The sequence below is a fragment of the Clostridium sp. cel8 genome (assembly GCF_014050525.1).
Taxonomy (GTDB): Bacteria; Bacillota; Clostridia; order Clostridiales; family Clostridiaceae; genus Clostridium_B.
Genome location: NZ_JACGAG010000009.1, coordinates 1 through 57,671 on the forward strand (window position 1 = coordinate 1; position 57,671 = coordinate 57,671).

The window sequence follows — 57,671 nt, forward strand, 5'->3', positions numbered from 1 at the left end:
TCCGAACAGGCAAGTTAAGCTTCATTGTGCCGATGGTACTGCAGAGGAGGCTCTGTGGGAGAGTAGGTAGCTGCCAGGTAAGAATTAAGGAGTAAATAAACAAAAAGTTTATTTACTCCTTTTTAGTGTATAAATATTTAATTCCAATTTGTTATTATAATACGCTTTTAAGAACTTTACCTACGCTATCATGTATGACAATATCAGCTTTGTTATCATATTGAGTTGAGGATTTATTTATAAGTACAAGATACTTTCCATTAAAGTAGTCAATCAATCCAGCTGCAGGATAAACTACAAGGGATGTGCCACCTACTATTAACATATCTGCGTTTTTTATGTGATATATTGATCTATTTAATATATCCATATTCAAACCTTCTTCATATAGTACTACATCTGGTTTTACAATTCCACCGCACTTATCACATTTAGGAATGTCAGGACTTTTTAATATATAGTCTAAATCGAAGAATTTATGACACTTAGTACAGTAATTTCTGTGTACAGAACCATGAAGTTCAAGTACATTTTTTGAACCGGCCATTTGATGAAGTCCATCTATATTTTGAGTTATAATGGCCTTTAGCTTTTTTTGATTTTCTAGTTTAGCTAGAGCATAATGTGCATCATTTGGCTTAGCATCTTTGTATACCATTTTATTTTTATAAAAGTCAAAAAAATCTTCAGTATGCGATACAAAGAAACTATGATTTAACATTACTTCCGGTGGATAGGAGAAATTATTTTTAGTTTTGTATAGACCTGTTTCTGATCTAAAATCAGGTATATTAGATTCAGTAGAAACCCCTGCCCCACCAAAGAATACTATATTATTGCTAGAATTTATAGCTGATTTTAAATTTTCGTATAACATAAAAACACCTCTTTAATTAATTATTATATCATAAAAATTAAACTGTTTATTATGAAACAACTGGCTCTAATACAGAGATTATTTGATTTTTGCAATCTATTGATACATTTGCGCCTATTGGAATAGTTAGTCTTGGGTAAGAATGTCCACATTGAAAATTAATTATAGTTGGTTTTCCAATGCTAATAACTCTATCTTCTAAAATTTCATCTAGTGTAAAACTTCGTTCATAATTAGAAAGAGTACAATTTGTAAATTGACCTAGTATTATTCCACTGCATTCTTGGAGTTTGTTACTTAAGATAAGTTGAGTTAACATTTTATCAATTTTATATGGTTCTTCATTTACGTCTTCTATAAATAGTATTTTATCTTTAGTATCTATTTCATAAGGAGTTCCTATAGTGCCTGATATAAGGGATAAGTTCCCTCCTACTAATATTCCGCTTGCTGAGGTTTCATTCAAATTTTTTAAATTTCTCAGATAGTTGTTAGATATGCCTTTCACATTTTTTATCTTGAATGGTTTGTATCCATAAGTTAGTGTATTTAAAAAACTCTCTAAAGTGATTTTATCTTCTAAGTTGGAATTACACATTGGAGAATGAAATGTTACAAAGTTACATTTTGAATAAATAGTATTAATTAGCACAGTTATATCACTAAATCCTGCAAATATTTTTGGATGCTTTTTTATAATATTGAAATCTATAAGAGGTAAAATACGCATAGCTCCATAACCACCACGAACACATAATATCATGTCTACACTATCATCTTGAAACATATCCATTAGATCATTTGCACGATCTATATCATTGCCAGCTAAATATCCCCATTTGTCATATATATGTTTGCCTTCTTTTACATTAAAACCGAGATCTTTTAAAATTTTAATGCTATTTTTAATATCTTCGGGTTTTATAAAGCTGGAAGGTGATATGATTCCAATTGTATCACCTTTTTTTAATCTTTTTCCTAACAAATAATATCACCATCCTTAAAATAAATCTTTCTTCTTGAGAAAAATAATAGAAATTATACAAATTATAGCCGTAATACCATATATTAGCCAAAAACTGTTTGCATGTTTAGCAAGAGGAATTCCGGCTACATTCATTCCAAATGAACCAAATATTATATTTGGTATAGAAAGTACAATCGTTATAGAGGCCAGTAGTTTCATTACAATATTTAGATTGTTTGATATTACAGATCCAAAGGCATCCATAGTACCTGTTAATATATTATTATATATATTTGTCATTTCTATTGCTTGTTTATTTTCAATTATAACATCTTCTAAAATATCTTGATCCTCAGGGTATTTTTGTAATAACTCAAGTTTTAACATTTTTTCAAGAGTTATTTCATTTGCTTTTAAAGAAGTAGAAAAGTAAACTAGAGATTTTTCAAGTGAAAGAAGTTGAATGAATTCTTTATTCCTCATAGATTTTTGAAGTTTTTGTTCTATCATAACACTCTTTTTATCTATTTGTCTTAGGTATATAAGATAGTAACTTGATATTCTATATAGTATTTGAAGGATAAATCTTGATCTTTTAAAAGTGTAAAAAGATCTTACCTTTCTATCTATGAAATCTATTAATATTTTACTATTTTTCAAGCATATAGTTATTATAGTGGATTCAGTATGAATTATGCCTAAAGGATAGGAATCATAAGTCAAGGAGTTATCTTCCATCTCCGTAAATGGAATATCTACTATAACAAGTAAGTTATTATCTTCTATATCTATACGAGAAGTTTCTTCTTCATCTAGAGCAGCTTTTAGGAATTCCATTGATACACCTGATTCTTTAGAGATTAATAGTAAATCTTCATTAGAAGGAGCTACAATGTTTATCCAGCATCCAGGTTCTATGGTATCTAATGATTTTAGTGTACCTGATTCGTCTATAGTTTTGTAAATTGATATCATGTAAATTCCTCCTATGTGTCTAGTGATTATCTGTTAATATTTAAGAATCTACTAGAGAATAATTATATTATATCTTATGTAATGTATTTGTGAAAATAATATAATTATTATTTATATGTATATATAAAAGTAGTTAATATGTATTTCTATATGAATATAATATATAGATAAATAAGTGATAGTTATAAAGATTAAATAACCCCACAGATTAAATATTATTATACTTTGTAAAAAATGCAGTAAGATTGAATAATTATCTAAATTAAGGTCAATAATTTTGATAGAATTATTTATTTAATTTAAGAATTGACTGACGGGGGGATATTATGAATAAAATACATTGTATTATATGTGGAAAAGTTTTGAGTGATGGTATTATAATATATAATAAAGGAATATGCAAGTGTTGTGAGGAAAGATTAATGAATTTAAAGTTTGATACAGATTTCTATGATCATTATAAAAGGTGTATAAAGAGATCTATAGTACCTTTAATAATAAAAGGAGAGGAATTAAATTGTCAGAATTACCGCTTTTAGAAGGGGTTTTAAACTATGTTAAAGAAAATAATATATCCTTTTGTATGCCAGGACATAAAAGTGGCAAAGGATTTTATAGAACTTCAATTGGGAAGGAGTTTTTAGATAATATAAATAAATTTGATATTACTGAAGTAGATGGAGTAGATAATCTTCATGATCAAAATGGAATAATTTTAGAAGCAAGTAATAGACTTTCAGATTTTTATGGAAGTAAAAAGTCTTATTTTTTAGTAAATGGCAGTACTTCAGGCAATATGGTAATGATATTTGCAAGTTTAAACGAAGGTGATAAAGTAATTGTAGAGAGAAATTGTCATAGTTCTATACTAAATTCTATAATTATGAGAAAACTTATACCTGTATATGTAGAAGATGTATTAAGTAGTGAATTAAATGCTCCTAGTGTTATAAATATGGAGCATTTTTTACATATAGTTAAAAATAATAGAGATGCAAAGGCGGTAATAGTTACTTACCCAAATTATTATGGATTGTGTAGTGATTTAAAGTCTATAATAAATATTTCAAGGAAATATGGAATGAAGGTATTGGTGGACTCTGCCCATGGATCACATTTTGGAGTTTCAAATAACATTCCTGAAAGTGCAGTAAAGTTAGGAGCTGATATGGTAGTTATGAGTGTGCATAAAACATTGCCTAGTTTTACTCAAACGGCGTATCTTCATGTAAATAATGAACATGATATTTCACGAGCGGACTTATATTTTCATATGTTTTTGAGTACAAGCCCTTCTTATTTGGCATTGTGTTCTATGGATTATGGCAGATTTTATCTTGAAAAGTATGGGAAAAATGATTACGATAAACTTATTTCTATAATTAATGTATTTACTCATAAGATAAATTCTATAAATGGAATGAAAATAGTAGATAGGACATATGCAAAGAATTTTAAATTTTTATGGGATATGGATCCAACAAGATATGTTATAAATTTAGATAGAGGATATAGTGCAGGTAGTCTATCTAAGTATTTAAGAAAAAATAAAATACAAATTGAGATGAATGATGGAAGTAATTTAGTTTTAATTTTATCTCCTTTTAACAGTAGAGATGATTTTGAAAGATTATACGAAGTACTTAAAAATTCTCCACTTGAGGAAATGAAAAGTAAATATGTTCAGAACATATATCATAAAATACCTGAGGTCAAAATTACACCAAGTGATACTATTAATAGAAAGAAGGAAATTGTAGGTATCAAGGATTCAGTAGGACGAATTTGTGGTAAAAGTGTGATACCATATCCACCAGGAGTGCCTATAGTATGTCCCGGGGAATTAATAGATTTGAATGTAGTAAAAACAATAGAGTATTATAGAGATAATAAAGTAAATTTAATAGGAATAGATAAAAATGGAATAGAGGTAATAAGTTAAAGCTTAGGAGGAAATACATATGAATGGTAAGTTAATTGTAATAGAAAGTGGATCTGATGGAAGTGGGAAGGCCACACAGTCTAAAATGTTATATGATAGATTAGTTAATGAGAACTATAAGGTTAAAAAGGTGGAGTTTCCTAATTATAAAAGTCAATCATCTTCTATTATAAAAATGTATCTTAATGGAGATTTTGGTAGTAAGCCTGAAGATGTAAATGCCTATGTAGCATCTACATTTTATGCTGTAGATAGATTTGCATCTTATAAAATGGAATGGGAGAAATTCTATAAAGATGGTGGTATTATAATAGCTGATAGATATACTACATCAAATATGGTGCATCAGGCATCTAAAATAGATGATAATAAAGAAAGAGATCATTTTTTGGATTGGCTTAGAAATCTTGAATATAAATTATATGGACTTCCAGAACCGGATTGTGTTGTGTTTTTAGATGTACCACCTAATTACAGTATAAAGCTTATGGATAAAAGATCAAATAAGTTTACAGGTAATAATAAAAAAGATATACACGAGTCAAACTCTGAATATTTAATGAAGTGTTATAAAAATTCACTGTATGTTGCAAATAAATATGGATGGAATAAGATAAATTGTATAGAAAACAATAAGATTATGGAAATAGAAGCCATACATAATTGTGTGTATAATTTAGTTTTAACATATTTAAAGTAGTATCCTAAAATATTGAATTGTGTTAGAATTACATTAATGTAATTTTCATAAATAATTATATTTGTATTGGATACAGTTTGTATATATTTGTTAAAATCTAATAGGAGGAATTTATAATTGGATTTTGCTGAAATAATAGGACATGATAAGATAAAGTCACAGATACTTAGAGAAATAAAACTTAATAGATTTTCTCATGCTCATATTATTGTAGGAGAAGATGGAATAGGCAAGAGTATTATTGCCCTGGAAACAGCTAAAATAATAGTAAATAACAAAAAAACAGGATTTAGTACTGATATTATAGAATATAAATTGAGAGAAAATAGGAAATCAATTGGAATAGATGATATAAAGAATATAATAGATGAAACTTCTAAAAAACCTTATGAAGGGAATAAAAAAGTAATTATAGTTTATAATGCAGATCTCATTACAGAAACAGCACAGAATGCTTTTTTAAAGACTATAGAAGAGCCATTTGAAGGTGTATATATAATTTTATTATGTGAAAAAATGGATAATATTTTAGATACAATACAGTCACGATGTGCAGTTTATAAATTAAGCAGACTTAAAGATGATGAGATGATTGAGTTCCTAAATAAGAGATTTCCGAGTTTATCACATGAAGAAAAAAAATCTATTATAGCATTTAGTGATGGAATACCAGGAAGAGCAGAGAAATTTATACAGGATACATCTTTTCATGAAATAAGAAACACTTCTTTAGACCTTTTGAAAGATCTTAATAATGGTGATTTAGATGTAATATCTAAGTATTCTAGTTTCTTGTTTAAATATAGAACTGAATGGAAAGAATTATTTACATGTATTCTATCATATATAAGAGATGTATTTGTTTATAAGGAAACAGCTAATCAAGAAATGCTTATAAATAGAGATAAGTTTTATGATATAAAATTAATAGGTGAAATGTTTTCATTCAGTAAATTAAGTTATATTATAGATATCATAAAGAGAGCGGAAAAGAAATTAGAAGCCAATGTTAATCCCAATTTGGTTTTTAACTCCATAATCCTTAAAATGCAGGAGGTATAAATGAAAATGATAACAGTTATAGGAATAAGATTTAAAAAAGCAGGTAAGATATACTATTTTTCACCTAGTGGTTTGAATATAAAAAAGTACGATAATGTTATAGTTGAAACATCTAGAGGTGTGGAATTTGGAACTTGTGTAATAGAATCAAAAGAAATATCTGAAGAAGATATAGTAGCTCCTCTAAAAAATGTACTTAGAGTTGCAACAGAAGAAGATGAAAAAAAACATAGCGAAAATAAGGCAAAGGAAAAGGAGGCATTTTCTATATGCGAGAAAAAAATAGGAGAGCATAATCTGGAGATGAAACTTATAGATGTTGAATATACATTTGACAATAATAAAGTTATATTTTATTTTACAGCTGATGGAAGGATAGATTTTAGAGAGCTTGTGAAAGATCTTGCATCTATATTTAGAACTAGAATAGAATTAAGACAAATAGGAGTTAGAGATGAAGCTAAAATGGTAGGTGGACTTGGACCTTGTGGAAGGGTTATGTGTTGTTCTAGTTTCTTAGGTGATTTTGCACCTGTTTCAATAAAGATGGCTAAAGAGCAAAATTTATCACTTAATCCAACAAAGATTTCAGGTATATGTGGTAGACTTATGTGTTGTTTGAATTATGAACAAGATGCATATGAAGATATAAGAAGGCGTTTGCCTAAAGTTAAATCTATTGTAGAAACTCCTTATGGGGAAGGTGAAGTTACAGGAAATTCTGTGGTAGAAGAAAGTATAAAGGTTAAAATAAAAAATAAAGATGGAGAGGATACAATAAAAGAAGTTTCAATAAATGATGTAAAGCTGATTTCTGGAAGTTATGAAGGAACTATAAATGAAAATGAAGTTAAAGCTGATTTAGAAGATGAAAATTTAAAAGATGTTGATATAATAAAAGAATTATTTAAAGATGAGTAGGGGGAACATTTTAGATGAAATCAATATTTAGAGTTACTAATATGAATACTGCAAAGGACATAAATAAAATAAGAAAAGTTATAGCTAATAATGAAGGAGTTATAGCTTGCCAAATAAATTCGGAAAAAGGAGAAGTAAGTGTAGTATATGATAATTACTTTGTAACTAGTGATTCAATAATTCAATCAGTTGAAAATTTGGGGTATACAGTAATCTAAAATTAACTTTTAAAAATTATATAAGTATGATAAAATATAAACGAACATAGTTTATGATTTTATTTTACGAGGAGGGTTTTAATATGGCATATAAAATTACTGATGCATGTGTAAGTTGTGGAACTTGCGCTTCAGAGTGTCCTGTTGAGGCAATTAGCCAAGGAGATACTCAGTTTGTTATAGATGCAGATACTTGCATTGATTGTGGAAATTGTGCTAATGTATGTCCAGTAGGAGCAGTAGTTCAAGACGATTAGCTTAATTTAAAAAGGCTACCAAGAGGGTAGTCTTTTTAATTGCAAAAAATTAGAGAACCCTATAAATTGTTAAAAATTAGTTATATTATAAGCGTGAAATATTTTAATATAAAATAAATATTATGGTAAAGACTAGTTAATTTTATACGATTATTTAATATATAGACATTTAATTAAGCATGTAAGTACAGTTAAATTAACTAGATGGAGGAGAAAGATGGATATATCTGTTATCATATTTATGATTTTTGGAGTAATGTCAATATTTGTTGGATATATGATTGAAGGTGGATCAGCTGGTGCTCTTTTTGGACTAACTGCAGCAATTATAGTCTTTGGAGGAACAATTGGAGCTGTTGGATTATCATTTCCAATGGATATATTGAAGAGAATTCCAAAAATTTTTAAAGTGCTTTTTAATCCTAGAAAAGTTGATTTGCCAGCTTTAATTTCTTATTTTAAAGATGTATCCTATAAAACTAGAAAAAATGGATTGTTGAGTTTAGAAGGAGAAATATCAAATGACCCTAATATGGATCCGTTTATAAAAAAGGGTCTTCAACTTGTAGTTGATGGAGTTGATCCTCAAGCTGTAAGAAGTATACTAGAATTAGAATTAGAATCTACATCTGAAAGACATGCAGAGTGTTCAGATATATTTGAAAGTGCTGGGGGATATGCTCCTACAATGGGAATTGTCGGCACAGTTATGGGACTTGTCCATGTTTTGGGAAACTTAGAGGATACATCAACATTAGGACCTAAGATAGCAACAGCTTTTCTGGCTACTTTATATGGTATAGCATCGGCAAATCTTTTATGGCTTCCAATAGGGAATAGATTGAAGCAAGCTGATGAAAAAGAATTAAAAGAAAAAACACTTATAATTGAAGCAATACTTTATATTCAGGAAGGAATAAATCCTAATACTATAGCTGAAAAACTAAAGAGTTTCTTAAACAAAGAAGAACTTGTTAAATTTCAGGAAATGGATGGGAAGGCTGAAATATGAAGAGAAAAAGGCGAGAAAAGAAGCCAGATGGTTTAAGATGGATGCTTACTTATTCTGATTTGATAACTTTACTTATGATATTTTTTATAGTTATGTATTCTATGGGACAAGTAGATCAAAATAAATATAGACAAATTGCAGAGTCTTTTAGCATAGCTATGGGTGGAGGAAAAAGTATAATTGGTTCAGATAGTAAGCCGAGTGTTAAAGATAGTGTGAAACAAATAGATACACTAAATGTTAGTCAAGTTGAAAAAAATAAGCTTGATAAATTGCAGCAGCAAGTAAATAAGTATTTAAAGCAAAATAAGTTGAGTGGTAGTGTGAGTACAAATATAGATGAAAGAGGTCTTGTAGTCAGCATAAATGATACTTTATTTTTTGATACTGGAAAAGCGGAGATAAAGCCTGAGATTAAAACAAAATTAAAGGAAATAGGAAAGATAATAAATGAACTTGGAAATTCAATAAGAGTTGAAGGACATACGGATAATGTTCCTATTAGCAACAATAAATATTCTTCTAACTGGCAGCTTTCAGCTATTAGGGCAGCTAATGTTGTACAATTTTTACAAGATGAAGTTGGAGTTAAACCAGAAAAACTTTCAGTAGGAGGATATGGAGAATATAAGCCAGTAGCTGCAAACTCTACAGATGTGGGTAGAGCGAAGAATAGAAGAGTTGATATAATAATACTTAGCACTAAGTTTGATGAAATGGAGCATAACGAAAATACAAAAGATACTAATGTGTCACAAAATAATTCAAAAACATCTAAATAAAATAAGTTTATTTAGGATTTTTGATATATATGCTTATTATATCCCTGACTTGTCAGGAATTATTTATTTGACAATTTGTTTTACATACACTAAAATATTAATGTCATTATAATATTAGAAAGAGGAAACAATGTATGAATTTGGAACTAGTTCATGAAGATGAAACACTTGATGATCTCCAACTAAATGGAATACACATAATTCAAAAGAAGTGTTCATTTAGATTTGGTGTAGATGCAGTACTCCTTGCAAATTTTGTTAAAGTAAAATCAAATATGAGTGTGATTGATTTATGTAGTGGTACTGGTATAGTTCCATTTATAATTATAGGTAAGAAAAATGCAAAATATGTAACTGGTATAGAAATTCAAGATAATATGGTTGACATGGCAAAACGTTCTGTACTTTTAAATAATATGACTAAAAGATTAAAATTTTTTCATGGAGATATATCAGATTTAAATCTATTAAAGACATTTCCTAAATATGATATTGTAACTGTAAATCCTCCATATAAGCTTAAAAATTCTGGTATTATAAATAGAGATGATAAAAATGCAATAGCAAGACATGAAATACTATGTACATTAGAGGATGTAGTGAAAGCTTCCAAGATTTTGCTAAAGGAAAATGGAAGATTATATATGATACATAGACCAGATAGACTGGTTGATATAATGTATCTTATGAGAGAATATAAAATAGAACCTAAATTTATTAGAATGGTTCATCCTAGTTTTGGCAAACCACCTAATATGGTTCTTATAGAAGGAAGAAATAATGGTGGAAAATTTTTAAAATGGGGATCTCCACTTTATATTCATAGTAAAGATGGAGGTTATACTGAGGAAATAGAAAAAATATATGGTAGAGATAAAGAGGATTGTTATGAAAGCAGGTAAACTTTTTTTGGTGCCAACTCCTATAGGCAATTTGAAGGACATAACTATAAGAGCACTTGATATATTAAAAGAAGTAGATTTAATAGCGGCAGAGGATACAAGACAAAGCCTAAAGCTTTTAAATCATTTTAATATAAAAAAGCCTCTTGTAAGTTATCATAAATTTAATGAAAATTCTAAAAGCTTAAATATAATAGAAGAACTTAAAAGTGGAAAGAATGTAGCACTTGTAAGTGATGCAGGAACTCCGGGAATTTCAGATCCGGGTAATATTATAATACAAAAATGTATAGAACAGGGAATGGAATTTGAAGTTCTTACAGGGGCAAGTGCTTTAATTACAGGTCTAGTTTATTCAGGATTAAATAAAGGAATGTTTACATTTGTAGGATTTCTTCCAAGAGATAATAAAAATAGAAAAAAGGTTATTGCAGCTATAAAAGATAGACAAGATACATTGATATTTTATGAATCGCCACATAGACTTAAAAGTACATTGGAATTTTTGAGAAAAAATATTGGAAATAGAAAAGTTGCTATATGTAGAGAACTTACAAAAGTACATGAAGAAGTACTGAGATTTACTATTGATCAGGCAATAAATTATTATGAAGATAAAAATATAAAAGGTGAAATTGTTATTGTAGTTAGTGGTAAATCAGAGGAAGAGATTTTAAAAGATAAAGAAAAATATTGGGAAAATATGACTATTCAAGAGCATTTAAAAAAATATATGGATCAGGGATTTGATAAAAAAGAATCAATTAAAAGAGTATGTATGGATAGAAACCTTCATAAATCAGATGTTTATAAGTATTCCATAGGATTATAGATAGAAAAATAAATAAAAATCTAAAGTTAATTTTATGTAATAATTACTATGAATTGACTTATTTAAAAAATAATTCTTGAAAATATTTGAGTTTATTAATAAACATATAACTTTAATTAAAAATTATAATATTTTGAGAAAAATGTATCATAAAAGTTGTTAAATTATTAGTCTTAATGGTATAATAAAAAAGGTAATTTTAAAATTATAAGCGAAACTAATAATTTTAATATATATTTTATATCTAAATAGTAAAAGTATAGCTTTACATTTGAAAAAAATTATATGATTGTTTGTATATTTATATTTTATAAAATAGTAAATTTTAATTTCAAGACTTTTTATTTTACACACACATATATAGGACGTTTCTAGAAATAGTGTGAATTTATAGATGTATTTTAAGGTCTTGAATTTAATAATATTTAATCTTACAACAGTTAAAATTTATGGTGAACATAGGGAGGTATATGAATTGAATAAAAAAACAATGTCCGTTATGATTGCGTTGACATTGACTTTCTCTACTTGTGGAACTGTTTTTGCATCACCAAGTAGTACAAGTTCTATAAGTCAACTCAATCAGCAGAAACAGGAGTTACAAGTTAAAGTTGAGAAGTTAGATGATCAAATATCACAGGTAATGTTGGAAATTGATAACAACAAAAAAAATATTGAAAAAATAGAAGCGGAAATAGAAAAAAATAAACAAAATTTGGACAAGATACAAGAGGATATAGCTGCACAGCAAGAATTGTTCAACAAAAGAGCAAGGGCAATGTACATAAATGGAGTAGACAGTTACTTAGGTGTAATATTGAACTCAAATAGTATAAATGATTTTATATCAAGAATAGATACAGTTAGAAGAATAATGACTTCTGATAAAGAGATTATAGGTAATCTACAAGATAAAAAAGAAGAATTGGCTGAGGAAAAGGAAAATTTAGAGAATGAAAATAATAAGTTCTTGGCTCTTAAAGCTGATAATGAAAAGAAGCTAGCCAAGCTTAATAGTGATAGATCATCGGAAAAAGCTTTAATAGAGGATTTGGAGGAGAAAGAAACAGCTCTTCAAGCATCTTCTATAAATAATGAAAGTAATGCGGCAGTAATTGCAGCAGCAAATAATGTTCAAAAAATTAGAGAGGCTGCACCTAGAATATCAAGAGGAGGATCAGCTGCGGCTGTGTCTTCAAATTCAGTAGTTGCATATGCGTCTAATTTCTTAGGTGTTCCTTATGTATGGGGTGGAACGTCACCATCAGGTTTTGACTGTTCAGGATTAGTTCAATATGTATATGCTCATTTTGGTATTTCACTTCCTAGAGTGGCCTCGGCACAGCAAGGAGTAGGAACTCCTGTATCTAAGGAAAATCTTAAACCAGGCGATTTGGTATTTTTCGGATCACCTGCATATCATGTAGGAATATATGTTGGAAATGGTTCATATATTAATGCACCTAGAACAGGTGATGTAGTAAAAATATCATCAATAGATAGAGCTGGTTTTAGTGGTGGAAGAAGAATACTTAACTAATATTTATTAGATATGTAAATATAAAATTAAAGCCCAACATAATGTTGGGCTTTTTATTTGTAATAATTATTTTCCTTCTTTTAATTCATTTAAGCAATTTTTACAAATATTTTTTCCTTTGTAATTGACAACATCTCTTGCATCTCCACAGAAAATACATGCTGGCTGATATTTCTTTAATATAATTTGCTCACCATCTACATATATTTCTAGAGCATCTTTTTCAGCAATATCTAAAGTTCTTCTTAGCTCTATAGGAATTACAATTCTTCCTAGCTCGTCCACTCTTCTTACAACACCTGTTGATTTCATTTGATTTCCTCCCTTAATTCCATAATTCGACATAACCACAATTAAATAATAGCAAAACTTACATTAAAAGTCAATAGAAATTTTAAAAAATTACCTATAATATTTTTAAAAAAGTTTGATATATCAAAGTAAAGTGCCATTATAAGCGTATAAGTAATTAAAATTATGCTATAAATTAAATTCGACAAAATATGATTTATTGCGTATAATATTGCAATTAATGTATTATAGTTTAATATACATCTAAATAGTGAATATATTATTTATAAATTACTGATAAATATTAAATACATATATGGTAAAATAATTATGAAGTAGGTGATAGATTTGAATTATTTGAAAAAGTTTATTATGTGTTTAAATAATAAGATAAATACAAATGAAGAAAGTGTATATTTAGTTGGTGGATATGTAAGGGATAAATTAATTAAATCAAGTATGGATCCAAAAGATGCAGATTTTATATATGATGGTGATATTAAAGGCTTAATAGAATATCTAAATTCATCTGGATATCAGTTTATGCCAATTAAAGAATCAAGAGAAACATATAGATGTATGTTAAATGGCAATTGTATAGATATAACTAAAATGCAAGGGAAAACTATAGTTGAGGATTTAAGTAAACGGGATTTTACTGCAAATGCTATATGCCTTGAAGTAGGAAAAAATAAGATAATAGATCCTTTTGAAGGAAGAAAAGCAATTAAAAATAGGATAATAAAAGCTGTAAGTTCAGATAGTATTAAAAAAGATCCTATTAGAATATTGAGAGGTATTAGACTATATATAAGTTATGGAATGCATTTTAATCTTGATACTGAAAATATGATAAAAAAGTATGCTTTTAAATTGAAAGAAGTAGCTGGAGAAAAAATATTTTCTGAATTGATGTTAATATTAGAGAATGATAAAGATGGAAGAGCTTTTGATATACTAAACACATTTTCTGTATTAAATTTTCTAATTCCATATGTGGAAGAACTTAAAACTATGGGAAAGTGTAAATATCATCAGGAAGATGTATTTACACATGCAAATTTAACATATATGGCTTTTAAAGATATTTTAAGTCATAGAATAAATATAAAAAACTTAGATAATAATATTTTTAATTACAAAATTGGAGATTTTACTCTTAGAGAATATACTTCAATAGCATGTTTTTTGCACGATATTGGAAAATATGAGGCCTATAAAAAAGAAGGTAATAAGGTTAGTTTTGCTGGACATGAAAAAAATGGCAGAATAATATGTGAAAAATTATGTAACAGACTTAGATTTCCTAAAAAGGCATCTAAATTTATAGAAGATATTGTAAGTGCTCATATGTATCCTCTTATATTTTTTAAAAACGGATTTGAAAACAGTAAACATATGATTTATGATTTTTTTTATAAATATGGAGAACTTTCTAGGTATATAATTGTTGTAGCTTTTTGTGATAATTATGCTACGAGGATGTTGTCATATGAAAATAGTGAGAAAAGAAGATTTAAAGTATTTATCGAAAAGATGCTTGAGGAATATGATATCTATTCTAATTTAAAAAATAATCAACTTGTAGATGGAAATTATATTGTTAATGTCCTGGGATTTAGAGGAGTTATTATAGGTAATATAATGTATAATATTGATAAACTTAGATATTTAAAAAAGTTAAAAACAAGGCAAGATGTAATTGATTATATTAATAAATTAAAGAAATTAAGATAATATTAACATAGATACTTATCAACAATGTGGATAAGTATCTATGTATGTTGTATTAGGGCAATTATATCAACAATTATAAGTTATCAACAGAAATTGTTGATAACTTTGTGGATTCTGTGTATAACTATGGACAAGTCCTACTACTTATCCACAATTTGGAATATAGATACTATAAAATCAAATTCATTTGGATCTGTTATTTCGCCATAAGAGTCTTCTGATATTCCTGGATAATAGTATAATATAAACTTTTCACTACTTTCTAGATCTTGTATTATTATATATTTTCTATCTAATTCTATGTCTTGTAGAGTTGCAATTACATTATAAGTGCCATCTTTACCGGTTTTGTTATTTCTAAGATATAGTACAAAGTTATCATGTAATGAAACATTAATTTTCTTTTTGTCACAATAGGCAATATTAGAGTCATTTTTGCAAGCTAAGCATCCATCAAATTTACAATTGACTATGCAATTTAAGCATTTACATTTACTGCATTTATCTAATTGATTTAATGACTCTAAGTTATCATTTTTGTAATCTTTTAATAAAGATATATATTTATCGCTTTTAAATATATTGAGAAATTTTGATTTTTGAGTTTCACTTTTGCAGGATTCAAGTAAATCTATATATCTTTTTAAAGTGCCTATTTTTACAATGTATTTTCTCCTATTTAATAATTGTTTATCTAAAAAAGGAGATACATTTTCTATGGCATAACTTATATCTACAAATATTTTTCCATAATAATTTTTTTCAGAATCTATAAATTTATCTATTTTATTCATAATAAATCATATCCTAATTCTGTTTATATTTTTCTAGTTCTTTATCTAGATCAATTTTATCTAATTCTTCAAATTCCTTATCAAGTGAATTTAATTCTTTTAGATCTTCAAGTCCTCGGGATATAGCTTCCTTTTTTTGTATCGTTTTTTCTATATCATCAATGCTTATTTTATTATTTTCTGAATCTATATTAGTGAGAATTTCGTTTATTTTTTTACTAGCTTCTGCATTGTTGTATCTAGCAGCAGCTTCATCTCTATATATCCTAGTTTTTTTGATTTCATTTTCTAGATCTATAAGTTTTTTCTTTATAGTTTCAGCTTTAATTGAGGCGGTTTTATAGCTTTTTTCTAAATTTTTATAAGTATTCTCTGCTTCTAATTTTTTCTCTAAGGCCTTTTTAGCCAATTCTTCATTGTTTTTATTTAGGGCTAATTTTACTTTTTCATCAAATTCCAATGAAGTTTTTTTTGCAGATTCCATATTCTTTTTGATTTCATAAACACTGCCCAGTACTTGCGCAGAGGATAGCTTGGCTTTATTTAAGCTATTCTCCATATCTTTTAGTTTCTGATCTAAGAGTTCTATTGGATTTTCAATTTCATCCAATCTGCTGTTAACTTTTGCTCTAAACATATTTGACATTCTTTTAATTAATCCCATTTTAATTTCCTCCTTAAAATCTTCTGAATTTTGTTATTTTATTAATGATGAATATTATAAATATTACACACACTATAAACTTGATAAACCACCATAAAAATGTAAAACTAAGACTACTGCCAATATAATTATTGCCTATACTATAGTGATGTCCCCATGGTATGGGAATTGGTATAGGAAAAAATGAATGGCTAGTAGTAGTACTTGTGCCATAGTTATGATTTGGTTCGGATTTTGAAGTAGAAGTTTTTGAATTTGAGAAACTTCCAGATTTAAAGCTTCCACTAGAGCTTGTACTATTACTATAATTGCTTTTGTATTGAGATTTAGAGCTAGAAAAGCTTCCGGATTTAAAACTGCCACCTGCAGATTTTGTGCTATGGAAAGAAGATGCTCTGCTAGTATGTGATGAAAATCCACCAGATCTAAATGATATTAAGGTTGAAGAGCTAGCATATGTAATATTTTCTCCTGATGTAGCAACACCTGTTGAAGTATTTATTAACAAAAATATAAAAGTAAAAAATAAAATTAAAAAGTTTCGTTTCTTATTTATTTCATTCATCCCCCTACTTATATAAATATAACAAATTTATATTTGGTAAATATAAAATATAATATTATAATACAGTATTAAATACTATATTACAAGTATATAATTATCTTATTTTAGAATATTTTAAAGCGTATGTCTAAAAATTAACATAATATCTTTATCTAGATTATTAAAGGTAATGTTTTCTACTGTTTTTATTATTATTTAAACTGGCATATATTTTAAATTATATAGATATATAATATATATTTACCTTGTAAAGCAGTTATAAATAACTTATAATATTCTTATAGAAAGTCAATAATTTCATTTTGGAGGAAATAATTTTGGAAGAAAATAAATTTAATATGGAATATATAGATAAGATGGCAGAAAAAATATCAAAAAGTACTATAGTACCATATGATGATTTGCCAAGATATGATTTATTTTTATCTCAGGTAATAGACTATTTAAATGATAAATTTTCTCAAGAAAAATATACAAATAACATAATTCAAAACTATGTAAAAAATGAAGTTATATCTAAACCTGAAAATAGTAAAAAAAGAGGATATACTAAAGTACATTTGGCTCAATTGGTTCTTTTAAGTTATATGAGGCCTATACTTTCTACAGAAGAAATAAAAAAAGTATTTAGATTGGCTTTTAATGAAATAAATAATCCTGAAGATGACATAATTTCATGGGAGAAAGCTTATAAAATATTTTCAGATATACAAGAAAATAGTTTTCAAAATCTAATTACTGAAAATCTTTTTGATGAGAAAAAATTGAAAAGAATAATTAAAGATATGAAATTAAAATCCACTGAAGAAGAAGAAAGAATAATGGTATTCTTTGTAGTCATATCTTTAATTTGTCATGCTAGTTCTGTTAAAAAGTTAGTTCAATGTATAGTGAATAATTATAATAAAGATGTCTAAATATCAATTTTATTTAATAAACATACGCTTTGAGCAGCTATGCCTTGCTTTGCACCTGTAAAACCGAGGCCTTCTTCAGTAGTTGCTTTAATGCTTATTGAATTTATATTAATATTTAATGTGTTTGATATTGTTTCTCTCATTTGATTTATATATGGGGAAAGCTTTGGTTCTTGGGCAATTATTATGGAGTCTATATTTCCGATTGTGTAGGAATGTTCTAATATCAAGTTGTTTACATGTTGTAAAAGCTTTATACTTGAAATATTTTTATATTTTTCACAACTGTCGGGAAATAACTTTCCTATATCACCTAATGAGAGTGCACCAAGCATGCTGTCCATTATTGCATGTATAAGAACATCAGCGTCAGAATGTCCAAGAAGTCCTTTTTCATAATTTATTTTAACTCCTCCTAGTATAAGAGGTCTATTTTCTACTAATTTATGTACATCATAACCTATTCCTATTCTCATTTTTATCCTCCAGTTATTAACATTATATAATAATATAAAAATATAAAAAAGGTGCATTTTAGGGCACCTTAAGATATATACTTTGAGTAATGTATTATTTTTTTATTATCTTTAATGGTGGTTTTATTTGTAGAGCTAAGCATATTTGTTAAAAAATCCTTTATCAAACTAATAATATTAAGCTTTTTAAATCGTCTTTTTTTATACCTTTTAAAATTAACCCTGATAACGTTATCCTTCATTATTAGCCCCACCTTTCATACACTATTATTTACTTAAATAATATCATATTTGATTAAATTTGTTAATAAAATACTATGAAATATTATCTTTAAAAGATGTATATATCATAAATTTAGAATGGTATTTTTGTAAGTTTAATATTTGATATTAATTAACAAATATATATATATATTATATGTTAAATTTAGACTTTTATAATGGATACAGCACAATATTTAAATATTGCGCTGTAAGGATAAAAAGGTAAATTTGTTATAGGAAAATGATAATTGTGCTCAATAAGCTGTGCAAGTTACATTCAGGTAATAATATTATATGAGGTATTTGTGAGAAGTGTTACTTTATTCTATAAAAAATATAAAAATTATCAACAAGTTATACACATGTCTGTTGATAATGTGTATAACTTGTGTTTATTTCATCATTATTGTTAATAAAAAATATATAATATACTATATACTATGAAACTTTCTTGATTATAGTCAATTATACAAAAAATATAATTGTTGTAATATATAATTATATATTATAATTATATATTATAGTATATATACAATGAAAAGAGTGAAATAGCATGAATAAAAAGTTCGTAAAAACTTTAATTTGGGGTATAGTTGTTTTAATTATATTAATTATAGGATACTCTGCTTATCAAAATGTATTTATAGAAAAGTCAAGTAATAAAGATGAAATAAGTTATGATTCAAATAAAAAGGATGAAAGCAAGAAGTCTATGAAAAGTACTCAAGTAAAAGCGATTAAGAATAGAAATTTTACTGGAAATGTAATAGACAATAAAAATTCAGTACCTGTACTAATGTATCATTCTATAGATTATGAAAAAGGAAATGAACTTAGAATTCCAAAAGATAAATTTAGAGAACAAATGCAGTATTTAAAAGATAATGGATACACAACAATTACGGTAAGTGAATTATATGATTTTTTGAAAAATAATAAGCCTGTACCAAAAAAGTCTGTAGTTATAACTTTTGATGATGGATATGAAGATAATTACATAAATGCATATCCAGTTTTAAAAGAGTTTGGATTTAAGGCTACTATATTTGTTGTTACTTCAACTGTTGATAAAGATAGTAATTATTTGACTTCTTCAGAGTTAAAAGAAATGAGTAAAAATGGTATAGATATTGAGAGCCATACAGTAAATCATGATAAACTTAGTCAATTAAGTTATGAAATGCAGCTAAATACTCTAAAGGAATCTAAAATATTTCTCGAAAATGTATTAGGTAAAAAAATATATTATATAGCGTATCCTTATGGAGATTGGAATGATAACACTGTAAAAGCAGTGGAATCTTGTGGATACAAGTTGGCATTTACAACTGAAAGTGGATGGGCAAATAAAGATCAAGGTATCTACAAATTACATAGAGTTTATATAAGTAACAATCATGATATGAAAGAATTTCAAAGAAGATTAACTGATTCTAGTTATTATGAAGATAATTAAATTAATTAAAAATATAATAACTAGAAGAATTTTTTAATTAAGGGGGGAAGGATTTTGAATAATAGAATAAAGTCATTAATTTTGGCTTTGGTGTTTTGTTTTACAATTGTACAATTTAAAGTAAATGCAGCGATAATTTTAAATGCTACTAAAGTTAATATAAATTCAAATAAGGAATGGACTGTTAAGTTTAATAGGAATTTAGATGAGGATACAGTAAATACTGAAAATATTGTTGTCTTAGACAAATACAAAAATACTGTACCTGTTAGTGTAACACTTGGTAGCGATAGTAAAACTATATTAATAAGTCCTAAGGTTGCAGGCTATGATCCCGGAGAAGAATATGAACTTATTATAAGTAAGAATGTGAAGTCATCTTTTGGTGATACTTTGGGAAGTGATGTTACATTAAAATTTACTATTGATAATTCATACTCTGATGGTACAAGCTATTCAGAGTTACCTAAAATAATTTCAAATGAATTTCAGTATGTGCCTCTTATGCCTTCTGAAAAGCAAGGATTTATATTGAACTCAACAGGATCAGAAGATGTGGAATATAGAATATTTGCAGCTGAGTATAATACATATAATCAAGGGGAATTTCAGGAAATAACTGATGGATATGTAAAACCTGTAGATGGAAAAGTAATTGCAAATAAAAATCTAAGCGCAGGAACTAATGGACAAAAATATAAAGTTATTATATATGTAAAAAGATCAGATTCTGTAGGTGCACATAGAGATGTTAATACTGATTATGACAATTACTTTGTAGATTATTTTAGATGTATAGATTCCGTGGATGTTACAGATAGTAAGTATTATAAAGATGTAGATGTGAGCTTGCAAGATGCAGTTAATATGGAATTAAAAGAGTTTCCTGTTTTTGTGGAAACAAGTTCATTTAATAATCTTGCTTCAGCAAATCAGATAAAATATTATATGAATCCTAAAAATTTTTTAGATAGCTATGGTAAATATCAGTTTTTAAAGTTAAGTTATTCAGATGGAGTAACTGCAGATAGTTTAAATGAATTTCTTGAGGATAAAGGTATATTCAAAGGATATGGACAAGCATTTATAAATGCTGCTAAGGAAAATAATATAAGTGTAAGCTATTTGGTTTCTCACGCTATGCTTGAAACTGGAAATGGCACATCTGTTCTTGCAAATGGTGGAGAAAAGAATAGTGATGATGAATATGTATATGGTAAACCAGTATATAATTTTTTTGGAATTGGAGCAGTGGACGAGGATCCAATAGGTGAAGGAACAAAAAAGGCTTACGATGAAGGATGGTTTACTCCTGAACTGGCTATAGAAGGAGGAGCCAAATGGATAGCAAGCGGATATATAAATAATCCTAATTATAAGCAGGATACTTTATACAAAATGAGATGGAATATTGAAAATCCATCACATCAATATGCTACTGATATAGCTTGGGCTTATAAACAAATTCCTAATATAATGAAAGTAATAGATATGATGTCTTTTTCTAATGAGGCTTTGAATTTTGAAATACCTAAATATAATTAACGTTGTTATGTATAAATTATAAGATAATTGTTTATTTTAAATTTAATGGAGTGATTAAATTTTGCTTAAGTGGAGAGAACTTTATAAAGAGTGTTTTAATTGCCATAAGTGCATTCTAGGTGATACTAGAACAAATATGGTTTTTGGAGATGGAAATCCTAGGGCTGATATTATATTTGTAGGAGAGGCTCCAGGAGCAGATGAAGATAGGACTGGGATACCTTTTGTTGGAAGAGCAGGACGTCTTTTGACAAAATACTTAGAAGACCTCGACTTACATAGAAATAAAGATTATTATATATGTAATATATGTAAGTGTAGGCCTGAAAACAACAGAACACCTTATGAAGATGAAGCAAAGGCTTGTCTACCATATGTTAGAAATCAGGTTGCTCTTGTAAAGCCTAAAATTATAGTATGTTTAGGTGCTACTGCTATGAAGTATATACTTGGTAGAGATTGGAGAATTACAAGAGATAGGGGAAAGTGGGTAAAAAGAAAAGGCTTCTATATGACAGCTACATTTCATCCATCTGCAATATTGAGGGATGCAAATAAAAGTGATTTATTTTTGGAAGATTTGAAGGCTATAAATAAAAAATATAGGGAAATTTCTGTGTGAAATATTGACATAATAAAATATATAACTTATTATATTGTTAAAATACAGTGAAGGAAAGAGTAATAAATTGATAAGTCTAAAGAGAGTTAGTACTTAGGTGAAAGCTAATGGCGATATTAATTTATGAACATGGCTCCGGAGTAAGTTATCTGAAAATATATTAAGATAATTCGTGTTTACAGACGTTATACTGTAAGGTAATGTTAGTTACTTAGTGAGGTTTTTACTGTGAAGTAAAAATGAAATAGAGTGGTAAAGTGTTTATATGCCTCTATATAAAATTGATTTTATATAGAGGCTTTTTAATTTATAAATACTGATTGGTTTATTTATACTAAATTATACAAATCTTAAAAAATAATTATATGAAAGGAAGAGAAATATGGATAAGAAAACTTACTATATTACTACACCTATTTACTATCCATCTGCAAAGTTACATATAGGTAATACTTATACTACTGTTGCAGCAGATGCACTGGCAAGATTTAAAAGGTTAACAGGATACGATGTTATGATGCTTACAGGTAGTGATGAACATGGGCAAAAAATTCAAAGATTAGCAGAAGCAAAAGGAGTTACTCCAAAGGAATATGTTGATGAAATAGTAAGTGGCATAAAAGACCTTTGGAAAATAATGAATATAAGTTACGATAAGTTTATAAGAACTACAGATGATTATCATGTAGATGCGGTACAGAAAATATTTAAGAAATTATATGATCAAGGTGATATATATAAGGGTAAATATGAAGGATGGTACTGTACACCATGTGAATCATTTTGGACAGAAACTCAGTTAGTTAATGGAAATTGTCCTGATTGCGGAAGACCAGTTGAAAAAGCAAGTGAAGAGGCATACTTTTTTAAAATGTCAAAATATGCTCCTAAACTTATAAAATACATTGAAAATCATCCTGATTTTATACAGCCTGAATCTCGAAAAAATGAAATGTTAAACAACTTCTTGAAACCAGGACTTCAAGATTTATGTGTATCTAGAACTTCTTTTGACTGGGGAATACCTGTAACATTCGATAAAAAGCATGTAGTATATGTATGGATAGATGCGCTTGCAAATTATATAACTGCACTTGGATATGGAGGAGAAAATACTGAAAAATTTGAAAAGTATTGGCCAGCAGATGTACATCTAGTTGGAAAAGATATATTGAGATTCCATACTATATATTGGCCTATAATGCTTATGGCACTTGGTCTTCCACTTCCTAAAAAAGTATTTGGTCATGGTTGGCTCCTAGTTGATGGAGGAAAGATGTCAAAATCAAAAGGTAATGTGGTAGATCCTGTAGTTTTAGTAGATAAATTTGGAACTGATCCAGTAAGATACTATCTTCTAAGGGAAATTCCTTTTGGATCAGATGGAATGTTCAATAACGAGATATTTATAAAGAAGATAAACTCTGACCTTGCAAATGATCTTGGAAACCTTGTTTCTAGAACATGTGCAATGATAGATAAATATTTCGATGGAGTAATGCAGGAGCCTTCAGAAAGCGAAGATATAGATAAAGAACTTATAAATATGGGGTTGGAACTTCCAAAAGAAGTGGAGAAAAATATGGATCTTCTTAGAATTCCAGAAGCACTTGATGCTATATGGAAATTTATCGGGAGATCAAATAAATACATTGATGAAACTATGCCTTGGATACTTTCAAAAGATGAGGGAAAGAAAAAAAGACTTGGAACAGTACTGTATAACCTTGCAGAAAGTTTAAGGATAATCTCTGTGTGTATTTCAGCATTCTTACCTGAAACTAGCCAAAAGATAAATGAACAATTGAATATTCAAGTTATATCATGGGATAGTTTAAAAGAATTTAATGGAACAAAAGTGGGAACGAAGATAAATAGAGGTAATCCTATATTCCCTAGAATAGATGTAGATAAAAAATTGGAAGAGCTAGATAAATTAAAGGCTGAGCAACAATCTAAGAAAAACGCTTCTTCAAAAAATAATATTGAACCTATAAAAGATGAAATAACTATTGAAGATTTTGATAAAATAGATTTAAGAGTAGCTAAAGTTATTAATTGTGAGAAAATGAAAGGATCTAAAAAGCTTTTAAAGTTTAAACTGGATTTAGGTGGAGAAGAAAGACAAATAGTATCAGGAATTGCAAAGTATTATAAGCCAGAGGATTTAATAGGAAAGTCTGTTATAGTTGTAGCAAACTTAAAACCTATTAAGCTAAGAGGTGAGATTTCACAGGGAATGATACTTTCTGCAGAATCAAAAGATGGAAATAAATTATTTACTGCAACGGTATCCGGTGATATTGAAAGCGGAAGTGTAATAAAATAAAATATAAATCAGGCATAGATTTGTTTTTATACAAATCTATGCCTATTTTAATCTATAAATAATTATTATATACTGGTTCCCAGATTTCTTTTTCTACTGCTTTTTTAGCATCAGTTATGTATGCACGATTTACACCTTCTTTAATTGCCTGTTCTACAACAGCAGTTGCTACAAGTTTTGATGCTTGTTTAAGATTTTCAACTGGTGGCAAAATAGGAGCACCTGGTTTAGAAAGGTCTTGAAGGGAAGCAATTCCATGGGCAGCGGCAGATAACATTCCATCTGTAACTACTCTTGACTTTGCAACTATTATTCCAAGTCCAAGTCCAGGATAAAGTAAGGCATTATTTGCCTGGCCTATTGTATATGTTACTCCTTTGTATTCTACAGGATCTGATGGGCTTCCCGTTACTACAAGAGCTCTTCCATCACTCCATTCTATTATATCTTTTGCAGTTGCCTCACATAGCTTAGTAGGATTTGAAATAGGCATAATTGCAGGTCTTTCATTTATTTTAGCCATATTTTCAATAACATCTTTTGTAAAGGCACCGTGACAACCTGAAGTTCCTATAAGTATAGTAGGTTTTACCTCATTAACTATTTCTGCTAGATTAGTTAATCTCTTTTTAAATTCACTTTTTGACCTAGCATATTTTTTTTGACCTTCTGTTAAATCACACATATCTTCTGTTAATAGACCTTGACGATCTACAAGATAAAATTGTGATAGCGCTTCTTTTTCAGACAATCCATTTCTAATTTTTTCTAATAAGATTTGATCGGATACACCTACACCTGCAGTTCCGGCACCAAATACTAATATTTTGTGATCTTTTACTGGTATATTTGTAACTTTGGATATAGCATTTACAGCAGATACCATCATAACTCCTGTACCTTGAATATCATCATTGAATGTGCATATATTAGGTCTATATTTTTCAAGAATTTTTCTAGCATTACCACGACCAAAGTCTTCCCAGTGAATAAGTACTTCAGGAAAAAGATTAAGACATACTTTTACAAACTTATCTATAAAGTCATCGTATTGTTTTCCTGTTACTCTTCTATGTTTATTTCCAACATACAAAGGATCATTCAAAAGTTTTTCGTTATTTGTTCCAGCATCTATTACTACAGGAAGTACATTTTTAGGATTTACTCCAGCAGCTACAGTATATACTGCAAGTTTACCTATTGATATATCTACACCATGTACCCCCCAATCACCTATTCCAAGAACTCCTTCACCATCTGTTACTACTATTAACTTGATTTCATCTAAGTCGTGAACACCACATTTTATACTATTTTCTATTTCATCTGGTCTATCTATTGATAGAAAGACCGCACCTTTAGAAGTATCGTAATTTTTGGAGTAATTGATCACTGCATCACCTATTGTTGGAGTATATATAATTGGCAGAAACTCTGTTATATGTTTTGATACAACATAGTAGAAAAGAGTACGATTTACATCATATATATTCATAAGATATAAATGCTTTTCTAAAGGATCTTTAATAGATTTAGATTTGGCATAGACTATGTTTTCTTGTTCGTCAATTGACATTACTGAATTAGGTAAGAGTCCTAAAAGATCATATTTTATTCTTTCTTCTAGTGAAAAAGCAGTACCTTTGTTTAAAAATGGATTTCTTAATAATGCTTGTCCTTTTAGATTTATCATTAAAAACACTTCCTTAATTAATTTTAATGTTTAGACTTTGCAATAAATTTTAAAGTTTTTATTATTATCACCTTTAAAGCTATTAGCTGTCAACTGTTTTATAGTTAGTATGATTTATAAGGTTAATTAATTGAATTCCAGTTGAATCTAATTACAATGAATTCTATAATTACATGTATAAATAAATTGATTTAGTAAGTTATATAAATATTTATTATAAGGAGAGAATTTAATATGAAATTTGATATATTTGATGTACATGCTCATTACGATGATGAAAAGTTCGATGAAGATAGAGATCAGGTTATAGAAGAGCTTAAGCAAAATGGAGTTATAGGAGTACTTAACTGTGGATCATCTATGGAAGGCACAAGGGATTCAGTAAAACTGGCCAATAAATATGACATGTTTTATGCAGCAGTAGGGGTTCACCCAGAGTTTGCAGATAAGTTTTCAGAATCTGTTTTAGATGAGTTAATACAATTAGCTAAAAATCCTAAAGTAAAGGCAATTGGGGAAATTGGACTTGATTATTACTACCCAGAAAATCCACCTAGAGATATGCAAAAAAAAGTGTTTATAAGACAGATGGAACTTGCAGAAAAACTAAATCTTCCCGTAATTATTCATGATAGAGAAGCGCATGGTGATACTTTGGATATAATAAAAAAATTTAAAAATGTAAAAGGGGAAATTCATTGCTTTTCTGGTAGTGTTGAGTTTGCAAGAGAATGCATTAAGCTTGGATATTACATAGGTTTTACAGGTGTTGTTACTTTTAAAAATGCAAAGAAAGTAGTTGAGGTAGCAAAACAAGTTCCGATAGATAGAATTGTTGTGGAAACAGATTGTCCATATATGACACCAACGCCATTTAGGGGAAAGAGAAATAGATCTGAGTATATAGAATTTATTATAGATAAAATAGCTGAAATAAGGAATATAGATGCTAATGAATTAAATGCTAAAATAAATTCAAATATCAGAAGTTTGCTTAATTTAGGAAAATAGTATAAAATAACCATAGAAATTAATATTATTTTTATGGTTTTATCAGTAATTAAATATAATTTTTTGGCATAGTCTTATATATATATCAAATAGATTATACTATAATTTTGGTAATTGATTTAATTTTTATATTCCATCTATTAAATACCTCAATGTAGTTACTCCTAAAAGTAACATCGCACTCATAAATAAGTAATTATTTTATTGGTTATGCATAGTGTGCATTTGTAATTTAAGTTGGAGTGGTGATTTGACATAAATAAACTCTATGTTTATAATGTTGTTTGTCGCTCTTGCCCGGAGGAGGTATTTTTTATGATGGGAAAGTTAAAGACATTTGTAAACAAATATTTTTCCAATGGTCCTAAGGCTGTACCAGTTGTTGCAACAGTATTAATGATAGTTTTAGTTGCATTGTTTTTTAGCATGAGAAAAACAATAACTGTGTCGGTAGATGGTAGTAATAGAAATATAACTACGTTTAGAAGTACTTATGCACAAGCATTGAAAGATAATAAAATTAAAGTAGGGCCAGAGGATAAGGTAAAACCTAGTCTGAATAGTAGGATTAATAATGGTAGCATTATATCCATTAAAAGAGCAGTAAAAGTTCAAGTCCAAATTGATGGAAAAAAGTTAGTTTTAAATTCAGCAGAAGATAATATAATTGATATGTTAAAATCAGAAAATATTAAATTAAATAAATCGGATATAATATCTCCAAAAGGAGATTCTAAATTAAAAGATGGTATGAAAGTTGTTGTGACTAGGGTACAAAGTAAATATGTGAAACAGACTACACCTATAAAGTATGAAACAGTTATTAGAAATGATAAAGATATGCAGAAAGGTAATAGTAAAGTTCTGCAGGAGGGACAAAATGGAGAGAAAGAAACTGTAACCCAAATTATATACCAGAATGGAAAAGAAATCTCTAGAAAGATAGTAAAAGAAATAGTAAAAAAACAACCAGTACAAAAAGTTGTTGCTATAGGAGCAATGTCAGATAGTCTTTCAAGAGGAGGTAATGTTTCTTATACCAAAGTTATTAAAATGAAAGCTACTGCGTATACTGCAGATTATATTAGTACAGGAAAGTCACCTGGAGATAAGGGCTTTGGTATAACGGCTACGGGAACTGTAGCTAGAAGAAACAATTACTCTAGTTCTGTAGCAGTTGACCCTAGAGTAATACCACTAGGTACAAAACTTTATGTAGAAGGCTATGGATATGCCATAGCAGAAGATACTGGCGGTGCAATTAAGGGAAATAGAATAGATCTCTTTTTTAATTCTAGCTCTCAGGCAAATGAGTGGGGAGTAAAATGGGTTAATGTGTATGTCGCCGAGTAGGGGCTAAAGGCCTCTATTTTTTTCATTTAATTTTATTTTGGGGAGGATTTCATTTTATATGATTAAGGAAATTATAGTAGTTGAAGGAAGAGATGATATAACTGCAGTAAAAAAGGCTGTTGATGCAGAATTAATAGCAGTAGGCGGTTTTGGAATAAATAAAGAGGTAATTGATAAAATAAAAGAAGCACAGAAAAGACAAGGAGTAATAGTATTGACAGATCCTGATTTTGCAGGAGAAAAAATAAGAAGAATTATCTCAAAGAGAGTAAAAAATATAAAACATGCTTATATATCTCAAAAGGATGGTTTAAAAAATGGAGATATTGGTGTAGAAAATGCTTCTCCTGAAGTCATAAGACAGGCGCTTAAAAATGCTAAATGTGAGGAAAAGGATAATAGATCTGAATTTACTATTGACGATATGATTTTTTTTGGACTTACAGGAGATAAAAAATCTAAAGAGAGAAGAGATAAACTCGGTAAAGAACTTGGAATAGGCTATGCAAATGCTGGTCAGTTCCTGAAACGACTTAACAATTATGGAATTACTAAAGAAGAATTTAGAAATGCTATAGATAGAATAAATATAGATTGATAAGGAGAAGATTATGGAAAAAATTTCTACTAAAGATATTGTGAATAGATATGGATTTAGATTTTCAAAGAGTTTAGGTCAAAACTTTTTAATAGACGATTCAGTGCTAAATGACATATTAGATACATCACAAGTTTCAAAAGATGATTTAGTTATAGAAATAGGTCCTGGAGTTGGGACACTTACAAGAGAATTGCTAAAGAGGGCAAATGAGGTGTGTGCTATAGAGTTAGACTCTAAATTGATTACTATTTTAAACCAGGAACTTAGAGAATTTTCAAATTTTAAGCTTATACATAAAGATGTATTAAAAGTTAATTTTCATGAATTAACTGAAGGCTATAACAATATAAAAATTGTAGCTAATTTGCCATATTACATTACAACACCTATAATATCAAAGCTTTTAAATGAAAATATAAAATTTGATTCACTTACATTAATGATTCAAAAAGAAGTAGGAGAAAGAATGGCATCTCAGCCTAACTGCAAACAATATGGTGCTATATCTGTTTTGGCACAATATTATTGTGATGTTAATGTTGTAAGAAGGGTAAGTCCATCTTCTTTTATTCCAAATCCAAGAGTCGATTCTGTTGTAATAAAATTAGATAAACTTAAAGAGCCAAGAGTAACAGTAAAAGATAGAGATTTGTTTTTTAAAATAGTGAGATTTTCTTTTAATATGAGGAGAAAAACACTTTGGAATGCATTAAAACCATTAAATGTACCAAAATCGGGAATTAAACTTGCTTTTGAAAAAGCAAACATTGATCCTAAGAGAAGAGGAGAAACTCTATCACTTGAGGAATTTGGGATATTATCTGATTGCATATATGAATTGTTACAATAAATTCTACTAAATAAAAAAGTATTTGTTCACTTTTTGGAAGTTACCTCATATATTATAATGAATAAAATATATGGAGGTATAGGAAATTGGCACAAAAAAAGAGTTATAGTAGATACTTTATAATATTACAGGAAGACGAAAAGGGATACTCTTTAGCTTCTGATAAAATAGCCTCAGGGTATGCAAAATTAGAAACAAAAAATGGTAAATGTAAAATATCTTATTATGTACAAAATTTGAAGAAAGATAAAACCCCTTACTATATGGTTCTTATATGTAATAAAAAGGACACTAAAAAAATAATTAATATTGGTGAAATGAACATAGATGATTATGGCAGAGCAGATATAGGCTATGAGTATCCAATAGACAATATATGTAACAGTGGAATACCAATAGATAGGGTATCAGGAGCGGCTATTGTCAGAATTTTAGATAATAATATAATATCGGTTATGAGTGGTTTTTCAAGTATGGAAATACCAAAGTGGAAGTCATTTGGTATTGTTAAAGATAAACATAGTGAAGATAATGAAGAAAAAGTTAAATCTAAAGAACCTGTTAAAGAGAATAAGAAAAAAGAAAGAAGTACTAAAGTTGAAGATAAAGTTGAAAGCAAGACTGAAAGTAAAAGCATATTTGACAAATATGAAGAGAAGATAGAATTAGAGAAAAGCAACAATGTAGATAGTGTAAAAGTTGATAAAGATACAAAACCTGAATTAGATGTAGAGCAATTTACAAATAAAATCTCTGACCTTGTAAAAGAAGAACATAAAGAAAAATTGAATAAAATCAAAGATGAAAAAAGCAATGATGTTAAAAAGTGCAATGTTGAAAATGAAAACATAATATCAGATGAAAAAGTTAAAGATTCGGGAAATGAGGAAATTTATATAGACGACTCATCTACTAGAGATCTAAAAGAAGATATAAGTGATTATGTTAATGAGTCGAAGAATAGCTTTTTTAAATCTCTTGTTGATGAATTCGAAGAAGTACCAGCTGTAAGTAATGAATTAAAGAGGTGCAAGTGGTATAAGGTTCCTGTGACATATGTAGAAAGTATGAATAGAATTAAAGATTATAATAAATACACATTTATATGCTATCCTATGTTATCTTACTATGATTATATAAAGAATCATTCTCATTTTTTAATGGGTTATAAGTATGATAAAAGTGGAAATGTAAAATATATGATATATGGAATACCAGGTACAAAAAGTAAATCAGAGCAACCTTATGAAGGAAGAACTGGATTTGTGACATGGGTATCAAATGGAAGAAAAGACAAACTAGGATATTGGCTTATGTTCTATGATTTTAGAACGGGTACTGTAGATATACCAGTAGAAAATAATAATGTGAATGTATGAGTGTAGTTATAATAAATAAGAGGAAGCTAGGTATTGTATTAACTTTAGCAGGGATTATTATTTTGCTCTTTGGAATTGGAATAAATTTAAAAAGTAGATTTAATTTTACAATGTTTACACACAATAGTTTAAATGATTTCTGTGAGTATACAGAACTAAATGGAAGTGTAAGATATAAGATACCATGTACATGGAAGGTTACGAAACAGAATATATCTGGAGATGAAGTATTGTCCCATACTGATTTTAGAAGTAAGGATCAAAAAATAAATGGATTTTTTCAAGTTTGGAAATTTAATGGTGATATAGAAAATTTTTTAAAAGAAAGTAAGGCTATATCAAGTAAACAAAATCTATACAAAAAATACTCTTTACAAATTTTAAATTTAGGTGGGAAAAAGGTATATTTTATTGAATATAATATTACAAAAGAAGTTGGAGATAGTTATATAGGTCAAGAATATTTTATACAAAATGGAAATAAGTTTTATAGGTTCTCATTTTTTATGAAGGAAGATGATTTTAAAGAAAATTTTTCTTCTATGTTTAGAAATATAGTTGAAACATTAAAATATAATTAATATTAAATTCCCTTCAAATCTATTATTTAAAGGGAATTTTTTTATTTTTTAATATGTTATAATAATTTATATAAACCTTGATATGATATAAAGAGAAAAAATATTTATGAAAGGAAGCATGGGAAAATGAGTAATTGTGATAGCTGCCCAAGTAATTCAAATTGTGGTGTACAAAATAAAGATAAGTGCGGAAAATCAATTCCTAAATATGGTAAAATAAAACATATAGTAGGAGTTATGAGTGGAAAAGGAGGAGTAGGTAAGTCAACAGTAACTGGTGCATTAGCAATAAAGTTAATACATAAAGGTTATAAGGTTGGAGTATTAGACGGAGATATAACAGGTCCATCTATGCCAAGGTTTTTTGGAATAAATGAACAAAGAGCCACTATGACACCTGTAAATGGAACTGAAGAGGTTAAGTTTTCACCTGTAAGTACTTCTACAGGAATTAAAGTTATGTCTTTAAATCTTTTAACTGAAAAAGAAGATCAGCCAGTTATATGGAGAGGTCCGATAATTACAGGAGTATTGAAACAGATGTATTCAGATACTCAGTGGGGAGAACTTGACTATCTTCTTATAGATATGCCTCCAGGAACAGGAGATGTGGCTCTTACAATAATGCAGGATATACCGCTTCAGGGAGTTGTTATAGTATCTACACCTCAAGATATGGTATCTATGATTGTTAAGAAAGTTGTTTTAATGGCTGAAAAAATGGATGTAGATATAATTGGGGTTGTGGAAAATATGTCCTATGTAAGATGTAAAAATTGTGATGAAAAAATAAAATTATTTAGCAAAAAATCAGCAAAGGAACAAGCTGCATATTTAGGACTTCCACTTCTTGATGAAATTCCAATGGATTTAGATCTTGTGGATAATATGGAAGAAGGGAAAGTTGAGCAGTATATAGCTAATTCATCTGATTATGATGTTTTAGTTGATAATTTTATGGATAAATTAAAATTTTAAACTCTGCTTTAAATGTGAATATTAACAGTATTATTTGTAAATAATTATATTGTTGATTTTATTAAGAAAGCGGTGAATACTTATGAAAGCAGAAGTAGATAAGGATACTTGTATAGGATGTGGTTTATGTCCTACTGTATGTCCAGAAGTTTTTGAAATGCAGGATGATGGAAAAGCAGGAACTGTAGTAAGTGAAGTACCAGGTACTGCGGAAGATTCAGCTGAAGAAGCAAGAGATCAATGTCCTGTAAGTGCAATATCGGTAGAATAATCGTAGCTTTAATGTGGTTTTATTAAATTAAAAGTAAATATGTAATTTTAAATGGTTGTACTAAAAGCTGTGTTCATAGTGGCACAGCTTTTAGTACACATTTTTTATTTTCCAGTGTTATGAATTACATTCCTTTTCAAAATGGATTCAAGTTGACTTATAGGAAGTACTGCTATTATAACTGCACATATTGCACCTTCCACTATTAAGAAACTTCCATTTAATGATAGGGAGTAAATTATAGGCGACATGCCATTAGGTGCAAAACTTCCAAAGAACAATACGCCAGATATGAAATGGCATATAAACCGTCCAAATACCGCGACTCCAGTGCCAAGTAATTTGTGATTTCTAAAGTAACCAGCAAGTCCAAGAGCCATGAAAGGCAGAGGATAATCAAATAGAACTTGTATAGGCTGAAGTATGTAAGGATCTAATATCAAGCTTATTATTCCATATAAAAAGCCAGTTAAAAAACCCACTTCAGGTCCATATAGAAATGACATAAGTAGTAAGGGAACCATACTTCCAAGAGTTACACTTCCACCTTGAGGAAAGTGATATATTCTAAAAATCTTAAGTATAGTTGCTAGAGCTAAGGCAATACCTATTTGAGTTATGAGTTGTGTTGTAAAGTGTATCTTTTTTACTTTAGCGATAAACAGTATAATTAGTACTAGAGCTATAAGCGCAAATACAGCATTTGGATGAGAACTTATCTCTTTAAGATTTTTTAATAGAAACATAAAAAAAGACCTCCTTTATTTTGCCTTGAGGTACTAAAAAAAGGAAATCCAACTTTTATTAAGCATAAAAGAAGATCATATGAAATGATATTAGCTTCCCTCCGCTGGCATTATCCAGATCAGGTAAAGGGTTAATAAAGTTATTTCTCAGCTTTAAAAAGCACCCCTAGCATTTATTAACATTATAATATATAAATCATATTAATTCAACAAATTGGAGGAATAGATATGTTCACAAAATTTTTTGCTGTCATTTTCATTTGAGGTGGATCTATATTTAGTTTATCACCTATCTTAGCATTACAAGGTAAATTTGATACAGCTATATTTATTGTTTTTCCATCTCTTAAGGCCACAATAGCTTCTGTATTATTTATATCTATTATCTTACCTATCATTACTTAACCTCCTTGTAATTTTTCATTAGCTATACAATTGTGTATAATGATTTAGTATCTTTTAAAAATGCTATTATAAATATTTTGCATAATATCTATGTAATTATTCATGAATTTTGATTTTGTAATTAGAATAAGATATTTAAAGATAAATATAGTTAATGCTAAAATATTTTATGCTGTAGATATACTAATGCAATTGATATTTTTAAAGTTAAATAGTACAATTACAAGGCGACACAATATATAGTAGTCTGGAGGAATAATATATGCTACATGTTGTAAAAAGAGATGGAAGAAAAGTAGAATTTAATTCTATTAAAATAACAAATGCAATAAAAAGTGCATCTGAGGAAATAGGATATGATTTAAAGGAAAGTGAGTTTATTGACTTAACTCAAAAGATTATAACTCATATAGAAAATTTGAATTTAAATGAAATGGATGTAGAGGATATACAAAATATAGTTGAAGAAGTTCTTATAGAAAAAGACTATAAAAAACTTTGGATTGCTTATTCTAATTATAGAAAAGAAAGAAATAATATAAGAGAGATAAAATCAGATCTTATGAAAGCTATTGACAAGATAGGAGTAGAAACTGATAGAGATAATGCTAATGTTGGGAATAATTATAGCTCAAAACTTTTGAGAATAGCAAGTGAATCAAATAAGTGGCATAACTTAGCAAATATGCCTAAGCATTTAGCAAAGGCACATGAAAATGGTGATATATACTATCATGATTTGGACTCATATAATCTAACTGTTAATTGTCTTCATATACCTACTAAAGAAGTACTTATAAATGGATTTAACACAGGATATGGATATATTAGGTCTCCAAAGAGGATAGAGTCGGCAGCGGAACTTTCATGCATATTACTTCAGTCTTCACAGAATGATATGTTTGGAGGACAATCTCACCCAGATTTTGATAATGATATGTCCGTTTTTGTTGATTATACAAGACAGGAGATAGTAGAAGAACTGAGAGAGCTTGGTATAGAAGAAGATAGAATAAAAGAACTTGCAGAAAAGAAATTGAGAAGAATTATAGAGCAATCTATGCAGGGGATAATCTATAATTTAAATACTATGCATTCCAGGGCAGGATCACAGGTACCATTTAGTTCTATTAACTTAGGTATACCTAAGTCTAAAGATGCAGCACTAATATGTGAAATATTTTTGACTGAGTATGAAAAAGGACTTGGACATGGAGAACAACCTATATTTCCAAATATAATATTTAGAGTAAAAGATGGTGTTAATAAAAAGATAGAAGATCCTTACTATTATTTATTTAGAATTGCATGTAGAGTTGCCTCAAAAAGAATGAACCCTACTTTTATGAATATTGATGCTGACTTTAACAAGCTCTATTATGATATGGGTGTAATTCCTTCTACTATGGGATGTAGGACGTATGTTTGTTCTAATGTAAATGGAGATCCAGGTCCAAAAGGCAGAGGCAACATAGCTCCAACTACAATTAATTTGCCAAGAATAGGTATTATGTCTAAAGGGAATATGGACAAGTTTTTTAAACTTTTAGATGAAAGATTGAATTTATCTTATGAATCATTGATGCACAGATATAATACATTAAAGAAGTTAAGAGTTAAGGATTTGCCATTTGTTGTAGGACAAAAGCTTATGAAGGGTTCTGAAAATCTTAAAGAAGAGGATTCAATAGAACCAATATTAAAACAAGGAAGTTGGGCAATAGGATTTATTGGACTTGCAGAAGCTCTAGTTGCTCTTACTGGAAAACATCATGGTGAAAGTGAAGATTCAAGAAATCTTGGATTGAAAATTATAACTCATATCAGAAATTATACGGATAAACTTACGGAAAAGACACATTTGAATTGGAGCTGTTACGCTACACCTGCTGAAGGATTAAGCGGTAAGTTTATAGTTCAGGATAAAAAAATATTTGGAGAAATAAAAGGAATTACTGATAAGGAGTATTATACTAATTCTTATCATGTTCCAGTAAACTTTCCAATATCTATAAAGGACAAAATAGATATTGAAGCTCCTTATCACAAGTTGTGTAATGGAGGTCACATAAGTTATATAGAGCTAGATGACTATCCATCAGAAGATACTATATATGATATAATAAATTATGCTTATAGTAACACTAACATAAGCTATATAGGAATAAATTTTCATATAAGGTATTGCAAAAATTGCGGTACATATTTACATGGCGAAAATAGCTGTCCTAATTGTGGAAGTAATGATATACAAGGAATATCAAGGGTAACAGGATATCTTTCACTGGACGAGAGATTTGGACAAGGAAAACTTGCAGAAAGAGAAGATAGAATATCCCAGGCTACAGGACAAAAAGTGTATTGTAACTAGAATTAATAGGAGATAATTGAATATGAAAAATAATATTATAAGACTAGCAGGAATTGCATATGAAAGTTTGGTAAACGGGCCTGGTCTTAGAAGAGTGTTTTTTGCACAGGGGTGCGCACATAATTGTGATGGATGTTTTAATCCATCCACTCACGATTTTAATGGAGGAGAATTAAGGAATATAGATGATTTGATTGAAGATGTTAAAATAAATCCTTTAATAAAGGGAATTACTTTTTCAGGAGGAGATCCATTTTATCAAGCTGAGGCTTTTGCATATATGGCAGAAGAAATTAAAAAATTGAAATTAAATATATGGTGCTATACAGGATATAAAATTGAGGATATACTTAACAATTCTTTAGGAGATTCAGCTATGCATCTTTTGAAAAATTTAGATGTACTTGTAGACGGAAAGTTTGACAAGAATAAAATGGATGATAAAATTAAATTCAGAGGCTCAAGTAATCAAAGAATTATAGATGTTCAGCAAACTTTAAAAAATAAGAGTATAGTAACATTTGACATTTAGAATATATCGATTTATATGCTTCAATACTTCATATAAGGAAGTGATATTATGTGTACTGATTCAGAAATAGAAGTTTGTTCTTGTAATAAAGAAAATGATTATGTAGATAGTGTGAGAAACAGTATGCTATCTGAAGAAGTTTTTTTTAAACTGTCTTCTCTGTTTAAAGTTTTGGGAGATCAGACTAGAATAAAAATAATATATGCTCTATTTAAAAGAGAGCTTTGTGTGTGTGATATTTCACGAGTACTTAATATGAGTCAATCAGCTATATCTCATCAGCTTAGAACATTAAAATCAGCTCATCTTGTGAAATTTAGAAAAGAGGGGAAACAAGTTTATTATTCTCTAGATGATAATCACATAAACTTGTTATTTAATGCTGGATTAGAACATGTAGAACATAGCTAATTAGATTGTATATTAAAATAGATTTTGTGGCTGTGGCAATAAAAAAGTTAGTGTCACAGCCACATTTTATTTACTATAGTCTAAAATTTTAACTTTATTAAAATCATTAAGCTTATCTTCTAGTGTTAAATAGTTTTTACCTACATTTTCGCCATTTTTTATATATTTAAGAAATGTTTCAAGACCATCTAATTGAAATTCTAAAGCTTCAGTTTTGTAATGCATTGGTATTATAATATGTGGATTTATAGATTTTGCAACTTTTGCAGCCTCTTTTCCATCTATGGTAAAATTACCACCTACAGGGATAAATAGCACATCTATCTTACCTATCTTAGAAATTTCATCATCTGATAGTATATAACCTAAATCACCAAGATGACATAATCTATATCCATCCATTTCTATTATAAAAATTGTATTGCTTCCCCTTTTTGCACCTTTCACTTTGTCATGATAAGATGGAATTCCACTTATAGAAATATCCTGAAAGGTGAAGTCTTTAGCCTTATCTATTATATTAGAACATGTTAATTCTTTTATGTAATCATGATCAAAATGATGATGACTTATTGTTACAATGTCTACATTTCCTTTAAATACTTTATAACCTGTTGTAGTATCAAAGGGATCAGTTAAAATTTTTATACCTTTTGAATTTTCAAGTATGAAACTAGAATGACCAAGATATATTATTTTCATAAAAATCACCTCATGATTTATATATTTAAGAATATTATAACATATTTGAAATTTGTGCCTTTACTTATTTGTTGTTCAATTTTATTATATAAAAAAACACATTAATTTGTGTAGAAATATTATAATTAAAGTATGAATTTATCACAGTTTATACTATAATAGGAATTGATATGTATTTAATATAAATTATTATTAAATAGAGAGAGGTGGTTACTTGAAAAAAGGTGTTTTATATAATGTGTTAGTTGTATTATTTTTCATAATTACTTTTACTGTGTTTATTAAAGGAAATGTTGCACATGCTGAAGATAACTTTGATGGAAAAATTATAGGAACTGATGTTGCAATTGATAAATCTTGGAATATAACTTTTAACAGGATGTTAGATAAAGATACTGTAAATAATTCAAATATAATTGTTAAAGATTCTAGTGGAAATATAGTTGATACTAAATTAGGACTTGATAGCACAGGATTTATAGTAACTATTGCTCCTTCAAGTAGTTATAAATATGGACAAAATTATAATATAGTTATTAAAAGTACAATTAAAACTGTTGGAGGAGATATGCTTGGTAAGGATATACAGTTAAAATTTTCAACAAAACAGGAAGATAATCAAAATGACAATAGTGATAATAAGAGTGATGGTAATAGTAATGGTAAGTATACAGTTACAATCGATGCCTCTCATGGAGGAGAAGATACAGGAAATGTATCTAGTTCAGGAGTAGAAGGAAAAGATATAAATCTTTCAGTAGCTTTAAAAACAGGAAAAATACTTGAGAAAAATGGAGTAAATGTAGTTTACACAAGAACTGATGATAAAAATATCGATGTACAATCACGTATTGATATGTCAAATGAGGCTAAATCAGATGAGTTAGTTAGCATACATACAAATACATATCCTGAAAATACAGATGTACACGGTATTGAAACCTATTATTCTACATCTAATAAATCTGAGGAGTCTAAAATTTTAGCTTCAGATATTCAAAAGGAAATTATAAATGTTACTGGTTCTGTAGATAGAGGAGTAAAGGAAGCACAGCCACAACATGAGATATTAAATGGAGTAGATGCTCCTTCTGTAATGGTATATTTGGGGTTTATGAGTAATGAATCTGAAAGTGAGTTAATGAATACTTCTGATTTTCAAGATAAAAGTGCTGAAGCTATTGCAAAAGGGATACTATCTTCATTGAGTTTTATTGATCAAAATTCTGGAGATAATCAGAATGAAGGTAATGGTGTGGGAATGTCTTCAAATGAAAGCAATCCTAAAGTCGTTTTAGATCCAGGGCATGGAATGGGACAAGATGTTGGTTCAAATGGTAATGGTTATCAAGAAGATGATGTTACATTAAGTATAGCACTTAAAACAGGAGAAATATTAAATAAAAATGGAGTAAATGTAATTTATACTAGAACTAAAGATGAAAGAAATACAACTTCCTGTACTGTAACAGAGAGTCTTCAAAAAAGATGTGATATTGCAAATGCATCAGGAGCCGAGTTTATGTTATCTATTCATACAAATGCTTTTGATAGTAGTGAAGCAGAGGGTACTGAAACTCTTTATTATACTGGAAATAGTTATAGCGAAAAACTTGCATCTCTTATTCAAGAAAAACTTGTAAGCTCACTTGGAACTTATAACAGAGGATTGAAAGATGGAAATTGGTTATATATTACTAGAAACACTAAAATACCAACAGTTTTAACTGAACCAGGTTTTTTAACAAATGATAAAGATGCATCTATTTTAGGAAGTGATGTTGGACAAGAAAAAGCGGCACAAGCCATTGCAAGTGCCATATTAGAATATCTAGGCATTGTATAAAAAACTTACTAAATAATTTGACAATAGAAAATCTGTATAATATAATTATAAAGAAATTATATAGTTTTTTAATTTATAAAATGCTGTGATCAGGATAAGTACTTAAATTTTGTCACTAAAAGAGAGCAAATGGTAATGGTGGAAATTTGCAGGAGAATTTAAGGAAGATCACCTGTAAGCAGAAAATCTGAATGATTTAGTAAGATTTTTCGTATTTCTGCGTTAAAGATTGATATATGTTTATGATTTAGCATAGGTGGTATAGCGAGGTTAACTTCGTCCTATTTTTAGGATGAAGTTTTTTATATTTAAGACATACAAATGTAGAAAGGAGTTAAATTATGTACAAAAAGATTGATAATTCTAAGAATTTTACGGACAGAGAAAAAGATATAGTAGATTTTTGGAGAAAAAATGATATTATTAAAAAAAATTTTGAATTAAATAAAGATGGGGAATATTTTACATTTTATGATGGTCCTCCAACTGCAAATGGTAATCCACATATAGGCCATGTTTTGACCAGAGTTATGAAGGATTTTGTAATAAGATATAAAATCATGAAAGGATACAATGTACTGAGAAAAGCAGGATGGGATACTCATGGGCTTCCAGTAGAACTTGAAGTAGAGAAGAGTCTTGGAATATCGGGAAAACCACAGATAGAAGAATATGGAGTAGAAAAGTTTGTAAATAAATGTAAAGACAGTGTATTTACATATATAAGTGAATGGAAGGAAATGTCTGATAGAATAGGTTTCTGGGTTGATATGGATAATCCTTATGTGACTTATTATAATGACTACATAGAGTCAGAATGGTGGGCACTTAAAAAAATTTGGGATAAAGGACTTTTATATAAAGGATATAAGGTTGTACCATATTGTCCTAGATGTGGAACTGCACTATCATCCCATGAAGTGTCCCAGGGATACAAAGATGTAAAAGAAACTTCTGTATATGTTAAGTTTAAGTTGAAAAATGCAGATAAATACATGTTAGCATGGACTACTACACCTTGGACATTGCCAAATAATATGGCACTTGCAGTAAATAAAAGTTACGATTATGTAGAAGTAATAAACAAAGGACAGCACCTGATACTTGCAGAAGCTCTTTTAGGAAGATTGGAAGAGGAGTATGAGGTAGTAGATAAATTTAAAGGTGAAAAACTTTTAGGATTGGAATATGAGCCAATGTTTAGCTTTGCCAAATTTGAAGGAAAAGCTCATTATGTTGTACATGGAGATTATGTAACACTTACAGATGGAACCGGAATAGTTCATACAGCTCCAGCTTTTGGTGAAGATGATAGCAATGTATGTAAAAAATATAATATACCTGTTGTAAATTCCGTGGATTCACAAGGAAAATATAAAGATGAAGTTACTCCTTGGAAGGGTCTATTTGTTAAAGATGCAGATCCTAAAATAATAGAGTACTTAAAGGAAAATAATATACTTTATAAAGCAGAGAAATTTACACATTCATATCCATTCTGTTGGAGATGTGATACTCCACTTTTATACTATCCAAGGAAAACTTGGTTTATAAAAATGTCTTCTATGAGAGATAAATTAGTTAAGAATACTAATAGTACTAATTGGTTCCCTGATAATATAAGAACAGGAAGATTTGGAAAGTTTGTTGAAGGTGTAATAGATTGGAATTTAAGTAGAGAAAGATATTGGGGTACACCTCTTCCTATATGGGAATGTGAGTGTGGCCATAAAGAATGTATTGGAAGTATTAAGGAACTTAAAGAAAAAGGAATAAATGTTCCTGAAAATATAGAGCTTCATAAGCCTTATATAGATGCAGTGAAATTAAAATGTCCTCACTGTGGCAAGGAAATGAAAAGAGTACCTGAGGTAATAGATTGTTGGTTTGATTCAGGGTCTATGCCATTTGCACAGCATCATTATCCTTTTGAAAATAAGGAATTGTTTGAAAAGAATTTCCCAGCACAATATATAACTGAAGCAGTTGACCAAACAAGAGGTTGGTTTTATACTCTTATGGCAATATCTACTGTGCTATTTGATAGAAGTCCTTTTGAAAATTGTATGGTATTAGGTCATGTATTAGATAAGCATGGACTTAAAATGTCAAAGCATAAGGGAAATGTACTTAGTCCAACTGTTGTACTTAATAATCAAGGTGCAGATGCTACAAGATGGTATTTCTATACTTCAAGTGCTCCATGGTTACCTTCAAGATTTTATGAGGAAGCAGTTCAAGATAGCCAGAGAAAGTTCTTAGGAACTCTTTGGAATGTATATTCATTTTATGTTCTTTATGCTGAAATTGATAAATTTAATCCTCTTGAATATAAAGACTTTGTATCTGAAAATGTAATGGATAAGTGGATATTGTCAAAGTTGAATTCACTTGTTAAAGATACAGAATATCATTTAGATCGTTATGAAGTTACTCAAGCTGCAATAAATATTGGAGAATTTGTAGATAGTCTTTCAAATTGGTATATAAGAGTAAATAGATCAAGATTTTGGAGCTCAGAGTTAACAGATGATAAAATAGGAGCTTATGTTACTTTATATAAAGTACTTACTAAATTAATTAAAATTGCTGCTCCATTTGTTCCATTTATGACAGAAGAAATTTATCAGAATTTAGTTGTAGAATTGGATAAAAATGCTCCTGAAAGCATTCATTTATGTAGATGGCCAGAGTATGATGAAAGTGTAATAGATAAGAAGTTGGAAAATGATATGGATGAAGCTTATAAAATAGTTAAGCTTGGAAGAAGTGCTAGAAATGCAGTAAATATAAAGAATAGACAGCCACTTTCAGAAATGCTCGTAAGTGTTAAAACACTTCCTGATTATTATGGAAATATAATAAAAGAAGAGCTTAATATTAAAAATATAAAATTTGGTGCTGATTTATCAAAATATGTAGATTTTAATGTTAAACCTAATCTTCCTGTACTTGGGAAAAAATATGGTAAGCTTATACCAGGTATAAGAAAGAAAATATCATCTATGAATCAAATGGAGTTAGCACAGGACATAAATGCAGGAAAAACAATTTCTATTGAAGTTGAAGGCAATGAAATAGAGTTAAATTCTGAAAATGTATTAGTTACTATGAAAGGACTAGAAGGATTTGCATTTGCAGGAGAAGAAACTATAGGAATAGTTCTTGAAACTGAAATTACAGAAGAACTTAAAGAAGAAGGAAATCTAAGAGAGATATTGAGTAAAGTTCAAAATTTGAGGAAAGATAGTGGATTTGAAGTTGCAGATAATATAAAGCTCTATGTTTCAGGAAATGACTATCTTGAAAATATAGTAAAAAAATTTGAAAATCAAATAAAAAAAGAAACATTATCTGTTGAAATATTGTATAATGAAGATGTACAATATAATGATTATAAAATAAACGGTGAAAAGTTTAAAATGGCAGTAGAATTAGTAAAAGATAATTAATATATGTAAATTAGGTTGATATATGTAAAAATAAACAAGTTATAATCATAAAGTATAATGATTATAACTTGTTTTATCTATTAAATAATATATATATTTTACTAATTTATTAAAAATAGCTTAAACTAACTTGTAATAGTTTGATTTTATAAGTATAATTAATAAAAGAAAATTGAATCGGTAGGTGAATAAAATGGCAGCATCAATTAAGGATGTAGCTAAGGAAGCAGGAGTATCTATAGCTACAGTTTCTAGAGTATTAAATGATGTAGACGTTGTAAATGAAGAAACAAAAAAGAAAGTTGTAGAGGCTATAGCAAAATTAGGATACAGACCTAACATAATAGCAAGAAGCCTCAAAACCCAAAGAACGAAGACTATTGGTATAATAATACCTGATATATCAAATCAATTTTATCCAGAAATTGTAAGAGGAGCAGAAGATGTAGCTAATATATATGATTACAATATAATGCTCTGCAATACAGATATGGATTCTGAAAAGGAAATGGAATATCTAAGGGTTATGAAAGAAAAAATGGTAGATGGAATCTTATATATGAGTGCTTCTTTGAAAACTACTATTTTAGATCTTATAAAACAGCTTCAACTTCCAATGGTTCTTGTAGAAACTGCAAATGATGCAGATGATATTTCAAGTGTAACCATTGATAATAAAAAAGCTGCATATGATGGTGTTAAGTATTTGATTGACAAGGGAAATAAAAAAATAGCATATATAGGTATAAATCAAGATAATGCTAATGGCAGTGCATTAAGATACAGTGGATATAAACAGGCACTTGAGGAAAATAATTTAACTCTTAATAAAGATATGACTTATTTTGGTGGGTTGAAAGCAAAAGATGGATATAAAGGTATGAATACTATACTTGATAAGGAAAACATAGATGCTGTATTCTGTGGCAGTGATGAACTTGCTATGGGAGCTATAAATGCACTTAGAGACAGAAACATAAGAGTACCTGAAGATGTAGATGTAGTAGGATTTGGAAATATATATTCATCATCTATATTTTATCCAAAGATAACAACAGTTGCTCAACCTATGTATGATATGGGATCTGTTGGAATGAGGATGTTAATAAAGAATATAAATAAAGAAAGTACAGGTACAAAAAAATATGTATTACAACATAATTTAATAGAAAGAGATTCATGTAAAAAATAAATTCTATTTTAAATAATTTGCTAATTGGGGACTATTAGGAAAGGAAAGTTTATGATAGAGGCATTGATAAATTTAGTTGTTGCGATTCTAGCTAAGACTGGATATATAGGGATTTTTATTGGCATGGCATTGGAAAGTGCATGCATACCTATACCTAGTGAGGCAATACTACCATTTGGAGGATACCTTAGTTTTTCTAAAGTTCTAAATTTAACTGCTGTTATATTAATTGGAACATTAGGAGGAACCTTTGGGTCTTGTGTTGCATATTATATAGGAAAAGTTGGAGGAAGGCCCCTTGTTGAAAAATATGCAATTAAACTTAAACTTTCTCAAGCACATATAAAAAAAAGTGATGATTACTTTAATAAATATGGAGAGAGTATAGTTTTCTTTTCAAGACTATTGCCTATAATAAGGACATTCATCTCACTTCCTGCTGGGATAAGTAAGATGGACTTTAAAAAATTTGTAGTATATACTTTTATAGGTTCATCATTTTGGAGTATCATTTTAGCATTTGCAGGATATAAGATGGGAGAAAACTGGGAAGTAATAAGAGAGTGGTTTCACTTTGCAGATATAGGCGTAGTTGTTGTGATAATAGGATTTGTAGGATATAAATTGTTTCTTAAATTTAGAAAAGTAGAAGCATAAATACTAACAATATGAGAGTTAATGCAGTAAAAAGTATATTTCTGTATTAACTCTTTTTATTTATCTCCATAACTTGACCTGTAATTTTATGTTAATAAAAAATATTGTCAATTAACTCTGAAATTTGTTTAACGATTTTTTTGTATATTACATATTTTAATGGTATAATTTAACATAAAAGTAAGTATATTAATTGAATTGATTAAATATACAACTGTTTTTTACAAAGGGGGATAATATGGATTACAGGGATAAGGTAGAAAAAATATTCTTATATTTGTTAAGCTTAAAAAATATAAATGAAAAAATAATAAGAAGCGTGTACGATTATGATAAATTGTATTGGGAAGAAGATTTTTTAAATTTGCAAGGATGTGCTATAAATAAAAATTCTAACAGTGATTTTTGGATAGAGGTAAATAAAAAGTCTGGAAAATTATATGATGATTTCTTTAAATTATATCAGCAGAATGAAAAGTGTGGAGAAAGTTTTGAGATAATATATGGATATGGACTTATGTGTTGGAAAATAGACAATCAGGAAATTATTCACCCTGTACTTGAAACAAGAATGAAGATAGAATTTAATGCCTTAAAAAGGTCATTTGATTTAGTCCCTTCAGGAAAAACTAAATTTCAGTCAAGTATATTTGAAAATATAAACAAGATTGATATAAAAGATATATTTGATTTAGAAGGTAAAATTGCCAATATGGATTTGGATCCTAGAATTAAGGAAGAAGTTAAAGAAGTTTTTGAAAATATAATTAAAAGTTTTAATGTCAAAGGACAGGTTAAGTATGGACATTTTTCTAAAAATAAAATTAAACTCAATGGATTTCCTGTATTGTATAATACATTTGTTATATTTGTAAGGAAAAATAATATGAAATTATGGCAAAGTGAAATAAATAATATTTTAACACAAATTAGGAATGGCTGTTCAATACCTGAACCTATTAAGCTATTAGTAGGAGAAAGTACAGTAGAAGATAAAAATATGGACAAAGATAATTGGGACAAGGTATCTGAGAGAGTAATGTTTCCCCTTCCAGCAAATTCTGAACAGAAAGAGATAATAAAAAGGATATCTGAAAATTATGGTGTAGTAATGCAAGGACCACCAGGTACAGGTAAAAGTCATACTATAGTGAATCTTATATGCCATCTTCTCACTTATGGAAAGAGAATATTGGTTACTAGTCAAACAGATAGAGCACTTAGAGTACTTACTGAAAAGATACCTGAAGAAATAAAACCACTTTGTATAAGTTTACTTGGAAATGACTCAGAATCATTTAAAAAATTGAATGATTCAGTGAGAAAAATAACAAGTAATTTGTCCTCGGATCCAAAAAGTATATCAAAGGATATAGAACTTTTAAAGCATCAACTTAACTCATGTATAGATAAACAGAAATTACTTTATAGAAAGTTAAAAGAATTACAGGATCTAGAGGATCAAACTATAAATTATTCTAATAAAAAGTATACTTTGATAGATGTAGCTAAATGGGTTAAAGAAAATTCTGATGAATATGCATGGATAAAAGATCCGATAAGCATAAAAAATAGTATGCCAATATCAAATTATGATTTTGAATTATTAAAGGATTTATTAGTTGAAGTAAGTAGAGAAGAAAAATGTAAATTTGATAGTATAAAAAACATAATAGACAAGCTACCAGAAGATGAAAAAATATATTCTACTATAATAAAGTACAAGAAGTTAAAGCCAAAGTATAAGGAATATACAGATAGTATAAAGGATTGGTATGTACCTCATAATGATAGATGCAATTATGATGAGCTTTTGAAGGCTATTTTAGATTGTAAAAATAATTTAGCTAAATTTAGAAATACTATGTGGGAGGAAGTATTTAAAAGTTATAATGAAAATACAATTGTACGTCAGGAGTTTAAAGATCTATATTATAGGTCAATAGATTTAATGATGGTTATTACTAAAACATCAGAGAAAGTTAGAAGTCATAAGATTGAGATTATGGAACAGGATATGGACAAGTTTATTAAAAATTTTGATATTGTCTATAAAACCTTAGAACAGAAAAGAAAGTTTAGAAAGTGGTTTAAAATAATACATCCTGAATGTGGATATGTTATTTCAAAGTGCAGTATAGATGGAAGACAACTTTCAAATATGGATCAAGCTATTATAATGAAGTTATTTCTTAAAAAAACATCTGCTTTAAAAGAATTAAAAGTTATATGGGAAAATACTATTAAGGATTATAGAAAAGATACTGAAGATATAGAACAGATGGATATATTTAGTTTACAAGAAAATATTGAGAAGTTGAAGACTATTGTAAAGTGGAATGACATTTATAAATCCAAGGTATTAGATAGACTGGGGAAAATAGTACTTCCTGAAACTATAAATTGGTATAGAATAGATACTTACGATTATTTAGAAAATTGCGTTAAAAATCTAAAAAATATAGAAGAATATAATAATCTCAAGGCATATCTGGATAATCTTCAAAAACTTATGGAATTAATAAGAGATGATGTAGGTGAATATTCTAAATTAGAAGATATGTCTGAGGATAACATAAATAAGTTTGCAAGTAGGCTGAAACAGATTAGAAAAAGACAAAGTAAAGTAATGAAAATTAGTGAAATAATAGATAAGATGGGAAGGGTATGTCCTAATACAGTAAAAGATATAATTCATAATTGGGATAAGTCAAAGGATATGTACAAAAATATTGATAAAGCATGGAGATGGGTTCAATGGAATAGCATTTTGCAAAAAATTAAAAAGTTGAATCCGGAAAAGATTGAAGAGGATCTTGAAACAGAGAAGATGAGAGAAAAACTCATAATGAAAGACTTAGTTGCAAAGAGTACATGGTATAATCAAATATTAGGTACAACAGAAAGTCAAAAAAGAAGCTTATTTTCATGGATGCAGGCAGTTAAAAGAATCGGAAAGGGGAGAGGAAAGATGGTGGCTAAATACAGAAAAATTGCTCAAAATGAAATGGAAAAATGTAAAGATGCAATTCCTGTATGGATTATGCCACTAAATAGAGTTATTGAAAACATAAAATTATCTGAAAATAAATTTGATGTGATTATATTTGATGAAAGTAGCCAAAGTGATGTATTTTCTCTATGTGCACTTATGAGAGCTAAAAGAGCTGTTATAGTTGGTGATGATAAACAAATAAGCCCTGAAGTTGTTGGAATAGATCAGAAAACTGTTTCAAATTTAATAGATAAGTATTTAAAGGATATACCGGACAATCAATGGTTTGATCTTCAGACAAGTTTATATGATACAGCTCTTAGGGTATTCCCTAATAGATTAATGCTTAGAGAACATTTTAGATGTGTACCAGAAATAATAGGGTTTAGCAATAAATTAGTTTATTCAGATGAGATAAGGCCACTTAGATATCCTACTTTAAAGGAAACATTCTATCCTCCTGTAAAAGCTGTAAAAGTAAATGGAAAGAGAAGTCCTTCTAAGGCTGTAAATAAAATTGAGGCAGAAGCAGTTGTAGACAAGATTGTAGAATGTTGTAAGGATCCTAAATATCAAGGAATGTCAATGGGAGTTATATCACTTCTAGGAGATGCACAGGGGAACTTAATAGAAAACTTACTTAGAAAGAAATTAGGTGTTGAAGAAATTATAAAGCGAAGAATTGTATGTGGAGATGCTTATTCATTTCAAGGAGATGAAAGAGATATAATGTTTTTATCAATGGTAATTTCCAAAGATGTAAAATTTGCACCTCTTTCAAGAGATACGGATGTAAGGAGATTTAATGTTGCTTCAAGTAGAGCGAGAAATCAAATGTGGCTTTTCCATTCCGTAGATTTAGAAGATTTAAGCAAGGAATGTGTTAGATATTCACTTCTTAATTATTGCATGAATTATGATAAGTTTATTATGCATAAGGATAAAGTAAAGCCAATTTTTCAATCTGATTTTCAAAAGGATGTTTACTCACTTATAAAAGGTAATGGATATAATATAGAACCTCAAATAAAAATTGGAAGATATAATATAGATTTTGTGATAGAAGGTGATAGAACTAGGGTAGCAATTATATGTGAAGGTGATAATTCAAGAGAAAAGTATAACTTTAAAGAGTATGTAGAAAGACAACTTGATCTTGAAAGAGTAGGATGGGTGTTTTTGAAGATACGAGGAAGCGAGTTTTATTTGAATCCTGAGGATGTGATAAATAGAATATTTAAACAATTAAATGATTTAGGTATAAAGCCTGAAGGTAGCGTTAATAGTAATTCTGTAGATATTGATTTGAAAAAGCTTAAAGTTGTATGATAACAATTGCCAATCTAACCTCACAATTTATATTAATGAAACATATAATACTAGTGTATTCTGATAAATAGGTTAAATATAATAATTTTAACTTAAGCAATAATTAGGAGGAAAATACTTGTTATATGCATTGATTTTGGCAGGTGGAAAAGGCACTAGACTTTATCCTCTATCAAGAGCTAAAAATCCAAAACAGTTTTTAAAGATTATAAATAATAAAAGTTTTTTAAGAAGTACTGTAGATAGAATTACTCCTTTAGTAAGTAAAGATAATATATATGTTATTACTAATGAAGAATATATAGAAAAAGTGCAGGAAGAACTTCCTGACATAAAAAGAGAAAACATATTTTCAGAACCTAAAAACAGAGAAACTGCTACATGTATTGGATTTTCAGCGATTAAATTGTTAAAAAAGGATTCTTATGCTTCAATGATAATTTTGCCATCAGATCATTATATAGATGATGAAAAATTATTTGTAGATACTATTAAACAAGCCGTACAAATTGCAGAGAAAAAGAGAGGACTTATAACAATTGGGGTAAAACCAACAAGACCTGAAACAGGATATGGTTATATACAGATGGGTGAGAGAATAAATGCACCTATTGCGAGTTTTAAGGTGGAGAGATTTTTAGAAAAACCCAATTTAGAAGTAGCTAAAGATCTTATTATGAAAGGAACTTATCTTTGGAATAGCGGTATATTTGTATGGAGAGCAGATGTGTTTTTAAGAGAAATGCAAAAATACCTTCCTAAGATGTATAAAAGCATGCTTACTATCTATGAAAGTCTAAATACAAAGTATGAAAAGAAAGTAATTTCTGAGCAATATGATATAATAGACGGCATTTCAGTTGATTTTGGTATAATGCAAAAAACTAGGAAGGCCTATGTGATAAAATGTGAGTTTGTATGGGATGATATGGGCACATTTACTGCTATAGGCAGATTCCTAAAAAACTATAAAGGAAATAAGGTTAGAGGGAATACATTTTTAGAATCTGCTGAAAACTGTACTATATTTGGAGAAGGAAGATTTGTAATAGCTTTTGGAGTTAAGGATCTTATAATTATAGATTCTGATGATGTACTTTTAGTTATGGATAAAAATAAGGATCAGGAGGTTAAGTATCTAGTAGATGTTATAAAAAATAAAAAGGGTTTAAAAGGATATTTGTAAATTTGATTATCATAGTAAAATCATGAGAATTATGCCTCATATAGCATAGTTATCATGATTTTACGATTTTATTTCATGTTCTCTTTTTAAGGCATCACTTTTAAAATCATACATCTCAGAACATTCTAATATATAAACATAGTTCATAAATTTATTATTCCTCCTATGAAGTTGGTTTTTTAGATACATATATATTGTCTTTTATATAAAATCTCCAAGGATAATCTGCTGCTTCTTCAGCATAATCTATTCCTATTCTTTTTGCCGATTCAATTGTAAAATCATATTTTTCAGGATCTAATATATATAATTCATTTTTACATAAATCACAATTGTTAAGACGCCTATCTATTTCAAGAGCTTTACAAAGTTTTCCAGGCCCATTTGTCAAATTTATTTTCTGTTTTTTTGAAAGTTCGTTATAAGATTTATTAAATCTATTGAATGACATAATGTCAAGATTGTCTATAGGTTCTAATGCTCTTACAAGAATTGCATTTGGAATATTTTTATCTTCGGTTGTAATATTAAAACAATTATACATTCCATATATCATAAATACATAAGAAATTCCACAAATTCCATACATAACTTCTGTTCTTTTAGTTCGTCTACCTCCATAGGAATGGGCAGCTTTATCTGTAATTCCTTTATAAGCTTCAACTTCAACTATTTTACCAGAAAGGATTTTACCATTTATATTATGGACTAGTATTTTGCCAAGTAGTTCTTTTGCAACTTTAAGAGTATCTCTATTGTAAAAATCTCTTGTGAGCTTTTTCATATTTTCACCTCATTTATGTATTTATAATTTTAATATTAGTATATCGTAAGTATATCGTAACGTCATATAAAATTACATATAGTTTTTTAAATCTTTTTATTGGATATTAATAATTATGTTACAATTATTGTGTAGTATATGTTTTATTACAAATTAATGTTATGGAGGTAATTTAATTATGAAAATACTGTACTATGATTGCTTTTCAGGAATAAGTGGAGATATGAATTTAGGTGCAATGATTGATATTGGTGTTGATAAAGATTATTTAATATCAGAGCTTGCAAAGTTAAATGTAAATGAATATAGCATAAATGTAAAAAAAGATACAAAAAATGGTATTTCAGGTACAAATGTAGAAGTTATTTTATCAGAAGAAACTCATCATGATCATCATGACCACCATCACGATCACCATGGTGCCGATCATCACCATCATAGAAATTTACCATATATCGAAAAAATTATAAACTCAAGTGAATTAAATTCTAAAGTAAAGAAAATAAGCATTGAAATTTTTAAAAAAGTTGCACAAGCAGAGGCAAAAGTTCACAATAAGCCTATAGAAGAAGTTCATTTTCACGAAGTTGGTGCAGTAGATTCTATAGTAGATATTGTTGGTGCAGCTATATGTTTCGATTATTTAAATATAGATAAAGTTATAGCATCAAAAGTTGAAGTTGGAAGAGGATTTGTAAAATGTGCACATGGGACACTTCCAGTACCGGCACCTGCAACTTCAGAGATATTAGAAAATATTCCAATAACATCTAAAGTGCCTTTTGAGGCCACTACTCCAACAGGAGCAGCAATTTTATCATATTTTTCATCTGATTTTACAGATTTAAAAAATTTTAAAATAGAGAGAACGGGATATGGAATAGGGAAGAAAGACAATGAGGATATACCAAATGTTCTTAGAGTATTTATAGGTGAAAGTAATGAGTCTGCCATTTCAAGTGAAAGCTCACATAGAGGATATATGAAAGATGAAATAAGACTTATGGAATGTAATATAGATGATATGAACCCAGAAAATTATGATTATGTTATGGATAAATTAATGAAAGCTGGAGCTGAAGATGTATATTTAACGCCTATAATAATGAAAAAGGGAAGACCAGCAGTAAAGTTAAGTGTACTGTATAAAAAACAATATGAGGATCTTATAAGAAATAATATCTTCTTAAATACTACAACTTTAGGTGTAAGAAAGATTGATTTAGATAGAGATATTCTAGAAAGAAAGATTGAGAAAGTAAATACTAAGTTTGGTGAAGTATCTATAAAAGTTTCATATTATGAAGATAGAAAAATAAATTTTAAACCGGAATATGAAGATTGTAAAAAACTTGCCATAAAAAATAATGTAAGTATAGATGAAATTAAAAGAGAAGTAATAAAATCATACAAAGAGTAATATAATTATTAAATAAGGTGATTGCGTTGGAATTAAAATATATAAAAGATATACTTGAAAAAGTTAAAGATGGATCTTTAGATATAGAAGATGCCTCTAAAAAGCTATCTGATATGACATTTAAAGATTTAGGATATGCCAAAATCGATAATAACAGAGAATTTAGAGTTGGTTATCCTGAAGTTATATACTGCGAAGGAAAGACTCCTGATCAAGTAAAAGGTATAGTAAAGTTTATGATGACAAAAGGTGATAACATACTTGGAACTAGAGCAAATGAAGAGCACTATAAAGCTGTAAAAGAAGTATGTTCTAAAGCAAAGTATAATAAAGAGGGAAGAGTAATAACTGTAACAAATAAAAAGATTAAACCTTCAGATACCTATATAGCTATTGTAACAGCAGGAACTTCTGACATTCCAGTTTCTGAGGAAGCAGCTTTAACTGCAGAGATGTTTGGGGAAAGAGTTGAAAGAATATATGATGTTGGAGTTGCAGGAATACATAGATTATTCAATAAATTGGATTTAATAAGAGGTGCAAAAGTGATAATTGTTATAGCAGGAATGGAAGGAGCACTAGCAAGTGTTGTTGGTGGACTAGTAGATAAACCTGTTATAGCTGTTCCAACTAGTGTTGGTTATGGGGCCAATTTTGGAGGTATTTCTGCGTTGCTTTCTATGTTAAATAGCTGTGCAAGCGGTGTCAGTGTGGTAAATATAGATAATGGATTTGGGGCAGGATATTTGGCAAGTATGATAAATCGAATTCACTAGAAAAGTAGTTTAATTTATTATTGGATATACTATATATTTGTCAACATGAAGATATTTGAAATGCATGCATTTTAATTCAATTATAATAGTATTTTCATATAAATCTTTTTAGCACTTTAAATGGTTATAAATATCAAGAAATATCTATAAAAGTGTTAAATTGCACATTAAAATGGTGAATGTTATAATTAAGATGTAATTATAAAAACCATATATGTATAGGGATTACTTATTTTATTGCAATATTAAAGCAATCATTTCTTATAAATTTGGTGTTTGTTAGGAGGAATAGCAAATGAAATTGACAGGAGTGTTGGAAAAAACAGCTAAAGATGCGTTAGTTAAGGCTTGTTTGCAATTGCTAAATAGTGATAATCCTGAAAATAGTATTGATAAATTGTTTGCACTTGTAAAAAAGACTGTAGGTAATAATGATGAAAGTATGTCAAAGGTTTTAAGAGTAGAGGAGCTATACAATACTAATCCAGCTATTCATGAGTTAGTTACAAGGATTGTGAGAGATACAAATAGAAATTGCATGAATAAATTTTTCACTAACTTTTTTGCAAATGCAGCCTGGTATGGTATACCAAAAAGAGCTAAATTTTTTGAAAAGACAGGCATAAAAACACCATTTACAATACTTATTAGTCCTTCTATGAGGTGTAACTTACGATGCACTGGTTGTTATGCTTCAAGCTATAGTAAAAAAGATGATATACCATTTGAAGAATTGGATAGAATTATTAAAGAGGCAAGAGATCTTGGAATTTATTATTTTGTAATTCTTGGTGGGGAACCATTTATAAATGACTATATGCTTGATTTGTATAAAAAATACAATGATTGTATGTTTACACCTTTTACTAATGGTACACTTATTACAGATGATATAGCTGATAAATTGCAAGAACTTGGAAATGTAATACCTATGTTTTCTCTTGAAGGATTTGAGGAAGAAACAGATAAAAGAAGAGGAAAAGGCGTATTTAAGAAAGTTATGCATGCTATGGATCTTTTAAGAGAAAGGGGAATTCTATTTGGAGTTTCTTCTGCCACAGGTAGATACAATGTAGATGTAGTAACTTCTGATAAATTTGTAGATATGCTTATAGAAAAAGGATCTAAGATGAGTTGGTATTTCCTGTTTATGCCAGTTGGGAAGAAACCAGATACAAAGGGAATGCTTACCCCAGAGCAAAGGGTTTATCTTGGTAAAAGAGCTAGAAAAATACGTACTACTAAGCCATACTTTACTATAGATTTCTTTAACGATGCACCTTATGTTGGAGGCTGTATAGCAGGAAAATTCTATTGTCATATAAATTCTAAAGAGCAAGTTGAGCCTTGTATATTCGCACATTTTTCAGTAGATAATTTAAAAAATGGCAGAAAACTTGTTGATGTATTTAAGTCAGATTTCTTTACAGAATTAAGACATAGACAACCATATAACAAGAATTTGCTTTTACCTTGTATGATGATTGATAATCCAAATGAAATTAGAGAAATTGCTAAAAAAACTGGAGCTAAACCTACTGATGAAGGTGCAGAGATGATGCTTCAGGATAAAAAGTTCAAAGAAGAACTAGATAAAGTATCAAGTGATTTTAAACCTTATGCAGAGAAGGCTTGGAAGGAAGAATTTAATTCAACAGGAAATTATAAAATGTCAAAAGGCTAAATAAAAACTGGAGAATATTTATTCTTCAGTTTTTTATATTAATATATTTTAAATAGTCACAATAGATTTTCCTATTTTGTGATATAATTGTCTTGTATAATTTTAAATGAATTTTAGGAGAATATCCATGAAACGTTATATAAAATTATGTGTTATTTTCATAATGATTTTAAATTTAAGTTTAGGTGTATCATGCCAAAAAAAAGATGAAATTGAGAAAAGTAAAGTATATATTGGAACTATAAATGTTATAACAGATGAAAGACATAAGAATCAGTTTGAAACTGCTGCTGAGGAATTTAAGAAAATTCATAATCAGGCTAATATAAATGTAAAAGTTTCTAATGATATAAGAGAAAATATTGACAGCTTATTAAAAAATAAGAAAAGTGAGTCAGATATATTGACAGTTAATGATGAAGATTTAGATTATGTTTTAGACAATTATAAAAGTGATATTTTAAATTTGAAATCTAGAGTTTCAAGTTATAAGGGATCTATACTGTCAAATAAGATTTATAATGCTACTGTAAATGGAAATATATATGCAATGCCATGGGACGTTTTACCTGAACTTATAGTGTATAGAAGAGATATATTTAAAACTAATGATGTTAATCCAGATGATATAAAGACATGGCAAGACTATATAGAAATAGGAAATAAGTTAAAAGAGAAAACTGGTATGAATTTTATGGTAAATTGTAAAAGCGATAGTAATCTAAATATGATTCTTGCAAATCAACTTGGAACTAGTTATTTTAATAGTGATAAAGAATTGGATTTTAAGTCTGGAAAATGGACCAAAATATTTGACCTAGAAAAAGAACTCTATAATAATAATTTAATTGTAAATGTTGACTCTGATGATAAGCTTTTATCTATGGCTAAAGATGGAGATATTCTAACATTTATTGCTACACCATATTTGGCGTATGATCTAATGAATACAATGAAAAGTGATGATATTTGGGGTGTTATGAAGTTGCCTGCATTTGAACCAGGTGGAAATGAATCAGTATCTGTAGGAGGAACTAACCTAGTTATAAATAAAAATTCAGATAATGTTGATCTGTCAAGTGAATTTATAAAATTTATACTAACAGATGATAAATTACAAATAGACCTATTAAATAATTATGGAAGAATTCCAGTATATAAAAATGCATATTATTTTAAAGATATAAATAGATTTGTAAATTATTACAATAATAATATATGGAAACTATTTATAGATAGTCAGATGCAATCTTTCAATATAAAATATACAAAGTATTTTCCAGAAGTTAAAGACAAGATTAACGCTATTTTAAGTCCAGATAATTTAAAAAGTAAAGATAAGAAAGATTTAGTTTCAGATATAACAAAAGCTATTGAAAAAGTAGTAGTGCAATAAAATTTTAGATTAATTTGGTAAATTTACTAATAAAAATTTGTATAAACGTTTACAAGAAAAAGATTTTATTGTATAATATATTAAGGGGATTTAATCATAGGGTTTTTTTAAATATATGAAATCTTTTAACTAGGGGCGGAAAGCTAGTTAAAAGATTTTATTTTTATATTTTCATATTTACTACCTTGTTATATACGTCGATTGTTTGTTCAGCAGTTTTTCTCCAAGAAAACAGCTTTGAGCGATTTAAACCCTTTATACTTAGTTCATTCCATATCCCTTTTTCATTTAAAATTGCTTCAATAGAGTACATAAGACTTTCTGTATCTTTTGGATCGATTAGTATTGCACCATCACCTGTTACTTCTGGTATAGAAGATATATCAGAAGTAATTACTGGAGTACCACAGCTCATGGCTTCAA

General features: G+C 28.4%; 54 protein-coding genes, 1 rRNA gene, 1 riboswitch and 1 other annotated feature (1 of these 57 running past the window's edge). Of the genes, 40 read left to right on the plus strand and 15 right to left on the minus strand.

The window, feature by feature from the left end; genetic code table 11:
- A 5S ribosomal RNA gene (gene rrf / locus H2684_RS08755) occupies positions 1–79 on the plus strand; the annotation flags it as partial.
- 75 nt (positions 80–154) lie between these two features.
- Here the strand turns inward: rrf and H2684_RS08760 are convergent.
- From H2684_RS08760 to H2684_RS08770, 3 genes are read right to left on the minus strand one after another with little or no spacing between them, the layout of a single operon-like run.
- Positions 155–877 carry an NAD-dependent protein deacylase gene (locus H2684_RS08760; protein WP_182089030.1) on the minus strand — a complete coding sequence of 241 codons (723 nt, stop codon included), beginning with the start codon at positions 875–877 and terminating at the stop codon, positions 155–157.
- A 49-nt stretch (positions 878–926) separates the two neighbouring features.
- Positions 927–1,862, minus strand: a complete 936-nt coding sequence (locus H2684_RS08765) for an LD-carboxypeptidase (RefSeq protein WP_182089031.1) — start codon at positions 1,860–1,862, stop codon at positions 927–929.
- Between the two features lie 15 nt (positions 1,863–1,877).
- Positions 1,878–2,819: a magnesium transporter CorA family protein gene (locus H2684_RS08770; RefSeq protein WP_182089032.1), complete on the minus strand. Its 942-nt coding sequence runs from the start codon at positions 2,817–2,819 to the stop codon at positions 1,878–1,880.
- A 326-nt stretch (positions 2,820–3,145) separates the two neighbouring features.
- Here H2684_RS08770 and H2684_RS08775 point away from each other — a divergent pair, with 326 nt between their 5' ends.
- The 12 genes from H2684_RS08775 (at position 3,146) to H2684_RS08830 (ending at position 12,987) form a co-directional block, all read left to right on the plus strand.
- Complete coding sequence (locus H2684_RS08775) at positions 3,146–3,358, plus strand: sigma factor G inhibitor Gin (protein WP_182089033.1); 213 nt, start codon at positions 3,146–3,148, stop codon at positions 3,356–3,358.
- The gene (locus H2684_RS08780; RefSeq protein ID WP_182089034.1) at positions 3,337–4,761 is read left to right on the plus strand and encodes an aminotransferase class V-fold PLP-dependent enzyme; all 1,425 of its coding nucleotides are present in this window, start codon (positions 3,337–3,339) and stop codon (positions 4,759–4,761) included. Before H2684_RS08775 ends, H2684_RS08780 begins: the two co-directional genes overlap by 22 nt.
- Positions 4,762–4,780: 19 nt before the next feature.
- Positions 4,781–5,461, plus strand: a complete 681-nt coding sequence (locus tag H2684_RS08785; protein ID WP_182089035.1) for a deoxynucleoside kinase — start codon at positions 4,781–4,783, stop codon at positions 5,459–5,461.
- A 117-nt stretch (positions 5,462–5,578) separates the two neighbouring features.
- The gene (locus H2684_RS08790) at positions 5,579–6,523 is read left to right on the plus strand and encodes a DNA polymerase III subunit delta' (RefSeq protein ID WP_182089036.1); all 945 of its coding nucleotides are present in this window, start codon (positions 5,579–5,581) and stop codon (positions 6,521–6,523) included.
- A 6-nt stretch (positions 6,524–6,529) separates the two neighbouring features.
- Positions 6,530–7,444, plus strand: coding sequence for a stage 0 sporulation family protein (locus H2684_RS08795; RefSeq protein ID WP_182089135.1), 915 nt, complete (start codon positions 6,530–6,532; stop codon positions 7,442–7,444).
- A gap of 14 nt (positions 7,445–7,458) precedes the next feature.
- Positions 7,459–7,662: a heavy-metal-associated domain-containing protein gene (locus H2684_RS08800; protein ID WP_182089037.1), complete on the plus strand. Its 204-nt coding sequence runs from the start codon at positions 7,459–7,461 to the stop codon at positions 7,660–7,662.
- 83 nt (positions 7,663–7,745) lie between these two features.
- On the plus strand, positions 7,746–7,919 hold the full coding sequence (locus tag H2684_RS08805) for a 4Fe-4S binding protein (RefSeq protein ID WP_182089038.1): 174 nt from the start codon (positions 7,746–7,748) through the stop codon (positions 7,917–7,919).
- Between the two features lie 217 nt (positions 7,920–8,136).
- On the plus strand, positions 8,137–8,931 hold the full coding sequence (locus H2684_RS08810; RefSeq protein ID WP_182089039.1) for a flagellar motor protein: 795 nt from the start codon (positions 8,137–8,139) through the stop codon (positions 8,929–8,931).
- A complete protein-coding gene (locus H2684_RS08815) occupies positions 8,928–9,713 on the plus strand; it encodes a flagellar motor protein MotB (protein WP_182089040.1) in 786 nt (261 codons plus the stop codon). Before H2684_RS08810 ends, H2684_RS08815 begins: the two co-directional genes overlap by 4 nt.
- A 134-nt stretch (positions 9,714–9,847) precedes the next feature.
- Entirely contained in the window at positions 9,848–10,615 is a 768-nt protein-coding gene (locus tag H2684_RS08820) for a tRNA1(Val) (adenine(37)-N6)-methyltransferase (protein ID WP_182089041.1), read from the plus strand.
- A complete protein-coding gene (gene rsmI / locus H2684_RS08825; protein WP_182089042.1) occupies positions 10,602–11,447 on the plus strand; it encodes a 16S rRNA (cytidine(1402)-2'-O)-methyltransferase in 846 nt (281 codons plus the stop codon). The genes H2684_RS08820 and rsmI overlap by 14 nt, the downstream gene beginning before the upstream one ends.
- A 475-nt stretch (positions 11,448–11,922) precedes the next feature.
- A complete protein-coding gene (locus H2684_RS08830; RefSeq protein ID WP_182089043.1) occupies positions 11,923–12,987 on the plus strand; it encodes a C40 family peptidase in 1,065 nt (354 codons plus the stop codon).
- A 66-nt stretch (positions 12,988–13,053) separates the two neighbouring features.
- On the opposite strand, the gene H2684_RS08835 is transcribed toward H2684_RS08830, so the two are convergent.
- A complete protein-coding gene (locus tag H2684_RS08835; protein WP_182089044.1) occupies positions 13,054–13,299 on the minus strand; it encodes an AbrB/MazE/SpoVT family DNA-binding domain-containing protein in 246 nt (81 codons plus the stop codon).
- 351 nt (positions 13,300–13,650) lie between these two features.
- Here H2684_RS08835 and H2684_RS08840 point away from each other — a divergent pair, with 351 nt between their 5' ends.
- The gene (locus tag H2684_RS08840) at positions 13,651–15,015 is read left to right on the plus strand and encodes an HD domain-containing protein (protein ID WP_243159308.1); all 1,365 of its coding nucleotides are present in this window, start codon (positions 13,651–13,653) and stop codon (positions 15,013–15,015) included.
- 140 nt (positions 15,016–15,155) lie between these two features.
- Here the strand turns inward: H2684_RS08840 and H2684_RS08845 are convergent, their stop codons facing one another.
- Genes H2684_RS08845 through H2684_RS08855 form a run of 3 tightly spaced genes read right to left on the minus strand, consistent with a single transcriptional unit; the run spans position 15,156 to position 17,038 of the window.
- Positions 15,156–15,809, minus strand: a complete 654-nt coding sequence (locus H2684_RS08845) for a DUF1292 domain-containing protein (protein ID WP_182089046.1) — start codon at positions 15,807–15,809, stop codon at positions 15,156–15,158.
- Positions 15,810–15,822: 13 nt separating this feature from the next.
- On the minus strand, positions 15,823–16,473 hold the full coding sequence (locus H2684_RS08850) for a PspA/IM30 family protein (protein ID WP_182089047.1): 651 nt from the start codon (positions 16,471–16,473) through the stop codon (positions 15,823–15,825).
- Between the two features lie 13 nt (positions 16,474–16,486).
- A complete protein-coding gene (locus tag H2684_RS08855; RefSeq protein WP_182089048.1) occupies positions 16,487–17,038 on the minus strand; it encodes a hypothetical protein in 552 nt (183 codons plus the stop codon).
- A 338-nt stretch (positions 17,039–17,376) separates the two neighbouring features.
- Between H2684_RS08855 and H2684_RS08860 the strand changes: the two genes are divergently transcribed.
- Positions 17,377–17,955, plus strand: coding sequence for a DUF1836 domain-containing protein (locus H2684_RS08860; RefSeq protein ID WP_182089136.1), 579 nt, complete (start codon positions 17,377–17,379; stop codon positions 17,953–17,955).
- Here H2684_RS08860 and ispF read toward each other — a convergent pair.
- Positions 17,952–18,431 carry a 2-C-methyl-D-erythritol 2,4-cyclodiphosphate synthase gene (gene ispF, locus H2684_RS08865; RefSeq protein WP_182089049.1) on the minus strand — a complete coding sequence of 160 codons (480 nt, stop codon included), beginning with the start codon at positions 18,429–18,431 and terminating at the stop codon, positions 17,952–17,954. The two genes, H2684_RS08860 and ispF, sit on opposite strands and share 4 nt — an antisense overlap.
- A gap of 68 nt (positions 18,432–18,499) precedes the next feature.
- The gene (locus H2684_RS08870; RefSeq protein WP_182089050.1) at positions 18,500–18,673 is read right to left on the minus strand and encodes a hypothetical protein; all 174 of its coding nucleotides are present in this window, start codon (positions 18,671–18,673) and stop codon (positions 18,500–18,502) included.
- Positions 18,674–19,248: 575 nt separating this feature from the next.
- Between H2684_RS08870 and H2684_RS08875 the strand changes: the two genes are divergently transcribed.
- The 4 genes from H2684_RS08875 (at position 19,249) to metG (ending at position 24,647) form a co-directional block, all read left to right on the plus strand.
- Entirely contained in the window at positions 19,249–20,151 is a 903-nt protein-coding gene (locus H2684_RS08875; RefSeq protein ID WP_182089051.1) for a polysaccharide deacetylase family protein, read from the plus strand.
- Between the two features lie 54 nt (positions 20,152–20,205).
- Positions 20,206–21,696 (plus strand): glucosaminidase domain-containing protein, encoded by a 1,491-nt coding sequence (locus tag H2684_RS08880; RefSeq protein WP_182089052.1) that lies wholly within the window; start codon positions 20,206–20,208, stop codon positions 21,694–21,696.
- A gap of 61 nt (positions 21,697–21,757) precedes the next feature.
- The gene (locus H2684_RS08885; RefSeq protein ID WP_182089053.1) at positions 21,758–22,318 is read left to right on the plus strand and encodes a uracil-DNA glycosylase; all 561 of its coding nucleotides are present in this window, start codon (positions 21,758–21,760) and stop codon (positions 22,316–22,318) included.
- A 382-nt stretch (positions 22,319–22,700) separates the two neighbouring features.
- Positions 22,701–24,647 carry a methionine--tRNA ligase gene (metG, locus tag H2684_RS08890; protein WP_182089054.1) on the plus strand — a complete coding sequence of 649 codons (1,947 nt, stop codon included), beginning with the start codon at positions 22,701–22,703 and terminating at the stop codon, positions 24,645–24,647.
- A gap of 52 nt (positions 24,648–24,699) precedes the next feature.
- Here metG and H2684_RS08895 read toward each other — a convergent pair whose 3' ends face one another.
- Positions 24,700–26,340, minus strand: a complete 1,641-nt coding sequence (locus H2684_RS08895; protein ID WP_182089055.1) for an NAD-dependent malic enzyme — start codon at positions 26,338–26,340, stop codon at positions 24,700–24,702.
- 234 nt (positions 26,341–26,574) lie between these two features.
- On the opposite strand from H2684_RS08895, the gene H2684_RS08900 reads away from it, so the two are divergent.
- The 8 genes from H2684_RS08900 to H2684_RS08935 all read left to right on the plus strand — a co-directional run bounded on the left by H2684_RS08900 (position 26,575) and on the right by H2684_RS08935 (position 33,364).
- Positions 26,575–27,351: a TatD family hydrolase gene (locus H2684_RS08900; RefSeq protein ID WP_182089056.1), complete on the plus strand. Its 777-nt coding sequence runs from the start codon at positions 26,575–26,577 to the stop codon at positions 27,349–27,351.
- Between the two features lie 315 nt (positions 27,352–27,666).
- Positions 27,667–28,704, plus strand: coding sequence for a 3D domain-containing protein (locus H2684_RS08905; RefSeq protein ID WP_182089057.1), 1,038 nt, complete (start codon positions 27,667–27,669; stop codon positions 28,702–28,704).
- Positions 28,705–28,762: 58 nt separating this feature from the next.
- Complete coding sequence (gene rnmV, locus H2684_RS08910; RefSeq protein WP_182089058.1) at positions 28,763–29,302, plus strand: ribonuclease M5; 540 nt, start codon at positions 28,763–28,765, stop codon at positions 29,300–29,302.
- Between the two features lie 22 nt (positions 29,303–29,324).
- Positions 29,325–30,155, plus strand: a complete 831-nt coding sequence (rsmA, locus tag H2684_RS08915; RefSeq protein ID WP_347707542.1) for a 16S rRNA (adenine(1518)-N(6)/adenine(1519)-N(6))-dimethyltransferase RsmA — start codon at positions 29,325–29,327, stop codon at positions 30,153–30,155.
- An 86-nt stretch (positions 30,156–30,241) separates the two neighbouring features.
- On the plus strand, positions 30,242–31,534 hold the full coding sequence (locus H2684_RS08920) for a hypothetical protein (RefSeq protein ID WP_182089060.1): 1,293 nt from the start codon (positions 30,242–30,244) through the stop codon (positions 31,532–31,534).
- Entirely contained in the window at positions 31,531–32,115 is a 585-nt protein-coding gene (locus H2684_RS08925; protein WP_182089061.1) for a hypothetical protein, read from the plus strand. Before H2684_RS08920 ends, H2684_RS08925 begins: the two co-directional genes overlap by 4 nt.
- Positions 32,116–32,241: 126 nt before the next feature.
- The gene (locus H2684_RS08930) at positions 32,242–33,093 is read left to right on the plus strand and encodes an Mrp/NBP35 family ATP-binding protein (protein ID WP_182089062.1); all 852 of its coding nucleotides are present in this window, start codon (positions 32,242–32,244) and stop codon (positions 33,091–33,093) included.
- An 82-nt stretch (positions 33,094–33,175) separates the two neighbouring features.
- Positions 33,176–33,364, plus strand: a complete 189-nt coding sequence (locus H2684_RS08935; protein WP_182089063.1) for a ferredoxin — start codon at positions 33,176–33,178, stop codon at positions 33,362–33,364.
- Between the two features lie 104 nt (positions 33,365–33,468).
- Here the strand turns inward: H2684_RS08935 and thiT are convergent, their stop codons facing one another.
- Entirely contained in the window at positions 33,469–34,110 is a 642-nt protein-coding gene (gene thiT / locus H2684_RS08940) for an energy-coupled thiamine transporter ThiT (protein WP_182089064.1), read from the minus strand.
- A 79-nt stretch (positions 34,111–34,189) separates the two neighbouring features.
- Positions 34,190–34,288, minus strand: a riboswitch (TPP riboswitch).
- Between the two features lie 28 nt (positions 34,289–34,316).
- On the minus strand, positions 34,317–34,508 hold the full coding sequence (locus tag H2684_RS08945; RefSeq protein WP_182089065.1) for a hypothetical protein: 192 nt from the start codon (positions 34,506–34,508) through the stop codon (positions 34,317–34,319).
- 269 nt (positions 34,509–34,777) lie between these two features.
- On the opposite strand from H2684_RS08945, the gene H2684_RS08950 reads away from it, so the two are divergent.
- Genes H2684_RS08950 through H2684_RS08960 form a run of 3 tightly spaced genes read left to right on the plus strand, consistent with a single transcriptional unit; the run spans position 34,778 to position 37,829 of the window.
- Entirely contained in the window at positions 34,778–36,886 is a 2,109-nt protein-coding gene (locus H2684_RS08950; RefSeq protein ID WP_182089066.1) for an anaerobic ribonucleoside triphosphate reductase, read from the plus strand.
- A 22-nt stretch (positions 36,887–36,908) separates the two neighbouring features.
- Complete coding sequence (gene nrdG / locus H2684_RS08955) at positions 36,909–37,418, plus strand: anaerobic ribonucleoside-triphosphate reductase activating protein (RefSeq protein WP_182089067.1); 510 nt, start codon at positions 36,909–36,911, stop codon at positions 37,416–37,418.
- A gap of 48 nt (positions 37,419–37,466) precedes the next feature.
- Positions 37,467–37,829 (plus strand): metalloregulator ArsR/SmtB family transcription factor, encoded by a 363-nt coding sequence (locus tag H2684_RS08960; RefSeq protein WP_182089068.1) that lies wholly within the window; start codon positions 37,467–37,469, stop codon positions 37,827–37,829.
- Between the two features lie 66 nt (positions 37,830–37,895).
- Here H2684_RS08960 and H2684_RS08965 read toward each other — a convergent pair whose 3' ends face one another.
- Positions 37,896–38,531, minus strand: a complete 636-nt coding sequence (locus H2684_RS08965) for an MBL fold metallo-hydrolase (protein ID WP_182089069.1) — start codon at positions 38,529–38,531, stop codon at positions 37,896–37,898.
- A gap of 214 nt (positions 38,532–38,745) precedes the next feature.
- Between H2684_RS08965 and H2684_RS08970 the strand changes: the two genes are divergently transcribed.
- The 6 genes from H2684_RS08970 (at position 38,746) to H2684_RS08995 (ending at position 51,188) form a co-directional block, all read left to right on the plus strand.
- Complete coding sequence (locus H2684_RS08970; RefSeq protein ID WP_182089070.1) at positions 38,746–40,377, plus strand: N-acetylmuramoyl-L-alanine amidase; 1,632 nt, start codon at positions 38,746–38,748, stop codon at positions 40,375–40,377.
- Positions 40,378–40,453: 76 nt separating this feature from the next.
- Positions 40,454–40,664, plus strand: a binding site (T-box leader).
- Positions 40,665–40,718: 54 nt separating this feature from the next.
- Positions 40,719–43,829, plus strand: coding sequence for an isoleucine--tRNA ligase (ileS, locus tag H2684_RS08975; RefSeq protein ID WP_182089071.1), 3,111 nt, complete (start codon positions 40,719–40,721; stop codon positions 43,827–43,829).
- Between the two features lie 193 nt (positions 43,830–44,022).
- A complete protein-coding gene (locus H2684_RS08980) occupies positions 44,023–45,021 on the plus strand; it encodes a LacI family DNA-binding transcriptional regulator (protein ID WP_182089072.1) in 999 nt (332 codons plus the stop codon).
- A gap of 51 nt (positions 45,022–45,072) precedes the next feature.
- On the plus strand, positions 45,073–45,678 hold the full coding sequence (locus H2684_RS08985) for a DedA family protein (protein WP_182089073.1): 606 nt from the start codon (positions 45,073–45,075) through the stop codon (positions 45,676–45,678).
- A gap of 238 nt (positions 45,679–45,916) precedes the next feature.
- Positions 45,917–50,002: an AAA domain-containing protein gene (locus H2684_RS08990; RefSeq protein ID WP_182089074.1), complete on the plus strand. Its 4,086-nt coding sequence runs from the start codon at positions 45,917–45,919 to the stop codon at positions 50,000–50,002.
- Positions 50,003–50,120: 118 nt separating this feature from the next.
- Positions 50,121–51,188 carry a mannose-1-phosphate guanylyltransferase gene (locus tag H2684_RS08995; protein WP_182089075.1) on the plus strand — a complete coding sequence of 356 codons (1,068 nt, stop codon included), beginning with the start codon at positions 50,121–50,123 and terminating at the stop codon, positions 51,186–51,188.
- 163 nt (positions 51,189–51,351) lie between these two features.
- Here the strand turns inward: H2684_RS08995 and H2684_RS09000 are convergent, their stop codons facing one another.
- A complete protein-coding gene (locus H2684_RS09000) occupies positions 51,352–51,972 on the minus strand; it encodes a DNA-3-methyladenine glycosylase (protein WP_182089076.1) in 621 nt (206 codons plus the stop codon).
- Between the two features lie 175 nt (positions 51,973–52,147).
- On the opposite strand from H2684_RS09000, the gene larC reads away from it, so the two are divergent.
- The 4 genes from larC (at position 52,148) to H2684_RS09020 (ending at position 57,248) form a co-directional block, all read left to right on the plus strand.
- The gene (larC, locus tag H2684_RS09005) at positions 52,148–53,392 is read left to right on the plus strand and encodes a nickel pincer cofactor biosynthesis protein LarC (RefSeq protein WP_182089137.1); all 1,245 of its coding nucleotides are present in this window, start codon (positions 52,148–52,150) and stop codon (positions 53,390–53,392) included.
- A 26-nt stretch (positions 53,393–53,418) separates the two neighbouring features.
- Positions 53,419–54,168, plus strand: a complete 750-nt coding sequence (gene larB / locus H2684_RS09010) for a nickel pincer cofactor biosynthesis protein LarB (protein ID WP_182089077.1) — start codon at positions 53,419–53,421, stop codon at positions 54,166–54,168.
- A 295-nt stretch (positions 54,169–54,463) separates the two neighbouring features.
- A complete protein-coding gene (locus H2684_RS09015; protein WP_182089078.1) occupies positions 54,464–55,852 on the plus strand; it encodes a radical SAM protein in 1,389 nt (462 codons plus the stop codon).
- Positions 55,853–55,979: 127 nt separating this feature from the next.
- Complete coding sequence (locus tag H2684_RS09020) at positions 55,980–57,248, plus strand: extracellular solute-binding protein (protein WP_182089079.1); 1,269 nt, start codon at positions 55,980–55,982, stop codon at positions 57,246–57,248.
- 163 nt (positions 57,249–57,411) lie between these two features.
- Here the strand turns inward: H2684_RS09020 and H2684_RS09025 are convergent, their stop codons facing one another.
- Positions 57,412–57,671, minus strand: partial view of a glycosyltransferase family 1 protein gene (locus H2684_RS09025; protein ID WP_182089080.1) — the 3' portion only. It continues 865 nt past the right edge of the window; 260 of the gene's 1,125 nt are visible here — the last part of the coding sequence; the start codon falls outside the window, past its right edge — the gene reads right to left on this strand; the stop codon is at positions 57,412–57,414.

What these genes read in the sequence shown, in the direction of transcription:
- H2684_RS08760 (WP_182089030.1), bottom strand. Translation starts at nt 877, where the DNA reads ATGTTATACGAAAATTTAAAATCAGCTATAAATTCTAGCAATAATATA.
- H2684_RS08770 (WP_182089032.1), bottom strand. Translation starts at nt 2,819, where the DNA reads ATGATATCAATTTACAAAACTATAGACGAATCAGGTACACTAAAATCA.
- H2684_RS08775 (WP_182089033.1), top strand. Translation starts at nt 3,146, where the DNA reads ATGAATAAAATACATTGTATTATATGTGGAAAAGTTTTGAGTGATGGT.
- H2684_RS08785 (WP_182089035.1), top strand. Translation starts at nt 4,781, where the DNA reads ATGAATGGTAAGTTAATTGTAATAGAAAGTGGATCTGATGGAAGTGGG.
- H2684_RS08795 (WP_182089135.1), top strand. Translation starts at nt 6,530, where the DNA reads ATGATAACAGTTATAGGAATAAGATTTAAAAAAGCAGGTAAGATATAC.
- H2684_RS08800 (WP_182089037.1), top strand. Translation starts at nt 7,459, where the DNA reads ATGAAATCAATATTTAGAGTTACTAATATGAATACTGCAAAGGACATA.
- H2684_RS08805 (WP_182089038.1), top strand. Translation starts at nt 7,746, where the DNA reads ATGGCATATAAAATTACTGATGCATGTGTAAGTTGTGGAACTTGCGCT.
- H2684_RS08810 (WP_182089039.1), top strand. Translation starts at nt 8,137, where the DNA reads ATGGATATATCTGTTATCATATTTATGATTTTTGGAGTAATGTCAATA.
- H2684_RS08815 (WP_182089040.1), top strand. Translation starts at nt 8,928, where the DNA reads ATGAAGAGAAAAAGGCGAGAAAAGAAGCCAGATGGTTTAAGATGGATG.
- H2684_RS08820 (WP_182089041.1), top strand. Translation starts at nt 9,848, where the DNA reads ATGAATTTGGAACTAGTTCATGAAGATGAAACACTTGATGATCTCCAA.
- rsmI (WP_182089042.1), top strand. Translation starts at nt 10,602, where the DNA reads ATGAAAGCAGGTAAACTTTTTTTGGTGCCAACTCCTATAGGCAATTTG.
- H2684_RS08835 (WP_182089044.1), bottom strand. Translation starts at nt 13,299, where the DNA reads ATGAAATCAACAGGTGTTGTAAGAAGAGTGGACGAGCTAGGAAGAATT.
- H2684_RS08840 (WP_243159308.1), top strand. Translation starts at nt 13,651, where the DNA reads ATGTGTTTAAATAATAAGATAAATACAAATGAAGAAAGTGTATATTTA.
- H2684_RS08845 (WP_182089046.1), bottom strand. Translation starts at nt 15,809, where the DNA reads ATGAATAAAATAGATAAATTTATAGATTCTGAAAAAAATTATTATGGA.
- H2684_RS08850 (WP_182089047.1), bottom strand. Translation starts at nt 16,473, where the DNA reads ATGGGATTAATTAAAAGAATGTCAAATATGTTTAGAGCAAAAGTTAAC.
- H2684_RS08855 (WP_182089048.1), bottom strand. Translation starts at nt 17,038, where the DNA reads ATGAATGAAATAAATAAGAAACGAAACTTTTTAATTTTATTTTTTACT.
- H2684_RS08860 (WP_182089136.1), top strand. Translation starts at nt 17,377, where the DNA reads ATGGAATATATAGATAAGATGGCAGAAAAAATATCAAAAAGTACTATA.
- ispF (WP_182089049.1), bottom strand. Translation starts at nt 18,431, where the DNA reads ATGAGAATAGGAATAGGTTATGATGTACATAAATTAGTAGAAAATAGA.
- H2684_RS08870 (WP_182089050.1), bottom strand. Translation starts at nt 18,673, where the DNA reads ATGAAGGATAACGTTATCAGGGTTAATTTTAAAAGGTATAAAAAAAGA.
- H2684_RS08875 (WP_182089051.1), top strand. Translation starts at nt 19,249, where the DNA reads ATGAATAAAAAGTTCGTAAAAACTTTAATTTGGGGTATAGTTGTTTTA.
- metG (WP_182089054.1), top strand. Translation starts at nt 22,701, where the DNA reads ATGGATAAGAAAACTTACTATATTACTACACCTATTTACTATCCATCT.
- H2684_RS08895 (WP_182089055.1), bottom strand. Translation starts at nt 26,340, where the DNA reads ATGATAAATCTAAAAGGACAAGCATTATTAAGAAATCCATTTTTAAAC.
- H2684_RS08900 (WP_182089056.1), top strand. Translation starts at nt 26,575, where the DNA reads ATGAAATTTGATATATTTGATGTACATGCTCATTACGATGATGAAAAG.
- H2684_RS08905 (WP_182089057.1), top strand. Translation starts at nt 27,667, where the DNA reads ATGATGGGAAAGTTAAAGACATTTGTAAACAAATATTTTTCCAATGGT.
- rnmV (WP_182089058.1), top strand. Translation starts at nt 28,763, where the DNA reads ATGATTAAGGAAATTATAGTAGTTGAAGGAAGAGATGATATAACTGCA.
- H2684_RS08925 (WP_182089061.1), top strand. Translation starts at nt 31,531, where the DNA reads ATGAGTGTAGTTATAATAAATAAGAGGAAGCTAGGTATTGTATTAACT.
- H2684_RS08930 (WP_182089062.1), top strand. Translation starts at nt 32,242, where the DNA reads ATGAGTAATTGTGATAGCTGCCCAAGTAATTCAAATTGTGGTGTACAA.
- H2684_RS08935 (WP_182089063.1), top strand. Translation starts at nt 33,176, where the DNA reads ATGAAAGCAGAAGTAGATAAGGATACTTGTATAGGATGTGGTTTATGT.
- thiT (WP_182089064.1), bottom strand. Translation starts at nt 34,110, where the DNA reads ATGTTTCTATTAAAAAATCTTAAAGAGATAAGTTCTCATCCAAATGCT.
- H2684_RS08945 (WP_182089065.1), bottom strand. Translation starts at nt 34,508, where the DNA reads ATGATAGGTAAGATAATAGATATAAATAATACAGAAGCTATTGTGGCC.
- H2684_RS08950 (WP_182089066.1), top strand. Translation starts at nt 34,778, where the DNA reads ATGCTACATGTTGTAAAAAGAGATGGAAGAAAAGTAGAATTTAATTCT.
- nrdG (WP_182089067.1), top strand. Translation starts at nt 36,909, where the DNA reads ATGAAAAATAATATTATAAGACTAGCAGGAATTGCATATGAAAGTTTG.
- H2684_RS08960 (WP_182089068.1), top strand. Translation starts at nt 37,467, where the DNA reads ATGTGTACTGATTCAGAAATAGAAGTTTGTTCTTGTAATAAAGAAAAT.
- H2684_RS08965 (WP_182089069.1), bottom strand. Translation starts at nt 38,531, where the DNA reads ATGAAAATAATATATCTTGGTCATTCTAGTTTCATACTTGAAAATTCA.
- ileS (WP_182089071.1), top strand. Translation starts at nt 40,719, where the DNA reads ATGTACAAAAAGATTGATAATTCTAAGAATTTTACGGACAGAGAAAAA.
- H2684_RS08980 (WP_182089072.1), top strand. Translation starts at nt 44,023, where the DNA reads ATGGCAGCATCAATTAAGGATGTAGCTAAGGAAGCAGGAGTATCTATA.
- H2684_RS08985 (WP_182089073.1), top strand. Translation starts at nt 45,073, where the DNA reads ATGATAGAGGCATTGATAAATTTAGTTGTTGCGATTCTAGCTAAGACT.
- H2684_RS08990 (WP_182089074.1), top strand. Translation starts at nt 45,917, where the DNA reads ATGGATTACAGGGATAAGGTAGAAAAAATATTCTTATATTTGTTAAGC.
- H2684_RS09000 (WP_182089076.1), bottom strand. Translation starts at nt 51,972, where the DNA reads ATGAAAAAGCTCACAAGAGATTTTTACAATAGAGATACTCTTAAAGTT.
- H2684_RS09015 (WP_182089078.1), top strand. Translation starts at nt 54,464, where the DNA reads ATGAAATTGACAGGAGTGTTGGAAAAAACAGCTAAAGATGCGTTAGTT.
- H2684_RS09020 (WP_182089079.1), top strand. Translation starts at nt 55,980, where the DNA reads ATGAAACGTTATATAAAATTATGTGTTATTTTCATAATGATTTTAAAT.